General features: G+C 28.2%; 66 protein-coding genes and 1 tRNA gene (1 of these 67 running past the window's edge). 8 read left to right on the forward strand and 59 right to left on the reverse strand.

What is annotated here, in order from left to right:
* The first annotated feature begins 242 nt into the window (after positions 1–242).
* Complete coding sequence (locus MBCUT_RS00110; RefSeq protein ID WP_067257163.1) at positions 243–1,232, forward strand: HNH endonuclease; 990 nt, start codon at positions 243–245, stop codon at positions 1,230–1,232.
* Positions 1,233–1,387: 155 nt separating this feature from the next.
* Here MBCUT_RS00110 and MBCUT_RS00115 read toward each other — a convergent pair whose 3' ends face one another.
* On the reverse strand, positions 1,388–1,966 hold the full coding sequence (locus MBCUT_RS00115; RefSeq protein WP_067257166.1) for a C39 family peptidase: 579 nt from the start codon (positions 1,964–1,966) through the stop codon (positions 1,388–1,390).
* Positions 1,967–2,230: 264 nt separating this feature from the next.
* Between MBCUT_RS00115 and MBCUT_RS00120 the strand changes: the two genes are divergently transcribed.
* Together MBCUT_RS00120 and MBCUT_RS11870 are read left to right on the forward strand one after the other, a co-directional pair.
* Positions 2,231–3,034 carry a methyltransferase domain-containing protein gene (locus MBCUT_RS00120; RefSeq protein WP_281177917.1) on the forward strand — a complete coding sequence of 268 codons (804 nt, stop codon included), beginning with the start codon at positions 2,231–2,233 and terminating at the stop codon, positions 3,032–3,034.
* A gap of 816 nt (positions 3,035–3,850) precedes the next feature.
* The gene (locus MBCUT_RS11870) at positions 3,851–3,973 is read left to right on the forward strand and encodes a hypothetical protein (protein ID WP_449288490.1); all 123 of its coding nucleotides are present in this window, start codon (positions 3,851–3,853) and stop codon (positions 3,971–3,973) included.
* Positions 3,974–4,910: 937 nt separating this feature from the next.
* Here the strand turns inward: MBCUT_RS11870 and idsA are convergent.
* From idsA to MBCUT_RS00215, 19 genes are all read right to left on the reverse strand, one after another.
* Positions 4,911–5,906, reverse strand: a complete 996-nt coding sequence (gene idsA / locus MBCUT_RS00125) for a short chain isoprenyl diphosphate synthase IdsA (RefSeq protein WP_067257172.1) — start codon at positions 5,904–5,906, stop codon at positions 4,911–4,913.
* A 415-nt stretch (positions 5,907–6,321) separates the two neighbouring features.
* The gene (locus MBCUT_RS00130) at positions 6,322–7,674 is read right to left on the reverse strand and encodes an RNase J family beta-CASP ribonuclease (protein ID WP_067257175.1); all 1,353 of its coding nucleotides are present in this window, start codon (positions 7,672–7,674) and stop codon (positions 6,322–6,324) included.
* Between the two features lie 2 nt (positions 7,675–7,676).
* A complete protein-coding gene (gene fni, locus MBCUT_RS00135) occupies positions 7,677–8,747 on the reverse strand; it encodes a type 2 isopentenyl-diphosphate Delta-isomerase (protein ID WP_067257178.1) in 1,071 nt (356 codons plus the stop codon).
* 544 nt (positions 8,748–9,291) lie between these two features.
* Entirely contained in the window at positions 9,292–10,110 is an 819-nt protein-coding gene (locus tag MBCUT_RS00140; protein WP_067257181.1) for an isopentenyl phosphate kinase, read from the reverse strand.
* Positions 10,111–10,314: 204 nt separating this feature from the next.
* On the reverse strand, positions 10,315–11,283 hold the full coding sequence (gene mvk, locus MBCUT_RS00145; protein ID WP_067257184.1) for a mevalonate kinase: 969 nt from the start codon (positions 11,281–11,283) through the stop codon (positions 10,315–10,317).
* A 197-nt stretch (positions 11,284–11,480) separates the two neighbouring features.
* The gene (gene amrB, locus MBCUT_RS00150) at positions 11,481–12,356 is read right to left on the reverse strand and encodes an AmmeMemoRadiSam system protein B (RefSeq protein ID WP_067257187.1); all 876 of its coding nucleotides are present in this window, start codon (positions 12,354–12,356) and stop codon (positions 11,481–11,483) included.
* Between the two features lie 339 nt (positions 12,357–12,695).
* Positions 12,696–13,292, reverse strand: coding sequence for a 30S ribosomal protein S2 (gene rpsB, locus MBCUT_RS00155; protein ID WP_067257190.1), 597 nt, complete (start codon positions 13,290–13,292; stop codon positions 12,696–12,698).
* A 231-nt stretch (positions 13,293–13,523) separates the two neighbouring features.
* Positions 13,524–13,718, reverse strand: a complete 195-nt coding sequence (locus MBCUT_RS00160) for a 4Fe-4S binding protein (RefSeq protein WP_067257194.1) — start codon at positions 13,716–13,718, stop codon at positions 13,524–13,526.
* Positions 13,719–13,795: 77 nt separating this feature from the next.
* Positions 13,796–15,043 (reverse strand): phosphopyruvate hydratase, encoded by a 1,248-nt coding sequence (gene eno / locus MBCUT_RS00165; RefSeq protein WP_067257197.1) that lies wholly within the window; start codon positions 15,041–15,043, stop codon positions 13,796–13,798.
* Positions 15,044–15,814: 771 nt separating this feature from the next.
* Positions 15,815–15,994 (reverse strand): DNA-directed RNA polymerase subunit K, encoded by a 180-nt coding sequence (locus MBCUT_RS00170; protein ID WP_067257201.1) that lies wholly within the window; start codon positions 15,992–15,994, stop codon positions 15,815–15,817.
* 162 nt (positions 15,995–16,156) lie between these two features.
* Positions 16,157–16,327, reverse strand: a complete 171-nt coding sequence (locus MBCUT_RS00175) for a DNA-directed RNA polymerase subunit N (protein WP_067257205.1) — start codon at positions 16,325–16,327, stop codon at positions 16,157–16,159.
* 65 nt (positions 16,328–16,392) lie between these two features.
* On the reverse strand, positions 16,393–16,794 hold the full coding sequence (locus MBCUT_RS00180) for a 30S ribosomal protein S9 (RefSeq protein WP_067257208.1): 402 nt from the start codon (positions 16,792–16,794) through the stop codon (positions 16,393–16,395).
* A 36-nt stretch (positions 16,795–16,830) separates the two neighbouring features.
* Positions 16,831–17,253: a 50S ribosomal protein L13 gene (locus MBCUT_RS00185; RefSeq protein WP_084270652.1), complete on the reverse strand. Its 423-nt coding sequence runs from the start codon at positions 17,251–17,253 to the stop codon at positions 16,831–16,833.
* Between the two features lie 95 nt (positions 17,254–17,348).
* Positions 17,349–17,714 carry a 50S ribosomal protein L18e gene (locus MBCUT_RS00190; RefSeq protein ID WP_067257214.1) on the reverse strand — a complete coding sequence of 122 codons (366 nt, stop codon included), beginning with the start codon at positions 17,712–17,714 and terminating at the stop codon, positions 17,349–17,351.
* A gap of 20 nt (positions 17,715–17,734) precedes the next feature.
* On the reverse strand, positions 17,735–18,532 hold the full coding sequence (locus MBCUT_RS00195) for a DNA-directed RNA polymerase subunit D (protein ID WP_067257217.1): 798 nt from the start codon (positions 18,530–18,532) through the stop codon (positions 17,735–17,737).
* Position 18,533: 1 nt separating this feature from the next.
* Entirely contained in the window at positions 18,534–18,926 is a 393-nt protein-coding gene (locus MBCUT_RS00200; protein ID WP_042701483.1) for a 30S ribosomal protein S11, read from the reverse strand.
* An 11-nt stretch (positions 18,927–18,937) separates the two neighbouring features.
* Complete coding sequence (locus MBCUT_RS00205; RefSeq protein WP_067257220.1) at positions 18,938–19,528, reverse strand: 30S ribosomal protein S4; 591 nt, start codon at positions 19,526–19,528, stop codon at positions 18,938–18,940.
* Positions 19,529–19,869: 341 nt separating this feature from the next.
* A complete protein-coding gene (locus tag MBCUT_RS00210) occupies positions 19,870–20,319 on the reverse strand; it encodes a 30S ribosomal protein S13 (protein ID WP_067257223.1) in 450 nt (149 codons plus the stop codon).
* 274 nt (positions 20,320–20,593) lie between these two features.
* A tRNA-Ser gene (locus MBCUT_RS00215) sits at positions 20,594–20,678 on the reverse strand.
* Positions 20,679–21,744: 1,066 nt separating this feature from the next.
* Between MBCUT_RS00215 and MBCUT_RS00220 the strand changes: the two genes are divergently transcribed.
* A complete protein-coding gene (locus tag MBCUT_RS00220) occupies positions 21,745–21,990 on the forward strand; it encodes a KTSC domain-containing protein (RefSeq protein WP_067257226.1) in 246 nt (81 codons plus the stop codon).
* A 441-nt stretch (positions 21,991–22,431) separates the two neighbouring features.
* Here the strand turns inward: MBCUT_RS00220 and MBCUT_RS00225 are convergent, their stop codons facing one another.
* The 33 genes from MBCUT_RS00225 to MBCUT_RS00385 form a co-directional block, all read right to left on the reverse strand.
* Positions 22,432–23,394, reverse strand: coding sequence for an RNA-guided pseudouridylation complex pseudouridine synthase subunit Cbf5 (locus tag MBCUT_RS00225; RefSeq protein ID WP_067257229.1), 963 nt, complete (start codon positions 23,392–23,394; stop codon positions 22,432–22,434).
* A gap of 298 nt (positions 23,395–23,692) precedes the next feature.
* Positions 23,693–23,914, reverse strand: coding sequence for a 50S ribosomal protein L14e (locus MBCUT_RS00230; protein WP_067257232.1), 222 nt, complete (start codon positions 23,912–23,914; stop codon positions 23,693–23,695).
* A complete protein-coding gene (gene cmk / locus MBCUT_RS00235; protein ID WP_067257235.1) occupies positions 23,914–24,432 on the reverse strand; it encodes a (d)CMP kinase in 519 nt (172 codons plus the stop codon). Before cmk ends, MBCUT_RS00230 begins: the two co-directional genes overlap by 1 nt.
* A complete protein-coding gene (locus MBCUT_RS00240; RefSeq protein WP_067257238.1) occupies positions 24,432–24,698 on the reverse strand; it encodes a 50S ribosomal protein L34e in 267 nt (88 codons plus the stop codon). Before MBCUT_RS00240 ends, cmk begins: the two co-directional genes overlap by 1 nt.
* 298 nt (positions 24,699–24,996) lie before the next feature.
* A complete protein-coding gene (locus MBCUT_RS00245; RefSeq protein WP_067257240.1) occupies positions 24,997–25,557 on the reverse strand; it encodes a DUF106 domain-containing protein in 561 nt (186 codons plus the stop codon).
* Positions 25,558–25,806: 249 nt separating this feature from the next.
* Complete coding sequence (locus MBCUT_RS00250) at positions 25,807–26,364, reverse strand: adenylate kinase (RefSeq protein ID WP_067257243.1); 558 nt, start codon at positions 26,362–26,364, stop codon at positions 25,807–25,809.
* 102 nt (positions 26,365–26,466) lie between these two features.
* Positions 26,467–27,834 (reverse strand): preprotein translocase subunit SecY, encoded by a 1,368-nt coding sequence (secY, locus tag MBCUT_RS00255; protein WP_067257246.1) that lies wholly within the window; start codon positions 27,832–27,834, stop codon positions 26,467–26,469.
* 391 nt (positions 27,835–28,225) lie between these two features.
* On the reverse strand, positions 28,226–28,663 hold the full coding sequence (locus tag MBCUT_RS00260) for an uL15m family ribosomal protein (RefSeq protein WP_067257249.1): 438 nt from the start codon (positions 28,661–28,663) through the stop codon (positions 28,226–28,228).
* A gap of 20 nt (positions 28,664–28,683) precedes the next feature.
* Entirely contained in the window at positions 28,684–29,142 is a 459-nt protein-coding gene (locus MBCUT_RS00265) for a 50S ribosomal protein L30 (RefSeq protein WP_067257252.1), read from the reverse strand.
* A gap of 11 nt (positions 29,143–29,153) precedes the next feature.
* Positions 29,154–29,798 (reverse strand): 30S ribosomal protein S5, encoded by a 645-nt coding sequence (gene rpsE, locus MBCUT_RS00270; protein ID WP_067257255.1) that lies wholly within the window; start codon positions 29,796–29,798, stop codon positions 29,154–29,156.
* A gap of 2 nt (positions 29,799–29,800) precedes the next feature.
* Positions 29,801–30,376, reverse strand: coding sequence for a 50S ribosomal protein L18 (locus MBCUT_RS00275; protein ID WP_067257257.1), 576 nt, complete (start codon positions 30,374–30,376; stop codon positions 29,801–29,803).
* Between the two features lie 11 nt (positions 30,377–30,387).
* Positions 30,388–30,834 (reverse strand): 50S ribosomal protein L19e, encoded by a 447-nt coding sequence (locus MBCUT_RS00280; protein WP_067257259.1) that lies wholly within the window; start codon positions 30,832–30,834, stop codon positions 30,388–30,390.
* Between the two features lie 411 nt (positions 30,835–31,245).
* Positions 31,246–31,572 (reverse strand): 50S ribosomal protein L32e, encoded by a 327-nt coding sequence (locus tag MBCUT_RS00285; RefSeq protein WP_067257260.1) that lies wholly within the window; start codon positions 31,570–31,572, stop codon positions 31,246–31,248.
* Between the two features lie 94 nt (positions 31,573–31,666).
* Entirely contained in the window at positions 31,667–32,200 is a 534-nt protein-coding gene (locus MBCUT_RS00290; RefSeq protein ID WP_067257263.1) for a 50S ribosomal protein L6, read from the reverse strand.
* Between the two features lie 8 nt (positions 32,201–32,208).
* On the reverse strand, positions 32,209–32,601 hold the full coding sequence (locus MBCUT_RS00295) for a 30S ribosomal protein S8 (protein WP_067257267.1): 393 nt from the start codon (positions 32,599–32,601) through the stop codon (positions 32,209–32,211).
* A 12-nt stretch (positions 32,602–32,613) separates the two neighbouring features.
* Positions 32,614–32,760, reverse strand: a complete 147-nt coding sequence (locus MBCUT_RS00300; protein ID WP_067257270.1) for a 30S ribosomal protein S14 — start codon at positions 32,758–32,760, stop codon at positions 32,614–32,616.
* A 109-nt stretch (positions 32,761–32,869) separates the two neighbouring features.
* Positions 32,870–33,376 (reverse strand): 50S ribosomal protein L5, encoded by a 507-nt coding sequence (locus MBCUT_RS00305; RefSeq protein WP_067257274.1) that lies wholly within the window; start codon positions 33,374–33,376, stop codon positions 32,870–32,872.
* Entirely contained in the window at positions 33,377–34,105 is a 729-nt protein-coding gene (locus MBCUT_RS00310) for a 30S ribosomal protein S4e (protein ID WP_067257276.1), read from the reverse strand.
* Between the two features lies 1 nt (position 34,106).
* Complete coding sequence (rplX, locus tag MBCUT_RS00315) at positions 34,107–34,460, reverse strand: 50S ribosomal protein L24 (RefSeq protein ID WP_067257279.1); 354 nt, start codon at positions 34,458–34,460, stop codon at positions 34,107–34,109.
* A gap of 19 nt (positions 34,461–34,479) precedes the next feature.
* Entirely contained in the window at positions 34,480–34,878 is a 399-nt protein-coding gene (locus MBCUT_RS00320) for a 50S ribosomal protein L14 (protein WP_067257291.1), read from the reverse strand.
* Positions 34,879–35,199 (reverse strand): 30S ribosomal protein S17, encoded by a 321-nt coding sequence (locus MBCUT_RS00325; protein WP_067257294.1) that lies wholly within the window; start codon positions 35,197–35,199, stop codon positions 34,879–34,881.
* 105 nt (positions 35,200–35,304) lie between these two features.
* Entirely contained in the window at positions 35,305–35,595 is a 291-nt protein-coding gene (gene rnp1, locus MBCUT_RS00330; RefSeq protein ID WP_067257296.1) for a ribonuclease P protein component 1, read from the reverse strand.
* Positions 35,596–35,657: 62 nt separating this feature from the next.
* Positions 35,658–35,999: a stress response translation initiation inhibitor YciH gene (yciH, locus tag MBCUT_RS00335; RefSeq protein WP_067257299.1), complete on the reverse strand. Its 342-nt coding sequence runs from the start codon at positions 35,997–35,999 to the stop codon at positions 35,658–35,660.
* Complete coding sequence (gene rpmC / locus MBCUT_RS00340; RefSeq protein WP_067257300.1) at positions 36,000–36,206, reverse strand: 50S ribosomal protein L29; 207 nt, start codon at positions 36,204–36,206, stop codon at positions 36,000–36,002. It abuts the gene before it with no gap.
* A 118-nt stretch (positions 36,207–36,324) separates the two neighbouring features.
* Positions 36,325–37,260: a 30S ribosomal protein S3 gene (locus MBCUT_RS00345; protein ID WP_067257303.1), complete on the reverse strand. Its 936-nt coding sequence runs from the start codon at positions 37,258–37,260 to the stop codon at positions 36,325–36,327.
* Between the two features lie 4 nt (positions 37,261–37,264).
* On the reverse strand, positions 37,265–37,723 hold the full coding sequence (locus MBCUT_RS00350; protein ID WP_067257306.1) for a 50S ribosomal protein L22: 459 nt from the start codon (positions 37,721–37,723) through the stop codon (positions 37,265–37,267).
* Positions 37,724–37,763: 40 nt separating this feature from the next.
* Positions 37,764–38,174, reverse strand: a complete 411-nt coding sequence (rpsS, locus tag MBCUT_RS00355) for a 30S ribosomal protein S19 (RefSeq protein ID WP_067257308.1) — start codon at positions 38,172–38,174, stop codon at positions 37,764–37,766.
* An 18-nt stretch (positions 38,175–38,192) separates the two neighbouring features.
* On the reverse strand, positions 38,193–38,918 hold the full coding sequence (locus tag MBCUT_RS00360; protein ID WP_067257310.1) for a 50S ribosomal protein L2: 726 nt from the start codon (positions 38,916–38,918) through the stop codon (positions 38,193–38,195).
* Between the two features lie 19 nt (positions 38,919–38,937).
* Positions 38,938–39,198, reverse strand: a complete 261-nt coding sequence (locus tag MBCUT_RS00365) for a 50S ribosomal protein L23 (RefSeq protein ID WP_067257312.1) — start codon at positions 39,196–39,198, stop codon at positions 38,938–38,940.
* A gap of 48 nt (positions 39,199–39,246) precedes the next feature.
* The gene (gene rpl4p, locus MBCUT_RS00370; RefSeq protein ID WP_067257315.1) at positions 39,247–40,011 is read right to left on the reverse strand and encodes a 50S ribosomal protein L4; all 765 of its coding nucleotides are present in this window, start codon (positions 40,009–40,011) and stop codon (positions 39,247–39,249) included.
* A gap of 39 nt (positions 40,012–40,050) precedes the next feature.
* On the reverse strand, positions 40,051–41,061 hold the full coding sequence (gene rpl3p / locus MBCUT_RS00375; protein ID WP_067257318.1) for a 50S ribosomal protein L3: 1,011 nt from the start codon (positions 41,059–41,061) through the stop codon (positions 40,051–40,053).
* A 550-nt stretch (positions 41,062–41,611) separates the two neighbouring features.
* Positions 41,612–42,451 carry a putative RNA uridine N3 methyltransferase gene (locus MBCUT_RS00380; protein ID WP_067257319.1) on the reverse strand — a complete coding sequence of 280 codons (840 nt, stop codon included), beginning with the start codon at positions 42,449–42,451 and terminating at the stop codon, positions 41,612–41,614.
* Positions 42,452–42,880: 429 nt separating this feature from the next.
* Positions 42,881–43,570, reverse strand: a complete 690-nt coding sequence (locus MBCUT_RS00385; RefSeq protein ID WP_067257321.1) for an METTL5 family protein — start codon at positions 43,568–43,570, stop codon at positions 42,881–42,883.
* A gap of 546 nt (positions 43,571–44,116) precedes the next feature.
* Between MBCUT_RS00385 and MBCUT_RS00390 the strand changes: the two genes are divergently transcribed.
* Both MBCUT_RS00390 and MBCUT_RS00395 read left to right on the forward strand, forming a co-directional pair.
* Positions 44,117–45,610 carry an acetyl-CoA carboxylase biotin carboxylase subunit gene (locus MBCUT_RS00390; RefSeq protein ID WP_067257323.1) on the forward strand — a complete coding sequence of 498 codons (1,494 nt, stop codon included), beginning with the start codon at positions 44,117–44,119 and terminating at the stop codon, positions 45,608–45,610.
* 234 nt (positions 45,611–45,844) lie between these two features.
* Complete coding sequence (locus tag MBCUT_RS00395) at positions 45,845–46,768, forward strand: biotin--[acetyl-CoA-carboxylase] ligase (RefSeq protein WP_067257325.1); 924 nt, start codon at positions 45,845–45,847, stop codon at positions 46,766–46,768.
* Positions 46,769–47,205: 437 nt separating this feature from the next.
* Here the strand turns inward: MBCUT_RS00395 and MBCUT_RS00400 are convergent, their stop codons facing one another.
* From MBCUT_RS00400 to MBCUT_RS00420, 5 genes are all read right to left on the reverse strand, one after another.
* Entirely contained in the window at positions 47,206–48,378 is a 1,173-nt protein-coding gene (locus MBCUT_RS00400; protein WP_067257328.1) for a TIGR03576 family pyridoxal phosphate-dependent enzyme, read from the reverse strand.
* Positions 48,379–48,739: 361 nt separating this feature from the next.
* On the reverse strand, positions 48,740–49,057 hold the full coding sequence (locus MBCUT_RS00405) for a hypothetical protein (protein WP_245634917.1): 318 nt from the start codon (positions 49,055–49,057) through the stop codon (positions 48,740–48,742).
* A 608-nt stretch (positions 49,058–49,665) separates the two neighbouring features.
* The gene (locus MBCUT_RS00410; protein ID WP_067257331.1) at positions 49,666–50,379 is read right to left on the reverse strand and encodes a hypothetical protein; all 714 of its coding nucleotides are present in this window, start codon (positions 50,377–50,379) and stop codon (positions 49,666–49,668) included.
* 133 nt (positions 50,380–50,512) lie between these two features.
* Positions 50,513–51,280: a hypothetical protein gene (locus MBCUT_RS00415; protein WP_067257333.1), complete on the reverse strand. Its 768-nt coding sequence runs from the start codon at positions 51,278–51,280 to the stop codon at positions 50,513–50,515.
* Between the two features lie 772 nt (positions 51,281–52,052).
* Positions 52,053–52,616, reverse strand: coding sequence for a FumA C-terminus/TtdB family hydratase beta subunit (locus MBCUT_RS00420; RefSeq protein ID WP_067257336.1), 564 nt, complete (start codon positions 52,614–52,616; stop codon positions 52,053–52,055).
* 809 nt (positions 52,617–53,425) lie between these two features.
* On the opposite strand from MBCUT_RS00420, the gene MBCUT_RS00425 reads away from it, so the two are divergent.
* Positions 53,426–55,255, forward strand: a complete 1,830-nt coding sequence (locus MBCUT_RS00425; RefSeq protein ID WP_067257339.1) for a DUF2070 family protein — start codon at positions 53,426–53,428, stop codon at positions 55,253–55,255.
* 202 nt (positions 55,256–55,457) lie between these two features.
* Positions 55,458–55,967, forward strand: a complete 510-nt coding sequence (locus MBCUT_RS00430) for a nitroreductase family protein (RefSeq protein WP_067257342.1) — start codon at positions 55,458–55,460, stop codon at positions 55,965–55,967.
* A 198-nt stretch (positions 55,968–56,165) separates the two neighbouring features.
* On the opposite strand, the gene rqcH is transcribed toward MBCUT_RS00430, so the two are convergent.
* A protein-coding gene (gene rqcH / locus MBCUT_RS00435) for a ribosome rescue protein RqcH (RefSeq protein WP_067257345.1) crosses the window boundary here: on the reverse strand, positions 56,166–57,671 show its 3' portion. The gene runs 459 nt beyond the window's last position; only the last 1,506 of its 1,965 coding nucleotides appear in the window; its start codon lies beyond the right edge, outside the window — the gene reads right to left on this strand; its stop codon occupies positions 56,166–56,168.

The following is a 57,671-nucleotide window of genomic DNA, read 5'->3' on the forward strand; positions in this document are numbered from 1 at the left end:
CTCTTTTGATTCTTTTAAGAGATTATTAACATATACTTCATCTTCTTCTTTCAAATTAAATTTCATAATAATATATATGAACATGCCACCATATAAACTTAACTTAAATAAATTGTCTTAACACTATTTAAAATTTTTATAATTAAATTATATTTATTAATATTAATTTTTAAAATTTTATAAAAAATATTAACTATTGTTTATTAATTTGTAATTATAAATAAAAAAACAGAGCGATGAAAATGAAAAAATGTATACTATGTGAAACAGACAAAGAAGACAATGAATTTAATAAAGAACATGTCATTCCTAAACAATTAGGTGGAACCTTAACAATAGAAAATCTATGTAAAGATTGTAATTCCAAATTAGGTAATGAATTAGATCAAGACATAGCACGTAATATTTTATATAAAACATATAAATTAGGTGAAAAAATAAAATCTAATAGGAGAAATTTTATAAATCCTTTTCCCATTTTCACATCTGAAGAAGATGAAAATAGACAAATAGAAATGGGACATGATGAAGAAGGTAATTTAAAAATAACACATAACCCCCAAGCTAAATCAACAATGGAATTAAAAGGAGATAAAATTAGCGGGGAAATTATAAAAGCAGAATTTTCCATTGATGCCACTATACCTGAAGATGAGAGATTAAATAAAATTAAAGAATTATGTGAACAAGAAGGTTGCAAATTAACTCCTGAAGATGAAGAAAAAATCAAATCTAGGCAATTAAAAACTAGGAGTGTGAATAGTAAAGAATCTTTTTATATGTCTGAAGAAGTGGATTTATGGCCTATTATTCAACTTTATGTTAGGATAGCTTATGAAATAGCTTTTTATAAATTAGGTGATAGTTATTTTGATGATCCAATGAAAAATAAATTGAAAAATTATTTAGAAAGTGATGATCATGATATTGAAAATTTGGATGAAAGACATGGTATTATTGTGAATTATTTTCCTGAAGAAAACGAAGTTGCTGAACCTATAAAACATCTCGCAGATTATAAAAAGCATAATGATGCAGATAGGCTACTACATTTCATTTTAATATTTCCCATGATGATAGATGGTGTTAAACAAATAAATGTTTTAATAAATCTTTTTAATAAGCGCACATTTAGAGTTTTAATAAGTGAAGATTTTGATAACTACGATATTAAATCTTTCAATGCAATATTAATGTTTAAAAATAGATCTCATATAGAAGTTAATATCTGAAAATAAAAAAAATCCCCTCAACAACAAAATAAATGTTGTGAGGGGATATAAACTACAAATTTGATTTATTTAACCTTTTTTAAAACCTTAACTGGTTTTATTTTTCCTAATTTTAATCTTGCATTTATAGCTTTCTTAAGAACACTTAATGGTATTCATTTTATTGTTCTACTTGGGTCAGCTATTTTAACGGTTTGTGCGGATTTGCTGTATCCTGTTAAAGCTACATAATGTCCATATGATCCAAGATACCCTAATTCTGCTATTGTCTGTAATTGAATGATTAACGGATTCTTAGTACTAATATGTTTTATAATTTGTTCAAAGTTCTTATAATCTTCCTCTACTAATATGAAATTCTTATTAGCCTGTGGCACAGCTTTAACTAAATTACTTGGTGTGGTACCATCACTATCAGTCTTACAGAGTTTCCTCAAAGTTTCAATACTCACATTAACACCATAATAGCTGAAAGCCATACTTAAACTGGTTGGTCCACAAGTAACAATATCCGGCTGACTCTTAAAACTTATTTTGAGTTCTTTAACATTGACAATACTAGTACTTTGATTAGATGATGTGCCACTTTTACTCATATTCAAATCAGACTTAGCACAAGTTTTCTGATCAAACCAACCATCCTGACTATTATCTTGTTTCTTTTGTAATAGTTTCACAGCATCACTAGTGAACTTACCATACTCACCATCAATGCTTCTTTTATAAAGTCCCATAGCCCTTAAATAAGTCTATAATTCCCTAACTAAAGAACCTTTAGAACCTATTTTTAAATTAATTTTTGTACAATCCATATAACCAACTCCTTGTTTTTTTGTTGTTAGCTATCGCTCACATGAAAGTAAATATGTGAAAAAATAGCTAATTAATTTTAATATAAAAAATTTTAATTTACTTTTTAGCTATTAATTTATTAATAGCTATTACTAATAATCATTATATGATAACAAGGAGGAGTAATTATTAAAAATAATATCTGTATAACTAAACCAGAAGAAAACAATTGGGAATACTTCTGGCAAGAAAGATTAAAGCCTAGAATAGGAAAAGAAAAAAATTGGGATGAAGAAGCAGAAAAATTCTCCCAAAGATCTAAGCAAGATGAATATCAAAAAAATCTTTTTTCAAAAATGAGAATAACTAATAATGATACCATTATTGATTTAGGATGTGGAGAAGGATCCATCACAATACCATTAGCTAAAATAGCAAAAAAAGTAACAGCTATTGACTCCTCTCCAAAAATGCTCGAAATATTAGAAAGAAGATATGAAGAAAAAAATATAGAAAATATTAATATAATCAACAAAGAATTAGAAAATGTAAAATCAAATGAAGTCGGAAAGCATGATATTGTTCTTGCATCTCGTTCAATAAATGGAATATTTCCAATAAAAGAAACTTTATCTAATCTAAATGATATTGCTAATAAATATGTTTACATAACCTTATTTGGACCAAATAATTGGAAATTTGAAGCTAATTTCTACAAAAGTATTGGAAAAGATTATGAAAGTTTTGCACCATATAGCTATTTGTTCAATATATTAGTTGAAATGGGAATCCATCCTAATGTTGAAAATCTTGAAATCAAAACCAACAGAACCTACAAAAATGTTCATGACGCCATAGAAAATGGAAAATGGAGATTAAATAGCTTCAATGAAGAAGAAAAAATTCAGCTACGTAGCTATTTAAAAGAAAATCTAGTAAAAAACAAAGAAGGATTACTAGAAAACTCTGATGATAAAGCAGATTGGATCCTAATTTGGTGGAAAAAATAAGATATAGTGTTAATGCTGTCAAATTAGTTATTTATGTTATGTGTGACATATTGTCTTGACAATTTATTTTCAACTGTTTATATATACTGATTTTCATATTATATTATATGAAACATAGAAAATTAAAACTGGGAGATGACAGGAAAAAATTAAAAATAATGGTTAAAAAAGCAAAAGAAATTCTATTTTAAACTTAGCTGATAAATTAGTGGATTACAAGGAATTAAAAGAGTTTCCATACTATAAAATCTATTTTAAACTTGGCTATTAGTGCTGTTATAGCTATCATGATACCTAGTTTCCATACTATAAAGTCTATTTTAAACAAGTTTAAATCGTGACTATTTGTATTATCTTTGTTGTTGTTTCCATACTATAAAGTCTATTTTAAACGCAATTTTTCTTGGAAATGCAACTGTAAAATATGCTGTTTCCATACTATAAAGTCTATTTTAAACACTATTAAAACAGTGAAAGGGGATGATACGTTTGAGATGTTTCCATACTATAAAGTCTATTTTAAACCTAAATTTTTTTCCTTTATATCTATAATCATAAATTTGTTTCCATACTATAAAGTCTATTTTAAACTTAAGTATATATCCAAATAACAAACCCAAAAAAATTAGTTTCCATACTATAAAGTCTATTTTAAACTTAACAAATGGAAAAGGGGACACTATAGGTTTTCAGAGTTTCCATACTATAAAGTCTATTTTAAACTAGAATCAGTACTGCTATCATAACTCTCATCACCTTGTTTCCATACTATAAAGTCTATTTTAAACCCTGATTTACAATTCACATGGCGGTATCTTGTTTGGGTTTCCATACTATAAAGTCTATTTTAAACCAGAACATGATATCCCTGCAACAGCACATACAAGAGCGTTTCCATACTATAAAGTCTATTTTAAACTAGAGGACATAATGCCTTAGATGATGCGAGGGTTACGTTTCCATACTATAAAGTCTATTTTAAACTCGGTAGTATTAACTATACTAGTAATTATTCCTGCTTGTTTCCATACTATAAAGTCTATTTTAAACTTAATAATAAAGGAGTTCAAGCAACAATACAATGGTGTTTCCATACTATAAAGTCTATTTTAAACTATGTTTGATAGTTTCTTATGTGATTTAACTAGTCAATGTTTCCATACTTTATAGTATGGAAACCATACTAACTCATCAGGAAGATTACTATTAGGGCCACAGTTTAAAATAGACTTTATAGTATGGAAACAAAATGATTGAAAGCTTAACAACACAATGTAAATCTTGGTTTAAAATAGACTTTATAGTATGGAAACAGGTATGGTATTAAGTTGCTTTCTAAATCAGGGGTTAAGTTTAAAATAGACTTTATAGTATGGAAACTAGCATAAAAAGATAATTTCTTTTTCATGTCTACTTGAGTTTAAAATAGACTTTATAGTATGGAAACAATAATCGGAGAATGATAAAATGGCAATGAAAAATGGTTTAAAATAGACTTTATAGTATGGAAACAAAATCCATATCCTACCACATTCGCGACTATCCAAAGTAGTTTAAAATAGACTTTATAGAGCTTAATTAGTTTTTTATAGAAGAATAAGATGTTTAATTATAGTATTAGACAAATGCTGTTAACTTAAGAAAATTTTATTTAAAAATTTAATATTTTTAATTAATTTTTCATAATTTTTATTTTAAAAGAAATGAAAAATTAAAATACTATAATTCCTTAAGTTGAGAGCACTGACTATTGTAGAAAACTTCTTAAAATTATAATATTTTTAAATATTTATTTTAACATTATTTTTATAAATAAAATGATTTTGATGATTAAAAACTTAATAATATTTTGAATCAAATGTCCAGTACTATAAATTTAGTTTTGTCTTTTTAGGACATAATCCGCTATCAATATAAGTGCTTTTTTAGCTTCAGAATCCTCTAATATTTCAAGCAGTTCTTTGGCTTTCTTCACATATTCTTGTGCCAAGTTTGTAATATATTGAAGGGAGTTATATTTTTCAATAATTTCCATTGCTTTATCAATGTCATTTTGTGAACAGTTATCACTTTTTAATATTTCAACTAATTTTTGATTATCTTTGGGTGAAGCTTTCTCTAATGCATTGACTATAATCAGAGTCATTTTGCCTTCAACTATGTCACTACCAACAGGTTTACCTAATGATTCTTCATCACTTACAAGGTCCAAATAATCATCTTGAATTTGGAAAGCTAATCCTATCAATCGCCCATACTCATACAAAGCTGAAATTTGTTCTGGTGTTGCTCCTCCAACAATAGCTCCTGTTTTAGTAGCTGCAGCTATTAAAGCTGCTGTTTTTTTGAAAATCATATCTAGATACTCTTCTTCTTTTACATTAAAATCTCCTTCAAAACTCATATCACATGCTTGACCTTCACAGATTTTAACACATGCATCAGCTACTGTAGCCAATGCTTCGTGGATAGAATCACCAGAAACAACATCGTCTTTTGCACTTATAACTAATTCAAATGCTTTTGAAAATAAGGTATCACCAGCTAAAATAGCTACTGAGTCTCCCCAAACTTTGTGAACTGAAGGTTTACCCCTCCTAATATCATCATCATCCATAATATCATCATGAATCAATGAAAATGTATGTATAAGCTCAATAGCTGCTGCCGATTTAGACGCATTTGAAATATTTCCTCCAACTGATTCACAAGTTAAAATTGTTAATGAAGGTCTTAACATTTTGCCTCCAGCTTTAGTTAAATAAATTGAAGCCTCTTTAAGTTCATCAGGACTTATATTAGAAAGACTTGTTTTCATCTCGCTATTAATATTGTCAGAATATTTCCCTAATATCTCTGTTACATCTTGCATAAAATGTCTCCATTAAACTCGTTAACTAAACCATGATTGTTTGTTAATTATATCAATACTTCTACTTCTTTTAAATTGTAATAATTAGCAGAATAGCCTATGATCTTTATTAATATATAATTTTAAATAGTAATTTCAAGAATACAATCTCAAACATTCCCCAGAATAATATTATTTCTTAATTTTGATTTCTTTAAGATTATTTAACCTTAAATATTTTTAAGAATAAAATAATCTTAAAGAATAGTATAATATTAACTTTATAATATTAGTTTCTATTATTTAATTAATATACTATTTTTAAGAATAAAATAATCTTAAAGAATAATTTAATTAATATAATATTTTTAAGAATAAAATAATCTTAAAGAATAATATAAATTACAATATTATTAAAGTTAATGTATGATATTACTTAAGAGATACCACCATTAAATACTTGTGCTTGTCCATTTCTTAGAATATGAACATTATTACCAATTCTATAGCCTTCTTCTTCAGCTAGTTCACCATAAGCAGATAACATTTCTAATTCTCCGTGGGCAGGTATAATATGTTTTGGTTTGAGCATTCTGATGAAATCTCTATGATCTTCTCTTCCAGCATGCCCAGATACATGAGCATTAGAATAAATTCTTGCACCACTTGAAATTAATCTTCGTTCCATCATGTGCCTATTAGCTTTATTTGTTGGATTTGGGATAATTGGAGCGGATATTATAACATTATCTCCTTGCCTAATACTAAATGGAGTTTTACCATTAGCTATTCTTGGGAGTAGTGCATCTGGTTCTCCTTGGTGACCTGTTGTAACAAGTAAGAAATCTTCACGCCTTTCCTCTGCTCTAGTTAATGCTTTAGTGACAGCTTTAGGTGTTCCATATACACTGGCATTATCAGGTAAATCTAGGATTCCCAAATTTTCAGCTATTCCACAGTACCTTTCCATAGACCTTCCTAAAAATAGGATTTGTCTATCACTAGTTTTAGCAATATCAGATATTGCTTGTACCCTTTCAACATGAGATGAAAAAGTTGTTATTAACATTCCTGCTTTTTCCTTGAGTGGTCCTTCCATTAAATCCTGTAAAATCATTTTAGCTACTTTTTCAGAGTAAGTTTTGACTTCTTCAAATTCATTAGCCCTAGTAGTTTCAACAATAAGAGATAAAACGCCTTTTCTACCTAGTTCCCTAAATCTATTATAATCAGGAGGAGGTGAAATTTTTTGATGATTATCAAACTTAAAATCATTTGCATAAATCACTATTCCTTCAGGAGTATGTAGAGTAGGTAACACTGCTTGAGGAATACTGTGAGTTGATTGTACAAATTCCAATGTTAAATCTTTTGATAATTTTAATTTACCTCCTGGATTTAAAGTTCTAAGGGGGTTTGAAACAGAAAATTTTCTCTCCCCCTTAATTGTTCTTTCAATTAGAGCTATTGTGTAAGGAGTAGCTATTATTGGAGCATCATATCTATGAGCTAATTTAGCTACTGCACCTATATGATCAAGATGACCATGGCTAAAGACTATTCCTTTTACTTTACCATCAACATCTTTCATTAAAGTATCATCAGGAATTACTCCCCTTTCAATTAAATCTAAACTATGCATTCTATCGATGTCAGTATCTTCATGAATGCTTATTCTATCTAGGTGTATACCCATATCAAATATTACTACTTCTTCACCTACCTTTACAGCTGTCATGTTCTTTCCAACTTCTTCATATCCGCCAATTGCGATAACTTCTACCGTCAAAATTATATCCTCCTAGTATATTTTTTTGTGTTAAATCCCCTTTCTTCCAACCATTCTTTAGTTTCTCCCTTAATTATTAAGTTTGAATTTTTAAGTTCTTCTAAATTAGAAGCTCCTACTAAAAACATAGCTATCTTCAAAGATTCATTAAATCTCTTAATAAAATTGATAATTTCATTGCTACCTATAAAAGCATTTTTTAACATAGGTAATGCTATTCCAACAGAATCAGATCCAAGTGCAATAGCTTTTGCTGCATCTAGGCCATTTCGGATGCCTCCAGATGAAACAATAGGAATATTAACTGAATTGATGAGTTCTGCTGTACTAACAGCAGTTGGAATCCCCCAATCCCAAAATAATTCTCCTAAATATCTGTCTTCTGCTCTGTAAGTCTCAACAGCTGCCCAGCTAGTTCCTCCAGCACCAGCAACGTCGAGAAAATCTATTCCTGCCTTCTCAAGTAATATACCATCATCAGCAGAAATTCCAGTTCCAGTTTCTTTTACCATAACAGGGACTTCCATATTCTCAGTGATTTCATTTATTCCATTTAAATAGCCTTTAGCATCAATATCCCCCTCTGGTTGAATTGATTCTTGTAGAGTATTTAAATGAATAGCTAAAATATCTGCATCAATCATGTCAACAGCTTGTTGAGCAAAATCTTCCGAATTATTCCCCACTATCTGAGGAGCACCTATATTTCCAAGTAAAATTGTAGATGGAGCATTTTCTCTCGCTACAGAATATGTATCCTTCAATTCTGGATTTTCAATGCCTGCTCTTTGACTACCAAGGCCAAGGCCAATTTTTTCAGTTTCAGCAGCTATAGCTAATTCCCTATTAATTTGTTTAGCTAATGGATGACCTCCTGTAATTGCAGTTATAATTAATGGAGAGTTTAATTTTTTTCCAAATACATCAGTACTTATATCTATTTTATCTTTGTTGATTTCTGGTAAAGCTCTGTGAATGAGTTCTATATCCTCAAACCCTGTTTTTTTATTTTTATACTGAACATCATATTGTTTACATATTAAAAGATGTTCCAATTTTCTATCTGAAATCATTTTATTGTCCATTGATTTGTTTATTTTAATTAATCCATTATTTTATTATTAAAATACTATTTATGATTAAAATTTTATTGAGTTTAGTAATATTTTCAAATATCTTTTAATGATTATAACTAATAGTAAATAATTATTAAATAATCATTATAACTAATAGTAAATAATTATTAAATAATCATTATAACTAATAGTAAATAATTATTAAATAATCATTATAGAAAGGTTAGATAAATATTAAATGATTATTAAATGATTTAAATATATTCTTTATATTATCCCTATAATAAATTATCCGTACGATGAATTATCCTTATAATGAATTAATTTTCTATTATTATCTTTCTATTATTATCTTTCAATTATTATCTTTCAATTAATCATTTTAAAAGTTGATTATTCTTATTAAAATTATTATTTTATTATAATGCAATTATTTTTATTATTACAATTTCTTAAAATAAATAATAATTTATGATAAATAAACAAAGAATAAATCTTTGAATAGATATTCTTTGCTATTTCAATTAAATGTCTGATAATTTTATTTTGTTATTTTAATTACTGTACCTCTAGTTTCTTTATTTTCTAAAGCATTTAATACTATTTTAGGCTTGTTAGCATTGATAATTTTTGATTCGATCCCTAATTCAGCTAATTCTAGAAGTTCTTTTATTTTTCCAATCATTCCACCAGTAACATCAACATTTGTTGTTAAATCAAACTCTTCAATCTGATTTAGAGAACTTAAATTTGGAATGATCTCTGCATTATCATATCTTTTAGGGTTTTTATTAAACACACCATCTACATCAGTCCCTAAAATAACTTCCTCAGATTTTAATTTTTTAGCTATGAATTGAAGAATTTGATCCCCAGATAAAACAGCTATTTTAAGTTCACTGTCAATAACAACATCCCCATAGATTACTGGTATAAAGCCTTCTTTAAGATATTTTTTTATTATGTCTAAATTAAAAGTTTCAATTCGCTTATTTTTAGTAGTTATAAATGATGAAGCTTGAAGCGAAACACAAGGAATGCCATGATCAATGAAATTACTACAGATTATAGTATTCAATCTTTTTACGCAATTTTGAGTTTTTGAAAATCCTATTCTTTTTTCAGGATACTCGCTTATATCAAAGGATTCTCCAATCTTGTATTTTTTAGCTGGAGGATGACCATAGGAACCAGCTCCATGAATAATGATCAATCCGTCATCTAAAGTTTTATTAGAGTTTTTATTAGAAATTGCCTCTTTAATTTCAGCAGATAACCTATTTAAATTAGTATAATTAACTTCACTTGTTTGTAAATCTTTGTTAGTTAATATACTTCCTCCTAACTTTAAAATTATCATTTAAACCCCGTATGACTTACTATCAGATAGTTATTATTTTATTATATTATCATAGTCATTTTATTATATTATCATAGTCCAATTTTCCAAAATATATTCCTAACTTTGATAATGATTAATTAGTATACTATTTAAGATAACTATTTATATTATATTAGTATTTCTTTTCAACTTATTAATATTGGTTTTCAACTTTAAAATATTTCAAAGTATCTTTCGATTTTGAACAATGACTCCTTCATTGGAGAATCTAACTTTTAAAGCATTATCATATTTGCTAATAGATCTGAAGACTTTCTCTTCATTAGTTGGGCAAAAAGCTATTATACTCCCTCCACCACCAGATCCAGTAATTTTTGAACCATGAGCTCCAGCTTTTCTTGCTATGTATACCATTCTAGAAAGTTCTTTAGTATTAACTCCAAGTGAATCAAGTAAACCTTGATTGATATTCATCAGTTCACCAAACTTAGATTGATTATTATGTGCTATAGCAAATTTAGCCTCATCTGTTATCTCACCAATAGAGGTTATTATTGGATCAACAATTTTTGAGTATCTATTTTTCAAAGATCTAACAGATTTAACCATTTTTCCAGTATTACCACGTTTTAAAGTATATCCAATGACAAAAGAAGATTGTAATTTATTTGTAAATTTAAAAATTTTCTTCTCTCTAGATAAGTATATCAATCCACCAAATGTACTAACACTTGTATCCAAAGGACTTGCAATTCCTTGAACTGAAGATTCAATTTCATGAGCCTTTTTAGCTAAATAATTCTTGTTAAATTTCTTTCCATGATAATTAAAGAGTGCAGCTAAAGTAGATACAGTAACTGCAGCAGAAGATCCTAATCCAGACCCAATAGGAATGTCTAATGATAAATCAATTACAATTGGACTGTGATCATGGAATCTAAATAAAATTTCTAATATGTATTTGATTATTCCAGGTTTTCCTCGATTTGAGATATATCTTTTATTTCTAGTATTCAATTCAGCTTCAAAACCTAAGTCATCTGATTTAAAAATAGAACTATTTGTAGAAGATTTTGTTATTTTTATGGTGACTCTTTTATTAACTGCACCAGCAATAGCTGGTTCACCATAAACAACAGCATGTTCTCCAAATAATATCATTTTTCCTGGAGCTGAAGCTATAGATTCCATTTTAACACGATTTTTATTTATTTTTATTTGATTTCACTTAAGTTCATCTGATAAAAGTATCAATAAACAATACAATTCCTAATAAAAATACCAATAAACAGATACAACTACCCATAATAAAAATATCAATAAACAGATACAACTACCCATAATAAAAATATCAATAACCAGACATGTATTAATATTCAAATCTCAAATCATTGGAAAATAGCTGAGCAATAACCAACAACTGAACTAAAATCTCCTGAAATATCTCCACTTGTAGCATATTTTAATATTTTTCCAGATTTAGCACCAAATGCCCTTGATGCTTTAATAGTAGCTACGGTTGTGCCATAACCACACATAGTAATTCCAATCTCATCAATATATCTCAACAATGCAAACTCATCCATTTTAGCTATTGCATCCATGATCAAGTTGTCTTGTTTTTGAGCTATTTCTCTAGGTTTATAATGAGTTAAATCCGTACTGCCAATAATAGAAATAGATGTATTCAGTTCATTAGCTGTTTCAACAATTACATTTGCAAGATTAGTTGAAGTTTCAATATCTTGCATTCCCATGACTATTGGGACTATCTTAAAATCATTAGAAAAATACTGTAAAAATGGTAAATGAACTTCACAGCTATGTTCTTTTAAATGAGCTGATGAATCAGAAGTTATTATATCTGACTTTGAAATCATGGTATTTGCAAAAGATTCATCAATTACAACTCTTCCAAGAGGAGTATCCCATGCTCCTTCACTATAAATTGAGATTTCACTTCCTAAACCAGTATGATTAGGACATAATATTATAAATGTTTCAGGAAATCCAGTTTCAACTAACTCATAATAAGTATGAGCTGCTATTGGGCCTGAATAAATATATCCTGCATGAGGAATTATAGAACCATAAATTTTTTTATCATGCGAATTGATTTCATCTATTAAATCTTTGGATTTTTTTCCTAATTTTGGAATTTTACCAGGACCTAATTCATGATTAAAACACCATTCAATGGTTTTTTTAAGATCTTCAGGATTATTATCATAAAATAATCCAGCTACTGCAGGTTTTCTTATCATAAAATCACATCTTTAATTTTAATATGCTTCATGAAGATTTAAATACAAAAACTTAGATAAAGCTTGAAAATTTAACTATAATATTCTAGATACTGAAATATTATATACTGAAATATTAGATAGTGAAAGGATTTACTAAAACTGAAAGATTTAAGTGCAAGTATTTGCTTTTAGTATTAGGATATCTATTGTTAATATTAATTTAGTATTAGGATATCTGTTGTTAATATTAATTTAGTACTAGGATATCTGTTGTTAATATTAATTTAGTACTAGGATATCTGTTGTTAATATTAATTTAGTACTAGGATATTTGTTGTTAATATTAGAAAAGCAGACCTAAAATTTCAATTCAAAGTCAGTAGCATCAACATCTAATTCTTCATTCTCACCTATAATTCCTTTTTCTCTTAATATTTCTCTAGCTAATAACCAGTAAACTAAAGCTATAGCCTTTCTTCCTTTGTTATTAACTGGAATAGCTAAGTCTACTGTACTAAGTAAATTTTCTGTATCACATAAAGCTACAACAGGTACTCCAATTTGTTTTGATTCAATAATAGCTTGAGAATCAGATCTTGGATCTGTAACTACAATAACTTTAGGTTCGATGAATTTTGAATAATTTGGATTAGTTAATGTTCCAGGAATAAATCTTCCAGGAATGGATTTGCATCCTATTAATTCTGCAAACTTTTTAACTGGAGCTTGACCGTATTGTCTTGTAGCTACAACTAAAATATCTTCTGGATTATATTTAGATAAAAATTTAGCTCCTGCTTTGATTCTTTCGTTAGTTTTACTAATATCCAATACATACAATCCATCAGATCTTATACGGAATATATATTTTTCCATATCACCTGTTTTTTGTTGAGTTCCTATATGCAATCCTGCCGCTAAATATTGTTCTAATGGTATTAACAGTTCTGACAATTTATCACCTTTATTTTTATGATTATTCTTATTGTATAATTATTATTATATTATTATTATAATTTTTATTAATTATTTTAATAATATTTCTATAAACATTAATTATTTTGATAGTTTTTCTATAAAGATTGGTTATTTTTATAATATTTTTATAAAAACTTTATATTCTTATTAAATTTTTATATATGATTAATATTATATATTTCTATGATGCTTACCCTATAACAGATATTATTCATCATCCTCAACAGTTATACATTCTTGAGGACAAACATCCATACAAACTTCACATAAGCTACAATCTTCAGTATTTTGAATATTAATTTTATCTCCTTCAAGTACTAATACTTCCATAGGACAGACATCAGCACATTCTCCACAGTCTCCACCATCACATTTATTATAATCAATTTCTATATTAGCCATAATATCTCCTTTTTAACCTAAAATATACGAGTCATTTTAAATATTTAAATCAAAAGTTTTTTTTAATAATGGAATTTTTAATCCCATTTAGCCATAGTTGGATTAGATAATTCCTCTTCTATACGTATTAATTCATTTAATTTAGCTATTCTTTCTCCACCTAAGGCACCAGTCTTTATAAATGGTGCGGAGAAAGCTACTGATAAATGAGCTATAGTCTCATCAGTGGTTTCACCAGATCTATGAGAAACAACTGGAATTATATCATTAGTTTTAGCTAATTTAACTGTTGCATAAGTTTCAGATAAAGATCCTATTTGATTAGGCTTGATAATTAATGCATTAGCTGCTTTTTTTTCAATTCCTTCGGCCAATATATCCTTATTTGTAACAAAAATATCATCACCACAGATTAAACATTTATCGCCTACAATAGAGTTAAGTTGTGTGAACCCATCAAAATCACTTTCATCAAAAGGATCTTCAACATAAAACATTCCATAAGTTTCAATTATATCTTTAACAAACTCTATTTGTTCACCAGTGTCTTTAGAAACATTATCTTGAGCATAAACATATCTTTCTTTATCACTATCCCAAAGTTCAGAGGCAGCCATATCTAACCCGGGTTTAATAGATATTCCTAGTTCATCTCCAACCTCTTCACATGCTTGAGATTGTATTTCTAAAGCTGCAACATTAGTTATATTTGGAATCCATCCCCCTTCATCACCTTTACCTCCAGTGAATCTAGAGTCTTTATTCTGTATTAATTCTTTTAATTTTTTTGAAACAGCTGCATTCGCAAACACTGCTTCACTTATATTACTTGCACCTGTTGGAATAACCAAAAATTCTTGAATATCAGGAGCATGGACACCTGCATGAGCCCCACCATTCATAACATTACCTAGTGGATAAGGGATTTCATTAATGAAATTACCACCTAAAAATCTATAAAGAGGTAAATTATATGAAGCTGCTGCTGCTTTAGCTACCGCCATTGAAACAGCCACAGCAGTATTTCCACCAATAGCTGAATAATTATCAGTTCCATCAATCTCTTTTAAAACTAAATCAATATCTTCTAAATCCTCAGCATCCATTCCAATGAGTTCAGAAGAAATTACATCTTCAACTTCACTAAGTACTCTGTCTACCCCTCCCTCTGGAAAAGAGACAACTTCACGGGTCCCAGTACTTGCTCCACTTGGAGCTGCAGCTCGTCCAAAGCCATTCCAAGTGAGGATATCTACTTCTAATGTAGAGTTTCCCCTACTGTCTAAAATTTTCCTAACACGGACATCTTCTATAACACTATCCAAAAAAACACCCCAAAAGCGTTTTATATATTATTAAACTATTTTATACTAATTATATGTTTAATCAATAAATTACAGACTTATTACAATCATATGTTTAATCAACAATACATATTTATTACAATAATCATATAATTTTATTAGAAATTATATTAATTAAATTTATTAATGTTTTGCATTATAATTATGCTTAAATTAGATAACCATGATTTGATATCTTATTTAAATTCATTATTTATTAATATAATGCATTTATTATACTTTTGTTTATAATTCCAAATCATGTAACCTATAATGAGATTAAATAATCTTGTAAAAAACAGAGGTTGATTTATAGATTAATATGATATGATTACTTCATTTATAAATTTCATCCTATTATAAAATATTTTATAAAATCTTATAATAAAATATTGTATTAATTTACATATATTATTATGTTTTATTTTGATCTTAAATAATTAAAATGTTATAATAAAATATTGTATTAATTTACATATATTATTATGTTTTATTTTAAATCTTAAATAATAATTTTATATACATTTTATTTATTATTTTATTAATTCTTAAATATTTTTCTAAAATATTTTAAATATTCTAAAATATTTTAAATATAAAATATTATATAGAATTATTTACTAATATCCTTCAAAGATTTATTAATAATTTCTATTTATTAATATGTTATATTTATTAATATTTATAATTTAATATTCCTTAATTTAAACTATAACTTAATTTTATTATTCAATTGATCGAAGAAATTATTTATTAATCATTTCTTCTAGCAATTAATGGTAAAACTTTTTTTTCAAGTTCCAATGCAGCTATATCAATTGGATCAATAGAGTCAGATACCTTAACTAATGGTTTTGCACCCATAGAAAGTTGAAGAGCTCTTGCTCCAAGAAGTCTAGCTTTTTCAAATCTTGTTAATTTGCTTGTAGCCATTTTTATATCTCCATATGATAATCTTCTAGTATTACAATGAATGTAATTGTAATAAATAGAATTATAATAAATCAATCATAGCTATTTATGATTTTATGATAAATATTTAATCATTGATGATTGTTTTGGTAAAAATTATGTTAATAGGATCTAAAATATGAATTATTCCCATGTTTCAACATGAGTAATCAGCATTCTCCTACAACAATATCTTTTAAGGCCAATATCATCAAGAATAGTTTTGGAATCTTCTCCATCATCTAATCTTTTATTATATTCATCAAAATATGCAGAAACTGGTTTTCCACAACTTATACATCGTATAGGAATCATATTAAATCATCATTTCCTTGTTTTTATATCTTTTAATTCAAGAAAAACATGAAAAGTTTATCGAATCACCGATAACTTTTCTGTTTACGAGCTCTTGCTCCAGGACCACCATATTTCTTAGGTTCTGAACGTCTTGGATCTCCTACTAACATTGTCCTATCATATTGAACAAATTTTTCTTTAAGATCCATATCATTAGTCCATTGAACTAATCCTTTTGCAATTACCATACGGGCAGCTTCAGCTTGACCCATAACTCCTCCACCAACAACTTTAACATTGATATCCACATCATTGACAATATCCCCTGCTAAAGTTAAAGGTTCAGTTAATTTTAATCTTGCGAGCTCTGGAGAATAAAGTTCAATTGGGTATTTATTTATTCTAACTCTACCTTTACCTTCTTGAACAGTTCCTCTAGCAATAGCTGTTTTACGCTTTCCGCTTGTATGAACAACTTTTTTCATTAAAACACTTCCATAAATAAAACTTTTAAGCTAAAATTAGAATTTAGCCCCTAAAAGTTTTGAAATTTCTCCTAATTCAATTCCTTTTTTAATATCTTGATATTCTGCTTGAGATAAAACAGATGTTTCAGATTCTTGGAATTCTCTTGGAACACCGACATAAGCCTTTAATCCTTTAAAAGCTACTCTTCCTTTGGATTTTTTATAAGGCAACATTCCCCTTACAGTCCTTCTGAATATTTCTTCTGGCCTTCTAGGATATTTAGGCCCCATATCACGTGGATTAGAAATACTTGCTCTGTCAACTCTTTGTTTGTATTTAGCATAAGCCCATTCTTTAGAACCAGTGATGAGTATTTTCTCAGCATTGAGAACAACAATTTCTTCACCATCTAGAAGCTTTTTACTAATTACACTAGCAAGTCTTCCTAAAATATGTCCTTCACCGTTAATAATCATGAATAACACCATTTATTTCCCTTTAATTTTAATAAACATATAAAGATAGCAATAATTATAGTAAATATAATATAATAATTATAAGTACATAATAATTATTCCAATATCCTTATATTATTACCTTTAGGGTTTTTATCAAGTATGTCACTGATGGAAATACATTCTCCACCAGCTTCTTCAATTTTCTCTTGAGCATTTTGGGAAAAATTCAATGCTACAACACTAACCTTATGATCTAAAGATCCATTAGAAAGTACTTTACCAGGAATTAACACTGTTTCAGCTTCTTGTGAGAATCTGTTTATGGTTGATATGTTAACTTCTGCTTGTCTTCTTGTAGATCTTTCAAGGCGTTTTGCAACATCTTTCCAAATAGCTACTTCTTCTTTGTAAGATTTTTCTTTAAGATTTCCTATAAGTCCAATAAGATTAGGATTAGTCTTAATAACTCTTTTAGCCATTATTTGTTTCCTCCTCAATACTATTCTTTACTAAATTTGATAAATTTGTCTGCTTTCTCTCCTAAAATTTCACAAGCTTTTAATAAAACCTCTTCAGGAGGCATTGCACCATCAGTTTCAATTCTAAATATGAAATTGTTTGGTTCAAATCCTACATCAATATAACCATTTTCAGATGCCCTAAAACAACTTTTACACATAGAACAATTTTCTAGATTTTGCACTTTTATCTTTTTAGAACGCTTATCAGCTTTTAATATTCCTCTTGGACAAGCTTCAGCACAGCCATAGTCAACTTCTTTGTCTTCATTAAAAGTAATTTTAGGATATTGTTTATAGGAACACACAGTAGTAGGCATCCATTTTGCATGATCTTTTCCAAAACCAATCTTAGCTACTGCTTCTAATTCCACATTTTCGTCATTTTTAAGTTTTAAAAGAGGTATTGTATCATATACTGATTTTATTGTTGAGTCAGTGGAAGATAAATCCTTAGAATAAACAATTCCAGGACCAGTCTTATTTAATGTAAATGAAACGCTGCAACTAGGACAATAATCCTCACAATCACATTCATCAGCTAAATTTAAACCTTCAATAGCTGCAATATCTGAAACTATTGGAGTTAAACCTAATCTATGAGCTAATACTTCATTAAACATTGCTGAATCATTTTGAACAATGTTAACATCTTCAATAGCTAACTTAGGAACCTCCATCATAGCAATTCTACGAATTGCATTAACTAAAGGCACTTCTGCATCACGAATAATAAAAGTAATTTCATTTTCATCTTTATTTTTGACTTCAATCTCCATATTAGACCCTTCTTCCCCGTTTACCTCCAGGTCGTCCAGTACCATCATGAGGTATAGGAGTAATATCTTCTATTTTACCAATTCTGATTCCTGCTCTAGCTAAAGCTCTTATAGTAGCTTGGGCACCAGGACCTGGACTTCTAGGACCATTTCCACCAGGAGCTCTAACTTTTATATGTAAGCCAACATATCCTTTTTCTTTAGCATCATCAGCTGCACGAGTAGCTGCTTCCATAGCTGCAAAAGGAGATGCTTCTTGCCTATCAGCACGAACAACTTTTCCACCAGACCACTGACAAATTGTTTCAGCTCCAGTAATATCAGTTACAGTGATAATAGTGTTATTGAATGATGAGTAAATATTAGCTATTCCCCATTTTTCATCTTTTGCCATTATTACATCCTCTATCTATTTTTATGTGTTCTTTTTTTAGTAGCTTTTTTAGAAGATGGTTTACTAGATTTATCATCTACACTAGCTTCGCTTTTTGCAGAGTTAAATTCTTCTATTTGTTTAGCTACAGAAGGCGTGTAGAATCCTATGAAACTTTCTTCTCCCCTTTTTACTGCATAACTTGGAGAATCTACTTTCTTTCCATTCATAGCTATATGACCATGTATAACAAACATTCTTGCTTCTTTAGCTGTTCTAGAAAGTCCTTTTTGATGAACCATGGTTTGCAATCTTCTTCTTAAAACATGCTCAACAGTTAAGTTAAGAATGTCTTCTAATTGAGAGTTTTCCTCAAGGATTCCTTGCCTTGTTAGATGCCCAATTAATTCATTTTTCTCTTCTTCTACCTGTTCTGATGAGAAACCTAGTAAGTATCTTGCTTCCCTACTATATTTTTTAACTAATGTATCAGCTTTCCAAATCTCTTTTTTATTTTTTAAACCATATTTGACCATTAGTTTATTTTCTGCTTTAATTCTTTCAGCATTCCAAGGATGAGGTGGAGTGTCATACTTTTTTCTTGATTTTCTTGGATGTCCCATTATATAATCTCCTTAAATCAAATAATATTCATTATTTTTAATATTTGTTAAAATAATTCCTTAAATAGAATAAGTTCTTAATAATCTAATCAAAACAATTTAAATAATCAAAACAATTTAAACCATTAATTAGTGAATAATTTAATAAATAAACTAAATAATAGCTTAAATAATTACTACAATTAATATCTTAAATAATTTAACTAATGATTTAAAATCTTAAATAATTTAAATAATGATTTAAAATCTTAAATAATAACGTAAATATGTAATTAATTAAATCCATACTTAAATCATAGTATTCTAAGATATTAAACTAATTATTGATTAGATAGAATTAATTAACCTCTTCTACGCCTTACACCGACAGATGAACCTTTTCTAAAGGTAGATTTAGTTCTTTGACCCCTTACAGGCAAACCAACTTCATGTCTTCTTCCTTTATAGCTTCTAGTCTTTTTCATTCGATTTAAATCATCCCTTAAAGTCATAGCAAGATCAGATTCAATTAAATGAGAAGTTTTACCAGTTGCATAATCTCTTTGTCTATTTAACATCCATGTAGGAATATTAAATTTTTGAGGATCTTTTAAAGCTTCTTCAATTCTCAAGACATCTTCATCTGAGATATATCCAATTTTTTGATTTAAATCAAAGCCCATAGCTATAGCTAATGACCTAGATAAAGATATACCCACACCTTTAATGTCAGTTAAAGCATGTTCGATAGTTTTTTTACCATCTACATCCTTTCTTGAAATACGCACCAAGTGCTTAAAGTCGTCTTCCATTAAATAACCTCCGATTATTAGAGCGAACCCATGAGACGTTAAAAAAATTCTGGATTCGAATGCTTTACATAAAATTCATTTCATATAAAACACAGTTTTTTCAACAATATAAACTTAGTTAATTTAATATTTAATTAGATATAAGACTATTACATAATATATAAAACAATTAAGCAATATATAAATCAATTAAATAGTAATATATAAATTTTATTAATTTCTAAGAGTTCAATAATATTGGATACATAAACAGGATGTTTTTAGTACCAATGAACGCCGAGACTGGGATTTGAACCCAGGCGGGGAAAATCCCCACAAGATTTCCAGTCTTGCGCCTTACCAGGCTAGACTATCTCGGCAAGATAAACTAGACATTGAAACATTACCATCATATAGAGAAACATATCTAGAAGATAAAAAAAGTTTCAAAAATCTTACAATCAATCTTAAATTAGAAAAAGATAAATTCTAATTAATTAAGATTACAATCATTGCTATTCACTATTTAATCTTAAAAATACTAGTTATTTTTAAATTATAAAAATGGAATAAATTAGCAATAAATTAAGGATAAAACAATATTTAATTTTTAATACATTTAAAGTTTTTGGTTATTAAAATACCAGAAATATAATATTGATATTGCAACTTCCATAAAAACTGATATTAGAAAAAATTATCAAACTGTATTTATTATAGAATTTAATATTTAATAATATTTACATTATATCTTAATTAAATTTATATATAAATATAATTAATTAAAAGAAAAATTATAATATACTAATATTTGTTTATTAAAAAATAAATAAGAGGTATTAAATCTAAAACTCAGTGAAATACCACCTATCTAAAAAAAGTAATTTATTTAGTATTAATATAATTAATAAAACTAATATTTAGTACATAGAATACCTTAACTATCATAATATTTAAATATTCCTATATTAATAAATAAAAATTACTTATAATATTATAAAAAAGTATAATATTTAATAAAATTCATATATGAAAATATATGAAAATATATAAAAATTCGTATATTAAAAAATAATCAAAAACAATTGAAAAAAGTTGTATCCATGCCTCTTAAGATCAAACATGAGATATACGATGAAAAATGAAGATTAATAAAATCAAAGAACAATTTCATTATAATCATTAAACTGTTATAATAAGAAAATATCCAAAGACCCAAAACAAGATTATTTGTATCAACAGCTTATGCATCAACATAGGCATGAGATATGAGTTATTCAGTTTTACCACTCTTTTTTAAAAATATAATGGTTCTTTTATCATCTAAACTATTTTGATCTCTTTAACACTTTAATTTTATCATTTAATATTATATTAAAATATTAATGAAAAAATATAAATATTAATAAAAAAATATAAAAATTAAAAATAAAAATGAGGTAATAAATGGTTATAGTTAAAAATAGCATGTTTTATTCAATAAATTATAATTCTGAGTTTCAAGAACTTATAATAATATATTCTAATATGATCAAAGATACTTATATTGATGTGCCAAAAACATTATATTTAGAATTTGAAAGCTCTAGGTGGACGTATTCCTTTTTTAGAAGAAAAATAAAAGGTAAGTTTGTAGTATACAAAAACGACACGATAAATTTTAATGATGAATTTCCTGATGATGCTTTATGAGTAGTTTTGTAAAAAGAATGATTTATAAAGAGTAATAGTATAATTGATTCATCTTCATGTATTTGAAATAGTATTATATTTTACTATACTTTGAAGATATATCTATTACATTTTCTTTGTAATTAGTTATGATGGTGGAAATAATTATTTTTCAGAATTTTATTCTTGATATCATGGGTTTAAATTTAATATAATCCTATATTAATTCTTAATTTATTAAAATTAAATATCCAAGCTAGTTAAATTTTAAATAAAATTCTAATAAACATTAATATTGATATAATATTAGTAAATTCCAAATAGCTTATTTTATTCTTTATGTTGAAAATAAATACATATTAGCTAAATAAAAAAATATAATTATTGCCAAAAATTTCGTGCTTGACTATATTAAAAAAATTTCATGATTAAAACAAATTAGAAGAAATAAGAAAAAAATAGCTATTTCCACATCATAGGATATATGTCGGTTTTCATGAAAACTTTTTTGGTATCAAACATTATTCCAGAAGAAGCTTCCAAGATTTCTTCAACATTTAAAAGAGATTTTGCAGAAGCCACTAGTTCTCCTTTTAGAGTAAGAATGGCTACAGTATTGTCTTTTCTAATGTCTTCTGAAATAGATACTATTCCCCCTGCAGCTAAATCGGCACCATGGCAAAGTGCATCGACTGCAGAATCCCTAATGAATACTTTTGGCAAATGTTCAGTAGCCTTTTCCATTGGGAGTACATATTTTCTTAAATAAGATTCATCATCATCTTCTTTCCAATAATGATAAGCATCAGTGACGTCTTGTAGAGTTACTAAATTCTCATTTTCTGTAAATGATCCTACTTCAGTTCTGCGTAACTCTGCCATGTGTGCTCCAGTTCCTAGGGCTTCACCTATATCATGACAATAAGTCCTTACATATGTTCCAGCTTCACAACCAATTTTAAATAGAACATTTCTACCTTCAATTTCAAGTAAATCAATATAATAAATAGTTCTAACACGTAATTCCCTTTTTACAGCGGACTTTACAGGAGGTGTTTGAAATATTTTACCTTGAAATTCATTGAGGATATCTCTAATTCTATTTTCATCAACATCTTGATGTAATGTCATTAAACAAACATATTCCTTAGGTGCTGATAATAACAGCTGAATCACACGGGTTGCTGAATCAATTCCAATTGGTAAAACACCAGTGACTTTAGGGTCTAAAGTACCTCCATGGCCTGTTTTTTCAACATTGAGAATTCTTTTAAGCCAAGAATCAATTTCATGAGAAGTTGGCCCTGATGGTTTATCTAAATTAATGATACCTTTGGATAGATGTTCCTCTATTGATCTATCATGAGGTTTAGATCCATATTCAGGGTTTGTTGTTGATTTAGATTTAATTAAAAGTTTTCCCATGGTTATACCTCAAAATTTTTAAAAAAATTAAAAATATATGCAAAAAAATTAAAAATTAAAAAAAGATAATTATAAAATCATATTTATAATTATTATCTATGATATTTTTCTTATTATGCCTTTAAATCAATATATTTAGTTTTATAAATAAATAATGTTAACTTAGATATTAAATAGCTTACATTTATAATTAAACATCTTTAACTTTTATAAATAATTTTATATTCAGATGATTAAATAGCTTACATTTATAATTAAACATATTAAAAAATGAAGGAAAATGAAAATGTTGTAAAGTTTATAAAGCTTCTAAAGCTTTTTTAATTGTTTCTGCATCACCAGAAACATCTAAAGTTTCTTCTAAAGGTTCAAGATGATTAATATTACATCTTCTATTTTTAACAGAAACTCCAATCACTTCAACAAAGTTTTCATCGATAATTTCTACAATTGCACATTTTTCTCCTGCTTCCCTACCTGCAGTTTTAATACATACTCTTCCTACTTCTATGGATGCCATTATATCACCTTTAATGTTGTTAATATGATTTCTGAAATATTTACTGGGTTGAATCTGTTAGTATTCAATACTAAATCGTAAATATCAAAGTTATTAATATCAATATCATGAATTTCTAAATATCTTAAAGCTTCACTTCTCTCTCGAATTAAGATTTCTTTTTTAGCTACATATTTAGACTTAGACTCCCTGTTAGAAATTCTTTCACATCTAGTATCAAATGGAGCTAGTAACCAAATTTTAAGGTTTGCTTCCACAAAATAAGCAGAAAGTCTTCCTTCGATAATTAAGTCTTTAGATTCTTTAGCTAAATCAGCTTGCCGTTTATCAAGCTCAATATCGATAGATGTATTGTCTTCAGCAAATTTACTGAATTCAATAAGAGACATTCCTTTTTCCTTTGCCATATCTCTAAATATATTTCCTGCAGAAATAAAAGGAATATTAATCTTTTCTGACAATACTTCAGCAGCAGTAGTTGTTCCACTACCTGCTAAACCACCGATGGTTATAATCATCAGGACCTTGCCTCTGATTTAAAATGTTTCCGAGTGCATTCAGAGCATAAATATCCCCCAAATGGTCTGTTAGGCCTTCTTTTACTTTTTGATAATTTTCTAATTTCGTATGATCTTCCTCTTGGGACTCCATGTAAAAGTTTACCACATTCAGCGCAAACATGTTTACTTGGTTTTTTCTTTTTGTATCTCAAGACGTTTTGACCGCCTGGAGTTTTTTTATGAGTTCTTTTGTATGATCTAGATCTAAATCTATTTGCAGGCATTTTTTCACCTAATATTTATTATTTTTAAGTAGTATATTTATTAACATTTTTTGATTTTGTTAAAAATAGCTAGTATTATAATATTATATAATCATTTTATTATATAATTATTAAATTATTAATTGCATTATAAATTATTTATCATAATTATTTCTAATTACTCAGAATTATTATTCATAATTATTTTAAAATAACATTATTTTTGTAGCTATTAGTTTCATGATTAAAAATTTTAGCGAATTGAATCATGAGAGGTGTAAAATTTCATGAAATTGAATGATAATAGGGTGAAATCAAGTTACATCCCTGATTTAAGACCCATGTATTTTCTAAGAATTTGTGACATTGCAAATGTACAAAGAATATACCATCCTAACCAACCTACTATGAAAGGAGCACTATTACCTCCATAGAACATATGCCACAATGGTACAAGTAATATATAATAGACAAATTCAGGTAATTGAACAGCTACTTTAGAAACTGCAGACTGACCCATCCACCAATATACTAAAATTATTGGAATAAAAGTTATAATCACTGGTTTAAAAGAGGATGTCATCATCTTAGTTTGCTTTGCCATAACTTCTTTCTGTTGAGCTTGAGCTTTAGCTAATGCTTTGGAATCTCCACTTAACTGCGCTTCTTTCATCTCTGTTTGAAATTCTTTCATTTCATTTCTTATAGATTCCATTTCATCCTGATTAACCAATAATTTATTAGCTAAAGTAGTTATAAAAGCTATTAAAGTAGATATCAGGAAAATTGTTAGCATAGGATTTGAAGGATTAGGATCTAAAGCCAATACTGGCCCAAAAATCATGTCTAATCCACCAAAAATTATAGTAAATATATCCATTTTTTATTTCCTCTTTTTAAATATTTAATCTCTCTAGAATATCAATCCAATAAATATTATATTAGTCCAAATTGTCATTATATTCAATATTTCTTTAAATAATAAATTCTAATTAATTATTATATTCAGTATTTTTAGATATTTATAATTGATTATTTTATTTATTAATAATTATAATAACTCCAATTAGTTATTTAATTCTTTTATTAAATATTTTAATTTATTATAAAAGTTTATTTTAGTTTAAAATTATTTTAAAGTTGCAACAAGGTTATCAACAATTATATCCAATTGATCATCGTGATTTTCTAAAATTTTAACAGTTGCTCCAGTAAGAGTGGAATAAGACATGGCTGTGGATCTGTTTATTTCTTGGTGTAATCTAATTTCATCATATTTTTCCATGTCCCTAGTTCTGCTAATATCAGAAATTCTTCTGAGAATAATTTCATCGGGATCAGCTTCTATTAATATAAAAGTATCTGGGTTTAATTCATCTAAAACCCATTTAGGAAGCCCTGGTAAAAATCCTAAAGGAGTACTTATTGTACAATGAGTATCTACAATAACATTTTCATTTTGAGATACATCTTTTATATGTTTAGCAGCTTCCTTTTGAATATTTTTTTGGATTTCAGGAGATAACTTTCTTAAATCATCCCTATCCTTCACAATAGATTTGTCTTTAGCTATTTTAGTCATAACATCCCCATAATTTAAATGAAGATAATCAACTTCTTCTAATGTCTTTTCCAATACTGTAGTACTCCCAGAGCCTGGAATTCCAGTTAAAATCACCAATTTCAAATAGATCCCTCTTAACAAAGATTAATTTACATCTCATACTAATTAATTCTCATACTAATTAATTATTTATTCTAATTACCTATTCATCTCAGAATTATTCTCTTAAGAATCCCCCAAGAATCTTCTTAACATAGGATGCATATCCATGAGTTGTTCTTGAGCTATTTCTTCATAAAGTTTATAAATAATACCTACAGTCAATAAAACTCCAGTTCCTCCACCGACAGCCTGAGTCAAATCAGCCCCAAATGCCAGTATACCAACAAAAGCACCACCAAGAACTGTTAAAGCAGGTATATATTTTTTCATTATTTTTTGAAGTTGTTTTTTACTACTTCTGAATCCAGGAATCTGAATTCCAGAGTCGTACAACTTTTTAGACACTTCTTTAGCATTTAAACCACTCATCTCTACCCATAGCCATGAGAAAAGAATACAGAATCCTACGAAAAATACACCATAAATCAATACTTTTAAAGGATCTGTAAAGAGCAATCCCAAACTCGAAGGAGTTGAAAGATAATATGCAATCCCACTAATAGCCTTACCATTTACAACTTCACCTAAAATTGGGGCTCCAACTCTCTGAAACACACTTGCCATTAGTGAAATATTTACAAGAAAAGCACTAGTTAAAATAACTGGCATATTACTTGCATAGATGAACTTTAAAGGATATTTAGCCACAGATCCTCTAATTCTTCCATGACCTCGAACTTGACCATGAGAAATTGGTATCTCTACTCTCATACTTTCACCATATACAGCCACTAAGAACACTCCAATGGTAGCTATTAGTGGAATCAGTATTGCAGGATCAGGAGAACCTGCCATTATTGATTGTATGAATTTAGGAATTATACCTGGCATGACACCTGGTTGGAATGCCGTTGGTAGGAAGTTAAATGCTCCTACTATAATTGCCTCTGAAACTCCAGCAGCAATGAATAATCCTACACCACTTCCAAAACCCCATTTTGATACAACTTCATCGAGGAAAATAATCAGTATAGATCCTATAACTAATTGAAGTAACAATATCCACTGAAGATCAGCACTTATAGGAATTAAACTTCCAGTAAATACAAGAACAGCTGCTTCAAATACTGTAAATACAATAGCTAGTACTTTTTGAGTACCTTGGAAGAGAGCCTTATCTTCATGTTTAGAAAGATCAAGTTTCAAAATCTTAGCTCCAACCAACAATTGCAAGACAATAGATGAAGTTACGATAGGACCAATTCCTAAAGTAAGAATTGAACTAAAACTACCTGCCATAACAGCTCTCATTTGAGCAAACTGATCTACTGATTGAGGACTCAATCCATAAAGAGGAATTTTTGTTAAAAAGAAATATAACAGTAATATAATAACTGTCCATTTAAGTTTCTCTTTAAAATCTTGCCTATGTATGGGTACCTTTACCTCAGGAAGTAGAGCAAACACCGGTTTTAAATATTCTAAAATCATTTTAATCCTCAGTACTATTTAAAATATAAAGAAAATACTAATCAAGATATTTAAAGATTTAAGCACCTCTTATCATTCAACTTTATAATTTTAATATAGTTTAATTTGAATATAATATTTAACTTTTTAATAAACTTTAATTTTAATCTGAATTGCTTTTATAATGTATTTTTTAATATTAATCTATTTTTTAATATAATTAAATTTAAGAAAATATTCATATTATTAATTATTGAATTAAATAGATTCTATAAAAAAGATTATTAATTTATATAATTATTAAATATGAAATTTGTATTGTAACTGTATTGTAATATATAAAGATTAATATATTTAAACTAGTGCCATATTTATAAAACACATACAGATATAATATATAGAAGAGTTAAAACTATAAATTTATAGCTTCTCCTCCAGCTTCTTGTATTTTATCTTCTGCAGAAGCAGAAAACATAGGAGATTTGATTGTTAAGGCTCTTGAAAGTCTTCCTTTTCCTAAAACTTTGTTATACCCTAAATCAGTTACATCTATAATAATAGCATCCCCTTCTTTGGTAGCTATTCCATTAGCCACTAATTTTTCTGAATGTTCATCTAAATAACCCAAATTAACAGGACTAACTTTTTTTATAGCTTTTTGAGGTCTTTTAAAACCATATTTGCCGAAATGATCTGGATCAAATTTAACAGTCCAAGTCCAATGGTGTTTACCCATTCCAGCTTTTCCTTTTCCACCTTTGTTACCTGCACCTCTTCTTTTTTTGGAACAGCCTCCTCCGATAGATCTTGATCCTCTCATTTTATTAATCTTACGAGTTTTTCTAATCATTATTACACCTACAATAATATCTAAGTCATTCTATTGACGAGATCTTTAATGACTTCGCCCCTATAACCTAAAGAGCCTCCTTCATTAATTGAAAGTCTAATACCTTCATATCCTTTTCGTGGAGGATGTAATCTAAAAATAGGTTTCATATCAATATCAGTAGCTTTAATCTCAGAATTAATCAATAAATTAGCGATTTCTTCAATAGAGGAATAATCAGTATTCTCTTTTAAATATTCATCAGTGACTTTTTTCCCACCAACAAATTCTCCTCTTTTAGATATAATTTCAGCTAAAGTATCAGAATCTATTTCACCCCAGGTGATATAATCTTTAGCTTTTTGAAGCATACCTTTATAATTAGGATTTTCTTCAACTAAAACACCATGATTAATCCTAGTTAATCTTAACATTTTTAAAGTATCAGCTATGCCTTTGTTGACACCAGTTGTACCTCGAATTCTAATAACAAAAAACATTAAAATCACCTTTAGTTAGAGCATACACCCATGCTCTTAAGATCTTTTTCAGTTGCTTTAACTTTGTTTAATCCTTTTAATGCTTCAAAAGTAGCATTTGCAAAGTTAACGGTTGTTTGAGTTTGACCACTTGATTTTGACCACACATCAGCTATTCCTGAAAGTTTCATTAAAGTTTTACCAACATCACCAATAGCTAAACCTACACCTGCTGGAGCTGGTATCAATACAACATTGACACTTCCAGTTTTACCTTGTACTTTGAAAGGAACAGTATGTTCTCTTCCACAAACACAACCCCAATCTCCACAGCCTCTTCTAACTTTTATGATGTTATATTTAGCATCATCAACAGCTTTTCGGATAGCTGGTCCAACTTCACGAGCTTTACCTTGACCTAATCCAACGTAACCATTCTTGTTACCTACTGCAACAATAACTCTGAAATTAACTTTTCTTCCAGATTTATGCATTCTTTGGACCAAGTTGACATCCATTACTTCTTCTTCTAGCTCTGGAAGCAAAGCATCTACTATTTCCAATTCCATTATTGGGAGACCTTTTTCAAAAATTTCATCAATATCGGTGATGGTTCCTTCTTTAACCATTCTACCAACCTTTGTTTTAGGTTCCCAATCTTCCATATTAAAACTCATAATTAGGCCTCATCAATTTTATTTTTAATTTCTTCAAAATGACTAGGTAAATCTGTTACTTGGAGTCCTCTTTCACCATATTTAGAAAATTGTTTTTTAATACCTTCATCATCTAATGATTTAGCATATTCAGCTATAGTTTCTCCAGATATACGATTATCCTCAGGTAAAATAGTTTCGCCATGAGGAATATTTAATCCTGCATCAGACGCTCCTTTAAGAGCTGCGAATATTTTAGATCCTCTGATAGGAGATTTTAACCCTATGTCTAAAACCACATCTGTTACACCTTTATCTAAAGCTTTCTTACCACAAAGATAAGCAGTTAAATAAGCTACGCTTATATTGCTAGTTCCACCTAACCATCCTATCTTTTCTAATTCTTTACTATGTGCAGATACGATGGTTTCATCCCCATCCTTTCCCACATTTATTATCTGAGCTATTACATTAGCATTAGAGATCCTAACTACAAATCTAGACTTGTCTAAATCTACTAATTTTATTCTGGCATTATAGTCAGTCTTTCCTTCTCTTCTTCTTCTAAATGCTACTTTATATTTTGATCCTTGTGCCACCTATATTCCTCCTATTTAATCAAATCATGGTCCCTGGCATAGGTTTTCATATAAGATTTACTTCTGAAGGCCCCACCTTTAGCCATTTTATATAATTTACGATAAGTTGTAGCATTGATCTCTTCTGCTTCACGCATACTTTTAAGATCCTTCCTCAAAGCACGGATAGTAGTCATCCAAACTTGTTTTTTAGGAGTACGAGCTTTTTTTGCTCCTTTTATGCTACCTCTACCTTTTCTTTTTCCTTTTTTCTTTTGTTCTTTTATTTTTTTTGATCTATAGCTGCTTATACCCTTTTGGGGTTTGGCTTTTATAGCTTTTTGATCTATTAGCTGCTTTACACCTTCTCTTGTAATAGCCCTTGATACTTCTTCAATTTGTTCAGGATCAATCCAAACACGATTAATCCCAACCTTAAGTATACTTGCAGCTAATCTCTTTTGAGTAGTAAGATTCATGAAAAACCTCCATTTTCAGCTTAGCTGATAAACTTGAATCATTTTAATTATTTATTCAAGTTTCCCTTATATTTTTAGTTATTAATTAATTTAATTAATTTTAATATTATCAAACTAATAGTTATTGACATAAGTTATACAAATTGTTATAAAAATTTCAATGTAATTATTTTAAAACATTACATTAGATTATTCATTATTTATATTAATCCATTTATTTGAGTTTATAATAATTAATCTTAATATAATTAATTTTAACATGATTATCTTTAATATCTATATTCCTTAATTTGTATTCCTTAATAATAGTTCATTAATATTATGTTATATGTCATAAGTAGTTAATATAATTAATAATAATAAATTTTAATAAATTAACTCAATTAAAACATTCATCTTAAATAGTTTTAGCTATTTATTTAATATTTTAATACCTAATTCTGATGCCTTAGTTAACATCAGCTCTTTTTTTCTTTTGCCAATAGTAGCACTAATTCTTCCTGCTTCAGTTTCAGGATCTAAATTTTCTAATTCAGACATATTTCGAACAAGAACATCTTTGAACCCAGATGGATGAAGTCCTCTCATAACTTTAGGAGAACCATATCCAATAGAAGGCATTGCAGGTTTCCCTGCTTCATATCTTCTCATTTTACTGGTTTTTCCTCTTGGACGTCTCCATTTTATTCCAAGTTTTTTATATCTGGCGTATTCTTGTCTTTTGAATTTTTTCTTCATTGAATCACCAATAAATAATACATTATTTTTTTAAGTTGTAGTATTGCATTAATAATCTATTTAATAATAATTCACTACATATACTCATTACACTCTAACTTTTATCTACAAGATATATTCCATCTTGGAACACTCTAGGGTCTCTTCCCTTAATTTTAGTAGCTTGCTCTAAATTAGCCATTGTTTGACCAACATCTTCTTTATTAATGCCTGTGACAGTTACTTCGTCACCTTTTACATTAACTTTAGTAGCACCTACAATATTAGCAGACCTAGGGTGTCTTTCACCTAAAAAATTGTCAATGCTTACTTTATTTCCTTTGACCTTTACAGTCATTGGAAAATGAGCAAAAACAATTTTCATTTTATATGTAAACCCACTTGTAACCCCAATAATCATGTTGGATATATGAGCTCGTGTGGTTCCAATCATAGATTTATCTTTCTTTTTAGGAAAAGAAGTTTCTAAAAGTACTTTGTCATCTTCTTTTTTAATAGATATATTAGGATATGTAAATTTCCTAGAAACTTCGCCTTGAGGCCCCTTAACAGTTAAAATATTACCAATAGCAACATCTACACCCTTAGGAATCAATATTTCTTCCTTAATAACAGCAGCTAGAACCATCTCATCACCTAATACATATAAGCCAGCAAACGACCGCCAATACCTTTCTCTTTAGCTTCATTATGAGTCATAATTCCTTCAGGAGTGGTTACGATCAAAATTCCAAAGTTTTTTGCTGGTAAATATCTTTTTTCAAATTTCTCAAATTCATCTTTTTTTACAGAATGACGAGGCTTTATAACACCACATTGATTTATGTTACCTTCTAATTCTACTTCAAATTTTCCGGCCTTATCATCATCTATATATTCAAATTCACTAATATAATTCTCTTTTTGCATTGTGCTCAATACTTGCCCAATTAATTTAGAGGCAGGAGAAATAGAACAAGATTCATTAACTTGAAGCTCATTATTTCTAATATTAGTTAGAGCATCTGCAAGAGGATCCATAAGAGTCATAATAAAACACCTCTAATTATATTTTTTAAATCCAATTTTAGGAGCAACTTCTCTAAAACATTGTCTACATAACATGAGTCCGTATCTTCGAATCATAGCAGAATGATCCCCACATCGACTACATTTTCTTGCTGCTTTTCCATATTTTCTTGGCAACATATCACCTTAAATTTTAGTTAATCATTTAATTGATTATTTAATCTTGATTTATTAATCTTGAATTTATAATTCAGTAAATTTTTTCAGTTAGTCGCTAATTTCAATTGAATTAGCTGATTTTCACTTGAAAATTATCTTCCATATATTTCATGGTTTCTTCTTTTTTAACCATATGTTTTTCAGGAATCTTTTTTTGCTGAATTTTTCTTCTTTTTACCCTATATCCTGGTTTTTCAAAGGTAATAGAAACATTCATTCCAAAAATACCAATATCTGGATCATAACGAATTCCTGGAATATCAATATGCTCTTCTATACCAAATGAAACATTACCTTGAGTATCAAACTGTTTTGATTTTATATTATTACCAATACCATCTAAAACCATTTTAATAGCTTTATTCGCACTTTCACCACGTAAAGTTACTTTACATGCAATTGGTTGATTCTTTCTAATTCCAAATTCAGGGTTTGTAACTTTAGAAAAAGTTTTAACAGGCTCTTGTCCAGTTAATTCAGATAAAAGCTTTATAGCACGAGATAATCTTTCTCCAGATTCTCCAACACCGATATTGAGAGTAGTTTTGGCTATGAGAACTTCTTCCATAGGATTCATCTAGTTACCTCCTGGAAGTGAAATTATAGGTTCATCTTTTCCTATAACAAAAGCATAATCTTTTAAAGTAAGAAATTCATTCTTTTTATCATTTTCAACAATGACAGTGTTAGGATTAGATGATTTATTAATAATAACTTCGTTAATTTTTCCTATTTCCCCAGTATGTTTACCACCAGTGATAAGAACCATAGCTCCTTCTTCAAATTTGAAATTATCTGTAATTTCTTGATTAGGAACATTTAAACTAACAACATCCCCAACAGAATAAGATTCATCTACAATCATATTCCTACCATCATGAAGATTTAATTGAGTTTTATTTTCTTTAATAGTAGTTTTATCAGTAATTTTACATAACTTAAATCCATCATTCCCCTTTGGAATGGGATGGAGGGTTAATCTACCTTTAGTATCTGGAAGAATCCTATAAGTTTCCTCAGTTTTTGGAATTTGAACTACATCCATAAACCCGACAGGATATTTATAATCTTTTCTAGCTCTACCGTCAACTAACACTTTACCAGTGTTAATAATTCTTTTAGCTTCTCTTGAATTATCAGCTAAACCTAAAATATCCCTGACAACAATCAATAATGACAATGATTCTTCGATTGCATGTGGTCCTGCTGCAGGCTTTACTGTCCATTTATTTTCTTTTGGGTGAATAGGCCAATTTTTAGGTGCTTTATATCTCTTAAGATGCTTTCTTGATCCCATTTTTGCCATTTTATTCCTCCCTTTCCATTATTCTATTTCTTCGTTCATCTTTTAAATCAGCATCCACAATCATTAAGTTGGATGGATGAATCGGTGAAAAGACTGAGGTTCCATCAGGTTTACTTAAAGTAACACCTTCAATTACAACTTTGTACTTTTTGGTATCAATACTTTCAACCTTCCCCTCATGATCTTTAAATTCACCACGCATGATTTTTACTGTGTCACCAGTTCTAATAGGTAAAGATCTTTTATTAAAATCTTCTCTTAAATCCTTACTTAAAGTAACACTCATTATTTTACGACGAGCGTGTAAAGGTGCATTATAAAGAGCTTTCCTCTGTTTTCTTGGCTGTTTTGACATTTTTATCACCATTAACTTATTAAACTAATATGCTTGCAGCACTTCCTACACTTGGCCATTTGTCAGCAGCTTCCTTAGCAACAGGTCCCCTTACTTCAGACCCTTTTAAAACTCCTTCAGGAGTTATTATGACAGCAGCATTATCTTCAAATTTCACACGAAGTCCATCAGCACGGCGGTATTCCTTTTTCTGTCTCACAACGACAGCGTTAACAACTTCCCGGCGCATATCTGCAGTTCCTTTCTTAACAGAAGCAACTACAAGATCACCAACACCAGCCACATCAAGCCTCCTACGTACTCCTTTATATCCCTTAACAGATATTATTTCAATTTCACGTGCACCTGTATTATCAACACATTGAAGACGAGCGCCAATAGGTAATGATTTAGATACATTAGATGTAGTAGCCTTCATTTACTTATCTCCTTTTACCTCAACTAAAACAAAATGTTTAGTTTTACTTAAAGGTCTACATTCTGCAATTTTGACTGAATCACCAATATTTACATTGATACAATCAGGTTTATGAACATTAATTTTAGACTTTCTTTTTTCATATCTTTCATATTTTCGTATGAATTTGTAGAAACTACGTTCTACTGTAATAGTTCTTTCTGCTTTATCACTAGTGACAATTCCTTCTAAAATTTGTCCCCTAACTGGTAAAGTTCCGTGAAATGGGCAGTTTGAATCATTACATTCAGTTTCTATCTGTTGAACATTAAGACCAACCATGTTATCACCACATAACTATAATTAAATTAATAATTTATAATAATTTTAAGTTATTCATTTTAAGATTGAATAAACAACCATGAAATAATCATGATTAAATAATCATTATAATTTTTTATATCTCTTTTTAATCCTATCTTCTGGACGATTAAACAATATTTTCCCATCAATCTCGACCCATTCTTCACTCGGTAGCAAAAAATGGAAAATTGAAACATTTTTAGGAATCATTTTAGTTTCAGTCCCTTTTTCATTTTTAGTTTCAATTGAGATAGTTTTTTTCGTCTCATCTATGATATTTCCACTAATTCCAATTAAAGATTCATTAGAACTCTCAATAACTTCAACATATAATCCAATCAATTCATGATAGAAAATATTTTTTGATGTTATCATAATTATCAATTGTATTGACTAAATTAAAATTGTAAATTGATATCATGAAAAATGATAAAAGATTAATTTCTTCTTTTTCTATTGAATTTTCTATCAGCATCTCTGATTTCAATAGTATCAGAAGAAAAGCCCATATCAGATAAAACTTCTTTGACCTTTCTTTTATGATCACCTTGAAGTTCTATTTGACCTTTTTTAGCAGTACCTCCACAGGCACAACGAGCTTTTAACTCTTTAGTTAATTCTTTTATATCAATATCATGTTCATCTATGCCTTCTACAATTGTCATAAGTTTTCCGAATCTTCTCCTAACTGTAAACACTTTTACAGTTTGAACTTCTCTTGCAATTTCTTCACAAACACAAAGTTCCTCAGGAAGACCACATACATCACAGATTTTCATTTACTTCTCCTTTTGTTTTTGACTCATAATTGTGAGAACACGAGCAATAGTTCTCTTAAGTTCTCTAATTTTTCCAGGATTTTCATTAACCCCAGCAGCAGCACTTTTAGAAATATTTTTGGCTAATTCTGCTTTGAGTTCAGTCAATTTTTCTTGAATGTCCTCAATTTCCATTTCCCAAATTTCTTTACTTCTTAAAATCGCCATTCATTTCAACTCTTAGTAATTTTTAAATTATAGCTCAATTGATCAATGTATTAAATAACTTTCAAATATTAATCAACTGAGTTATTAGATTAATTGAATAAATTAATTAATAAATTAATCATTCTTTCTTATCTTCAGATGATTCTTTACTAGATCCATCTTTAGAATCTTTTTCAACTTCATCATCTTTTAGAATCTTTTCAGCTGTTTCTTCAATAGCTTCTTCTTCCACTTCTTCTTCAGCTATTTCTTCAATTATTTCTTCCATAGCTTCATCTTCCGTTTCTTTTTCGACTATTTCTTCAACTATTTCTTCAAGCTCTTCAAGCTCTTCAATTTCTTCTAATTCTTCTAGATTTTCAAGTTCTTTCTCTTCTTCAACCAATTCCTCATCAGAAGGCTCTTGTGAAATTTTTACAATTTCTTCATCTTCTTCAACTATATTTTCAATAGTTTCTTCTTTTGGAGGAAGAATATCCACTTTATCAGGTAATACTGCATCAGGAGGCATTATTCTAACAAAAATACCTAAAACTCCTGGTTTTAATTGTACAGTAGCAAAGCCTTCCTTAACAAACCTTGTTGATGGTTCACCACATTTTTTGATGTAACCTTCTACAAACTTAGCAACAGCAGACCTTGAGCCTCTAATTTTACCAGATATAGTTACTTCGACACCTTGAGCTCCAGCACCCATTATCCTACGAATAGTTGAGTAAGCTACTCTTCTAAAATGCATCCCTCTTTGTAACATTGAAGCTATTTTATAAGCCATAATTTTTGGATTCAATTCAGGTACATCAAGTTCTTTTACTTCTACTTGAGGATTATCAAGATCAAAATTAGTCTTAAGAGTTTGAGTTATTGCTCTTACGGTTTTACCACCTCTACCAATAACCATTCCTGGTCTTTCAGCATATACAACAACCATTGTACCAAGAGGAGTGATTTGAATATCCATTCCACCGTAACCTGCTCTTTCAAGCTCACTTTCTAAATATTCATCAATCTTAGTCCGTTTAAGACCTTCAGTGACAAAATCTTTTTCAATCATTAATTTAAGCCTCCTCTAAAACGATTTGCACATGGGTTGTTGGTGTGTTAAAAGGAGTTACTCTTCCAAATGCCCTTTGAATTCCCCCTTTCATAACAAAACCTCTATGGCTGGAAATATGAATAATTTTTAAATTTTCAGTATCCAAACCATTATACTCAGCATTAGCTTCAGCATTTTCTAATATTTTTAGAATTTCTGTAGATGCTTTAACAGGGTATCGCCCACTAGGCCAACCTTTTAGTTCTTTTCTATGACCTACTTTTTTATTGTGTCTTTTGAAAGGAACAGCTTTTTTCATTTCAATTACTTCTTGTAAGTAATTTTTAGCTTTTTCCAATTCCATTCCTCTAACTGCCCTACATATCTCAACAGCATGTTTTGGAGAAATCTTAAGAGATCTGCCCATTGCACGAGCTGTTTTAGATTTATCGTTATTATAAGCATATTTAATATCAGCCATGAAATAATCTCCTTATAAACTATAATCTACTCTTATTCTCCTATTTAAGAGGTACAAACATAGAGGATCGAGTAGCTCCCATACCAGGGTCTCCATGTTGAACTCTCTGTCTAGTCGGTGCAAATTCACCAAAGTATGAACCAATCATTTCAGCTGTTAATTCCACTTCAATAAATTGTTTACCATTGTATATACCGAATATGGTTCCTACCATTTCTGGAAGAACTATCATATCCCTGCAATGAGTCTTAATTACTATAGGCTTTCCACCTTTTTTCTCTTGTTTTTTCAATTTTCTAAATTTATCCAGCACGATTTGTTGTCTTGGTAAAAATCCTCTTTTTAAAGATCTTCTTTGCCTTGCTGGTAATATTTTTATTAAATCATCTAAAGACATATCTTGTAATTCCTTTAGAGTGTAACCTTGATATTTAAATTCTTTTCTTGCCAAACATTCACCACCTTAATTTTACCTTCTCTTACCTGTTCTTTTAGCTGCAATAGAACCAACTTTCCTTCCTGGAGGTGCATGTCTTGAAATTGTAGTAGGTCGTCCAGGATGTTGTCTATTTCCTCCACCATGAGGGTGATCTACTGCATTCATAGCTACTCCCCTTACAGTCATAGATTTTTTACCCTTAGCTTTAAGAGCATGCCATCTTTTACCTGCTTTAAGGAATGGTTTATCTTTTCGTCCTCCACCAGCTACAACACCTACAGTTGCTCTGCAAGATGGATTGAAAGATTTTAACTCTCCAGATGGGAGTTCAATAACTGCTTTATCCGCATCATGTGTGATTAAAGAAGCATAAGTCCCAGAAGATCGGACAAATCGGCCACCATCTCCTGGTCTATTTTCAATATTATAAATAGGAGTTCCTTCTGGAATTTCAGCTAAAGGTAATGAATTTCCAAAACTTATTGAAGCTGAAATACCACATTCGATATCATCATCAATTTGAATACTTTCAGGAGCTAATATAAATTTATTTTCACCATTTTCAAATTTAACAAGAGCTATAGGCGCAGATCTTCCAGGATCATGGACTATATCCGCAACTTTTCCTTTTAAGCTACCTTCTTTTTCCAAATTATCATAAGACCTGTATTGAATCTTATCTTTGAAACGGTGGGAAGCACTACGATAAGCAGGAGTTCCTCTTCCTCTTCTTTGGTGTATTAATCGTTTTCCCATTTTATTTCCTCCTTAATCTTTAGAATACTCCCATTCTAACAGCTATATCTTCTGCTTTACTCTCTTCTGTAAGAGTTATATAAGCCAATTTATATCCTTTTGAGTTGATATGAGTATTTATACTTTTAACTTTCTCATCAAATAATTTTTCAAAAGCATTTTTGATAGTAGCTTTATTACTTTCTCTTAAAACAACAAATGTGAGTTCATTATTTCGATCGATTAAGTTCATAGTTTTTTCTGTAACATGAGGTCTAACAATAACTGCATACGGATCCATATTATCTACCTTCTTAAATCATTCCATATTGATTTCTAAAAGTGAAATCTATTGGAACAATCCCCCTAACTTTTCAATAGCAGCTTTACTAAATACAGTTAATCTACCTGGATGAGTACCTGGTGCTAATAACTCTGCATTTAAATTCTCAACAGTGACAACATCAATACCTGCATGGTTTCTTGCCCCTAAACCAATACCTTTATCTTCAGCAACTACTATTAAAGGTCCTTTAGTTCTTTTGTACTTACGACCTCTTAGTTTACCTTTACCTGATCTGATTTTTTTACCTTTTTTTGCTCTAGTGATATCTTCAAAAATTCCCAATTTCTTAAAGACTTCTCGAGTTTCTTTAGTTTTCCTTATAGAAGCTATTTCATCATCTATTATTAAAGGTAATTGAGGCACATTTTCTATTTTGTGACCTCTTTCTTCCACTAAATCAGAATTTGTAGTAGCAGCAATAGCGGATCTAATTGCAAATCTTCTTTCTTTTACATTTATCTTTTCATGATAAATTTTTTGAGGCCTTGGAGGGTGTGCTTTTCGTCCACCAGTAGCCATTGGGATAAATGCTGCCTTAGAACCATTTTTAATCCTTGGTACCATAGCTGCCCCTCTACCTGAACCCCAAGATTCTGCAGAAGTTCGTTTACCTGCCATTGGATCACTTCCCCAAGGTTGTATTCTAGCCGTTTGTGAAGAAATAACTGCTCTTTTTATTAAGTCTGGTCTAAATTCTTCATTAAAAATAGCTGGAAGTTCAATTTCCTCTTTGACTTCTCCATCCATCGTATAAACATTAACTTTCATATTCTCTAACACTCTTAAAAATCAATTAATAATAAAACACTAGACCCCTTGTTTAGATTTTGTGCTTATATAATTTATTTGGGGTGCATCATTAGATTTCCCATGAGCCCTCATAGCTTTTCTAAGAATAACTAATCTTTTATTTGGACCCTGAAGTGAACCTTTTACTAAGATATAATCATTTTTAACAAGACCATATTTAATAAATCCACCTTCTGGATTGATAGCATCAACATCTGAAGCTTCTCCAATCTTCAAGATTTTTTTATTAAATTCAGTTCGTTTATGATAACCCATTTGTCCTGCTTGAGGAACAGTCCACATAGTCCTTGAAGGAGTCCATGGCCCCATAGAACCAATATGTCTCTTCTTACTACTCCTTGCAGCTTTACCATACTGTATCCTAATACCCCATCTTTTGACAGGACCCTGGAATCCTTTTCCTTTTGTAATACCAATGGAATCAACTATTTGACCATCAGCAAATACGTCACTCGCTTTAACTTCAGTTCCAATAAGTTCAAGAGCAGTATTTAGCTTTTCTTCAACATTCTTGCCACCAATAGCACACTCAAATATTTCTGGTTTTTTCTTAGGAACGCTAGTTACTTTAGGATTAGTATGAACTAAAACTTTAATATCATCAGCATATTCTAAAGCTTCTTTAATCTTTGCAATAGCTTCAGATTGGTTATATTCTTTAGGAATTGAGATTTTCCTTGAAAGATTCTCATCTAAATTGTCTGCAAGGACCTCAGTTATAGCTTTAAGTCCACAATTAGTTTCTTCATATGCTCGAACACCCATTACAACAACAGGTGGTACTTCTAAAACAGTTACAGGTGTGAATATCTCCATTCCACTAGTTGGTGAATTTTTGTCATTATCCACTATCATGGTATGAGTCATACCCACTTTATATCCAGCAAGACCCAAAAGCTTAGGCTCATCTTCTTGAGGCCAAGCCTTGACTGTTGGAGTCTCTTTGGCAGCTCTTTTTCTAGGACTAAATGCAACTGATCCGCTTCTTGGCTGGTGATGTCTAACCATTTATTTACCTCCTTATATTTACAATTTCCTTAATTAATTAGCATAATTATAGTTTATCAACTTAATATTTACCACTAATTATCTATTTAATATGCTTCTTAATCAGTAACTATGATTAATTCTCTAATTAATTTTAATAGATATTTTTATTAATAGATATTTTTATTAATAGATATTTTTATTTTATTTATTAAATTTAGGTTCCATTTAATCTGGATTGTATATAGATTAAAATTTATTTACAATTTATTTGAATTAATCAGCATTTGAATTAATTAGCAAATGCAAATTTTAGCTACTATTAATTAAATTTAAATTTTATACTTATATTTTAATAAATAGCAATACATTGCATTTACAACAATATTGCTAGATAAATGTGAAATAAGCTATTCAAGATAGCTTTAGCTATTGAAAGTTTATCAATAGAATCTTTATAATGATTTATGATTTATTTAATATAATTTAATAATTTAATAATCTTGATTTAAACTCAGTAAGTTGAGATAATTTCCTTTAAATCATGGATTTAACTAGTAAAATCATCATTTCAATCAAAATTCACCAAGATATTAAATATAGCCAATGTAGAAATAACTGCTTCCTCTGTCCTTACTGTCTCAGTTCCTTGAGAAGGAACAATATTAACCTTTACAGAATCCCAATGAGAACTTTCGAGATTTTCATCAAGGGAAGAATAAGGACCTCCAAATAATATAGCAATATTCTCTGTAGCCTTTATCTTAGATTCTAACTCATTAAAAATAGAATTTATTGTATCAGCGTATCTTGTTGTTTCAATAACAAGATCAGGATTAACTAATTTTAAGCTATTTTTAAGACTTTTGTGAGTGGATAATGTCTTATAACCCCAGTAAACGTCATCTGGTTCATCAGGTGTGACTATTACCTCTTTAGCTAACTTAATGACTTTAAAGCTAAATATTTTATTAACACTAAGTTGCTCTTTGCAAAAAGCAAGATCTTCCATACCTATATCTACAAAAGTTCCTTTCTTAGTTCTTTTAACAGTGAATCCTTGTCTGTAATCGCCAACTTCAGCAATTTCAGTAGGATGGTGAGGAGTTCTAAGTGGTGGGAGAATCCCAACATGCTTCAACTCAGACTTAATAGGAAAAGCCCTCTTACGAAGATACTGTGGAGTATTCATGAAGTCGAGAATCTCAACCATGAAATCAGAATCTCTCCTATTTCTCTCGATGACAGTGTCACTATTATTAGAAAGTTCTTTGTAGACAATCACCTGATTAACATTAAACACAGCTAATGCCCTACCAATAACTCCAATTTTTGAAGTTTTTATTTTGAAATCGGTAGTTTCACTTAAGAAAGAATCAGGTATAAATACAGAAACCCATTTTTTATGCATTTATCAATATTTATTGATTTGTATATATAAACATTTTGATTAATATTGACATAGTTATCACTAAATAAATACGAACTCAATATTATATCAATTATAACACTGGTAGCTCAGCTACTAATTTTCCAATATTTTTCTACATATTCTTAAATAGAATATATATTAGTAAATATGGTATAATAGGTATTTAAATCTTACTAAAAGAATACAATATATTTAAAAATTCTAATTAAATAATGAGATAAATGAATTAATATTATACTATAGTCGAAAGCCGATTTTTTGACAATATTAATAAATTCCAAATAGCTAATTTTATTATTTATATTGAAAATAAATAGATATTAGCTAAATAAAAAATATAATTATTGCCAAAAATTTCGTGCTTGATTATAATTAAAAATATATAACAGGTGAATATATTGAATATTATTAATCTTTAACTACTCTTAAAACAATAACATCAATGGTTTTAGATTCTTGAGTATGAAAATCGTATATATTGTCTAATGGGAATTCATAAAAGAATTCATGGGTTATTTTCCCCCCTAAATTTTCATAATAGCTAATCAGAAAGTCTTTAGTTCCGGCCATGTGAAAAGAATAGGATACACTAGCTAATTTCATAGATAACTCCATAAAAATCTTATCAGCTCCTTTTTTAGAACGGAATTGTGAACCAAATGGAGGATTTGCAAAAAATGTATCGAATTTAGAATTTGAATCAATAATATTGTTAATTTCTTCAATATCTGAATCTTTAATATTTACAATTTCTCTAATATTTTTTATATTATAAACATCTTCAGCAAAAAAATGAGCATTGTATATTTGCATTGTATTTGCAATTTTTTTAGCAATATCAATTGAATTTTGATCGATATCAATGCCAATAGCTAATTTTGCTCCAAGTAACAATGGAGCTATAGTAAATATTCCAGTACCACATCCTAAATCGATTATTGATTTGTTTTCTATGTCTCCTAAAATAAAAGCATTCCATATTATATCTGCAGCTATTGTAGCAGGAGTGGAATATTGTTCCAATTCTACTTTTGGTTTAGGATGTTTTGGAATAGATTCAATAGCTATTTCCAAATGGCGTTTCTTTGATATTTTCATTTTAATCAATTCTTTTGATTATATTAATCATTGATAATTATTACTTAATAAATTTATTAATTGGACTATGATTTACTTATTAAACTATCAAATTTAGTAATTTATAATATAATTGTTATTATAAATTTTTTTCTATATTTATATTCTATATTTTACTCCATAGTATTCTATTCCATATTATCCTATTCTATATTATTCAATTCCATATTATCCTATTCTATATTATCCTATTCCATATTATTCAATTATATAGTGTATTTATATATTGTATAGTATTTTATTTTATATTATTGTAAAATCCAACTTTAATAAATTATTTATAATATATATTATATACTACATTTTATAATAAAAATTTATAACTACTAGATTTTAAAATAATTTAGAAATTAATAGAAAATTAATTTTATAAAAATTTTATAAAAAATTAGTTTTAAAACTAATAATCATCTTATTTAAAAATAATCTTATAATTTTAAAACTAATAATCATCTTATTTAAAAATAATCTTATAAATTATAAAGAAATAACCAAGAGAGATTCTAAATGTTTGATAAAATATTGATTGCTAATCGAGGAGAAATAGCTATTCGTATAATGAGAGCTTGTCGTGAGTTGGATGTGAAAAGTGTGGCAATTTATTCAGATGCTGATAAAACATCCCTTTATACAAATTATGCAGATGAAAAATACGCATTAGGTAATCCTTCTCCATCAAAAAGCTATTTAAATATTGAAAAAATAATAGATATAGCTATTGAGTCTGGTGCTGAAGCTATTCATCCAGGTTATGGATTTTTAGCTGAAAATTCAAACTTAGGAAAAGAATGCAAAAAAAATGGAATTTCGGTCATTGGTCCTTCTAAAAATGTTATTGAATCTATGGGAGATAAAATAACCTCTAAAAAGTTAATGAGAAAAGCAGGTGTTCCTGTAATTGAAGGAACAGATAAAGGAATAAATGATATTGATGAAGCTAAAAAAATAGCTGAAGCAATCGGCTATCCAGTTATTGTTAAAGCTTCAGCAGGTGGTGGAGGAATAGGTATGCGTACTGTTTATGAAGAAGATGAATTAGTACGAGCTATTGAATCTACACAATCAGTGGCTTCATCAAATTTTGGAGATTCTACAGTATTCATTGAAAAATATCTTGAAAAACCTAGACACATTGAATTCCAGATATTAGCCGATGACCATGGAAATATTATACATATAGCTGATCGAGAGTGTTCAATTCAAAGAAGACATCAAAAACTAATTGAAGAAGCTCCTTCCCCAATAATGACTAAAGAGCTTAGAGAAAAAATGGGAAGTAGTGCTATTAAAGCTGCAGAATATATTGATTATACTAGTGCAGGAACTATTGAATTCCTTTATAGTGAAGGAGATTATTATTTCTTAGAAATGAATACACGTATTCAAGTAGAACACCCAATAACAGAAACTATTACCAATATTGATTTAATAAAAGAACAGTTAAAAATAGCTTCAGGAAATGAACTAGCATATGAACAAAAAGATATTCAAATTAATGGACATGCAATTGAATGTAGAATAAATGCTGAAAATCCATTAGCTGATTTCGCCCCAAATCCTGGAAAAATAACCGGATATAGATCTCCTGGAGGGCCTGGAGTAAGGCTTGACAGTGGAGTTTATATGAATTATACAATTCCTACCTTTTATGATTCTATGATTTCGAAATTAATTACTGGTGGGAGAAATAGAAATGAAGCTATTGCAAGAATGAAAAGAGCATTGAGTGAATATATCATACTTGGAGTTAAAACAACCATTCCTTTCCATAAAGCTATTATGAGAAACCCACATTTCATTGAAGGAAATTTACACACACATTTTGTAGATGAACATAGAAAAGGAATCGATGATGATATGGAAAAAGTTATTAGTGAAGATTTAGAACAGGTAAATCGTTTAAGATCAACTTTTATGCCTGGAAAGAAAATAGCTGCAATTTCAGCTGCTGTTGGCTCTTATCTCACAACAGCCAAAAATCAACAAATGAAAAAAAGATAAAAGCATATAAGACAAAAAAGAAAGATTATACTAAAAATAATATGTTTTAAAATTATTAATTAATATAAAATGTCATGAAGTATTTTAATTAGGAATTATTAACATCACAAACTTTATATTTTAGAATAAACAGCCATCAAATAACTAATATCATGGCAAAGAAAGTACTTAATATGGAACTAATTAAAAATATACATCATGATTAATAAATAGATCTGTAAATAAAGGGATTTTATGAAAAAAACTATGTTAGAACTTCTTTCTAAGAATAAAGAAAAAATGTCTCAAAAAGAATTTGATGAATTATTCAATATCAATGAAGAGGAAATCGCAACATTTTTAAAAAAAATAGGTAGTGAGAGAACTAGCTATATTTCAGCTGAAAAAATTGAAGAAGGTTTGGATACTAAATATATAGGTAATCAAATTTATTGTTTCCATGAAGTTGATTCAACTAATACAGTAGCTAAGTTTTTAGCTGAATTTGGAGCTGAAGAAGGAACTGTGGTAATATCTGAACTTCAAACAAAAGGAAGAGGAAGACTTGGAAAAAAATGGGAATCTCCAGTGGGGGGAATTTGGCTTACAATCATATTACGTCCAGATATATCGCCTTCTAAAGCGTCTTTTCTAACTTTAGCTACTGGTGTAGCTGTAGCTAAAACTTTAAGGAAAATGAATATAGATGCTAGAATAAAATGGCCTAATGATATCTTAATAAATAAAAAGAAGGTTTCTGGAATTCTTACTGAAGCCAATGCTAAGTTTAGTAGTGTTGATTACGTTGTAGTTGGAGTTGGAATAGATAGTAATTTAGATACAAATATCTTATCTGGAGATGTTAGAGAAAGAATGATTTCTCTTAGTCAAGAATTAGGTAAGCATATAGAAGAAACTGATATCATTTCAATGTTTTTAAACGAATTTGAAGAAATTTACAATCTTTTTAAAGAAGAAAAATTCAAAACTATATTGTATGATTGGAGGAGAATGTCTGAGACAATTGGTAGCTATGTCAAAATAAACCAACCATTAGGAAAAGTTTTAAAAGGGTATGCAGTAGGAATAAACAAAAACGGAGCTTTAATCATAGAAAAAGATAATGGTGATTTAAAGAAAATCATATCCGGTGAATGTATTATTAGAAATGACAAATAATACAATTATTAATATTAAAATAGCTATGAGTGATGTTACTAATTTTGTTAATCAATCAGTTCGTTTTAAACTTCTGAATTTCATCCAATGCCTCCAATAAAAAAATTGAAGATATTTTATATATTTTGAAGTGAAATCATAATTATTAATTAAATATAAGAAGTGATTATTTTAAATAGAGGTATTTGTAAGAAATATAAAAACAAAATAATTTAAAATGCTCAACATGCCCTAATAATAAAAACAGAAGTTTAAAGCAGAGATTTTCAAATTCATTTATAATCATTATACTTTTTATAGCAATGATATCAATATTATATATTTCACTTTTTTAAAATTAAAAAGTGTTAATATTATAATTAATAAAAAATAATAATAATTTAATAATAGCTATTTAAAAATAAAATATTTTTATTTTAAAAAATAAGAAACATGATTTAAATTTTTAATTGATTTTTACCAAATAAAAGATTCCTGCTTTTATCAGAGTCTGAAATAAGTTCTAAAAGTTTTTTAAAGGAATTAACTATTTTTTCTTGTAATACATCCAATTTCATAGTATCTTTGGAAGCTAGATCAAACCTTATCGTAGCTGAAGCCCCAGGCATAGATACTGCAGGGATTGTGACAATGTGTTCTTCTTTTAAAAGTACCATAGCCCACAAAAAAGAGAGATCTTTACTAGAAAAGTCATTTGTCGAGTTGTATTTATCAATTTCTTTTTTAAGAGAAATTTCTGATACCATGATGCCAGTAGGAGTTTCCTCAAACATTTCAAAATCATGTAATAAGTCAATTAGTTTTTGTTTTTTAGATATAGACTTTAATAAGTCATCTTTTTTGTATGCTTCTAATCCTTTTACCATAGCTAAAATACTTGGAGGCTGAGCTTCTAATCCAAATTGAGTTGCTTTAGATTTAATTTTATCTATAAAATTTTTTTTCCCTGCCATTAATCCTCCACGAGGACCCAACATTAGTTTATCTGTACTTGTAACTACTAAATCAGCTCCAAGTTCAGTAGCTTTCTTTTGAGAGAAAATAGCTGTTCTAAGTCTTGCACCTGAAGCATCATCCACTAAAATAGGAATATCATTTTTTGTTTTAGCCATAGCTATTATCTTTTTAAAAACTTTCTCATCAATAACTTTATGATCCATGGTAGAACCAGTGATTATTACCATAGAAGTATTATCTGGAATATTAAAGTTATTAATATCATCAAATTCTAAGTAGTTTGCACCTACTAACTTACAGCTACGAACAATAGAAGGATGAGCTGGAAATTCTGGAAGAAAATGAATAACATAGCTATTTTTCGAAACTAATGCTAAAATACTAGCTAATATGCCAGAACTAGTTCTATTAACAGCAAATACTTTTTCTCCACCAAGATGGATTTTTCCAAGTTCCTGCAATTTCTCTTCAAAAATAGCTGGACCAATATAAGTCTCTAAAAGATTTAAATCATCTTGAGTTGCCAAAAAACCTCCAGACAATCCAGTTAAATCATGTAAAGAATCTCTTCCATCCTTAGTGATAATTGAATTAATAGTATCAAGAGCAGTTTCTCTTTTTTTTACTTCATCTAATGAACTTGTAATTAACATAATAACCCAACTTTTAAAATTATAATAAAAAATTAAATTATGAAAAATAATAAGATGTTCTAATAAGATGATTATGTTCAATATTATAATATAAATCTAATAATACAATTATATTCAATAATAATAATACAATTCCAATAACATAATTATATCCAATAATAATACAATTCCAATGATATATTTACAGTTTTAAAAACATAATTCTAGTTTTAATGTAGTTCAAAATGAATAACAGTATTCTATCCTAATTGAATAATATTACTTTCTACAAACACATGATAGAGATTTATATTGAAATATCTCTAACTGTCTATAGAAATATTAAAAGAAAAAATCTATACATGAAAAAAATGAAGATTGTTTATTCTAATACAAAATTTGATTTAAAAACTTCAGTTAAAATATCCAAATCTTTATCAACTATTGGAATAGATTTAAAATTCTCTTCTCCTTCATTGTAAGAATATTCCGCATCTATTATTTTACCTTCAGCAGTAGTATAAAATATAATACTGTCTCCTTGCTTTTCTGGATTTTTTGTAGGTAAAAATATTTCTACAGATGCACCTAATTGATCAAAAAATTTATCTTTTTCAGCTTCATCTTTTAAAACTTTTTTAAATTTCCGTATTCTTGATTTTAATTTTTTTTCTGCGGTTTCCGTAATATTTTCCACCATTTTATCACCTTAGATCCATTAAATAATTATAAGAAATAATTTAATGGTTTTATAATTTTATGTAAATTAAGTAACTTTAATTTAATTATTAGCTATCTTACTTAATAATATTAATATAATGTAATTTACTCCTATATATACTATTAGAATTTTTAAGATATTGTCCCATTTTTTTATTATTCATTGGTCGTAAACCAATTATTTTTGTTCAATTATTTATATATAGTAAAACGAACAATGCATTTTTATTTGAAATAATTATTATTCAAATCATATTAAATCAATTCATCATCTATCTTAAAATAATTTTTTATTATTCAAATCATATTAAATCAATTCATCATCTATCTTAAAATAATTTTTTATTATTCAAATCATATTAAATCAATTCATCATCTATCTTAAAATAATTTTTTATTATTCAAATCAGAAAATTTTCTATTTTTTAAAATTATAAAGATTGAAGATTTTTATTTATTTAACACTTCAATTCAATTTTATATCAAATTTTTATAGAAAAAATTGAAAAAATTATTTAAAGCAATTATTAGATTGGGAAAAAGAAAAAATAGAATGCTTTAATAATGTCTCTTTACTTAAAATAATAGCTATTTATTTAGTTGTAAGAAGCTTTCAATAACATACATGTCTGCTTTGTTTCCTTCCCAACCAATAGCTACATTTTTTTCTTTCACTGTGAAATAAGCCCAAATTTTCTCACCAATCCAATTTTGTTCCTGATACTCTCTGTAATGCACTATTCTTACTTCCTTTCCTGAAACATTAATAGTTTTATCACTTATCACATTGTCGAAATTATAATTGCTTATGTTATCTGTAACATTATTAAGCTCTAAAGATGTATTTACCGGAGCTACCTCTAAATTAAAGGAGCCATTTTCTGCCCATAATTGGATAAAATCATTGTAATCTACAAAAGACACTGAACTATTTCCTAAATATGTCAAATAATCTTCTATACTACTAATATTATTCTCCCTAATAATGCTATCCGTTATTCGTCTAAAATCCATGTATTCAGTTTTGATGTACCCTTTTAAACCATATATTGTTATTTCGGAGTACCCTTGTTTTGGACCATCTGTTTGCATTGTAGTGTTGTTTTTATTTACTGAAAAATTCTGATTAGATTGATTATTTAAACTTTCAGAAATTCCAGTGACCAAATTAGGCTCAAAATAAGCTATAGTAGCCCCACCTACTATCAATAAAATTACTAAAATCATAGCTATTGGAAAAGCATTACTCTTAGGAGTCTTTTTAGAAAGATTTTCATCTTTACCTTTATCTTCAATTGGCATTATTTTCCCTCTTAATTAAGTTAAGAATTAAGTTTGATGATTAAGTTTAATATTTATAATAGCAAGTATATTAATTTAGTCAAAATTCTCTAAAACTACTAACAATTCAATTAAGAATTCCAATTTCTTAAAATTAATTCAGTTGAAAGAAGCTTTCAAGTAAATATTTATCGTACTCTTGACCATCCCATACTATAAATATAGATTTTCCATTATAATCAAAGAAAGCAGTAGTCATATTTTCAGAAAGGCTTTGAGATCCAAAGTCTTTCCCAGTTCTAGATATTTCTATTTCATGTCCATCAATGTTAATCTGTTCTCTACTCAAATTTGAATTGTTACCTATGTTTCCTAATTCATTAACATATTCAGGATATTTTGAACTGGAGATACTTATACGAAATTCCGAATCATTTACATAGCTAGAAATTCTAGCATAATCTGTAGTTGGAAAATAGCTATCATCTTTCTCACTATAGTTACCATAATCTTTTCCTCCTATAAAAGTATCATAATAATCTCCTTTATAGTACAAATTAGCATATTTATCATCAACAAAAAATTTTAAATTAGCTAATTCTATCTGAGAGTACCCTAATTTTGGTTTTATAATATTACCACCATTAGTAGATAAAGTAAATGTTTTATTATTGGTTAAATTTAAAGTATTTATATCTTCTTGATTAGAATCATTCGATATCATATACCCAACGGCTACCCCTGCAACTACCATTATCAATATAAAAATGAAAGTCCATATTTGACTTGGTAATTGGTCTAATCCTGCCCCTGCAACTACCATTATCAATATAAAAATACCTATAAAAATTAATTTAGTTCTATTTATTTGAGTTTTAGTTGACTGTTCACTATTTTCACTTATTTTATCTCTTTTGTTCATTACTCTCACCCCTATTAAGGTTAAGTAATTTATTGTTTATACCATATAGTATTTAAATTTATCTATTTTAAATATAGCTATTTTATTAAGTATTATAGCTATTACAGCTATTTTTAAAGTATTCATGGGAAAAACTATGATATGAGACATTTTCATATATTATTTAAGATGTTGAGTTCGTATTAATACAAACACAAATGAATAATAATAAGTCATAGGCTTTTTAATTGATCAAAAAGCTATTTATAATAATTTAAAGAAAAAAAATTATGTTATTTTCATTATAGGAATAGACTAAACAATTAAAAATCAGAAATATTAAAAATATTAAAAATCAGAAATATTAAAAATATATATTTTAGATAATTCATTTATATAATTATCACCTATTAAATATATTTTAGGTATCTATATTAAATTATTATAAATAAAAACGAAAATATACAAATGAAAAGAAAAATATTATATTAATAGAGTGTCCCATAATTAAGATTTTTAAAAAATTTAATGAAAATATTTCACATTTAACATCTTTAAATATTATATAGGCACCTATATTATTTTATTTTTTAAAAATAATCTTTATAAAATATATTATTTAAATTTAAAATAATATAAACTCTTTAAAAATTGAATTAAATAAAATAATTACTTTGTTATAGGTATTAATGGATATTTTATCAGTTATTTAATATTTAAATGATTTATATGAAAATTAATTTCATGAAAATTTCTAAAAAAGCGAATTATGGGACACTCTCATTAATAAATTTTATTTGAATAGACTGTTTCCATAAGAGTCCATAGCTACTATCAATGGTCCAAATTCTTCAACTTCAAGTTCCCATATGGCTTCAGGCATCCCCAAATCAAGCCAATTCACATTAGTGATTTTTTTTACAGAATCAACATACAATGCAGCACAACCACCTACAGCTGCTAAATAAACTGCTCCTTCATCTTTAAGAGCCTTGGAAACATTATCATCCATTCCACCTTTTCCAATGATAATTTTAACGCCTTTTTTTATAACATCAACTTCATAAGGATTCATTCTCATACTTGTAGTTGGACCAATAGCTACCATTTGAAAATTAGAACTTTCTCCATCCACTTTTTTTTTATTATCTTCATTTTTGATATCGTTTTTTTGTTTTATTATAGGACCTGCATGGAATATAGCAGCACCTTCTAAATTACATGGAGCTTCAGTTTCAATTATCCTCTTATGAGCTTGATCCCTAGCTGTTAGAACTTTTCCAGATATTTTGATAATATCTCCTGCTTTCAAATGTTTCATATCTTCAAAACTAATTGGAGTGTCAATTTTTTTCATAAAATCACCTGGAAATTAAGTTTAAATTAGAATAGCTAAAATAAAGTATAATGCAGCATGGATAACTAATAGCCACAGAAATATTAATCTAAATAGCAGTAAATGATGAAATTTTTCAGTATTAATAAATGATTATTAAAGATTATTATAAAACTAATTATTTTTATTTCTATTCCTATTTTATGCAATTCAATTATTATAATTTTTTATTAAATTATACTTGAGTGTAATTGATAATTATGATATTTATAAATGATTATTAAACTATGTAATTATTATTAGTATGTTATAATTATTATTTATAATTTTAGTCACATATAGAAACATAAAAATTAATTTATTATAATGTATTATTAAATTATTAATATATTTAATTTAAGATATTAATATATTAATTTAAGATTAATTTAATATTGTTGATTAATAATTCATATATTAATTATATTAAAAATTTTAAATAATGTTTTTGATTGTTATTAACTAATCATTAATATTATAATTAAACATTAAAAATATATTATAAAAACGATTCAATAATCATAATATTCTCATAAAGATTTAATAAAGATTTGTAGAAATAGAATTTTAATTTAATATTTATAACATAATAGTATTTTAATTATTAATATAATACTATAATATTATAATTTGTAAAAAACAAATAACTATAAGTTTAGTATAACTATAACCATTTATTAATAAATTAACAATTTTATTATATAAATTCTGAAATTACTGAAGAATCATGAGTAACTATTTATTATAAAAATTTGAAAAGTTGAAAAATTCTGGAATTATGGGGTCAATTCATGTCAAGTATGAGTAATGTAGCAGGATTATCTAAATACATTAGAACATTTCCTAAAACAGGGATATCCATATTCAGTATGATATTCATTAGTTTTATAGCAGGAACTTTAATATTCCTAATTAATCATATGGGAAATCTAACTTTATTTGAAAAAATACTCTATGGAGGAGCCTTTGGCTTTGGAGTATTTGGTATTAGTTCAATATCAAGTGGGGCTCTTATGCAACAATTCATTAATTCCATGAAAGGAATAAATTTAAAAACAAAACATTCCATGCTCCTATCATTAATTTCAATGATAATAATAGTTATAATAAGTATAATTGGATCTCTTATTTCAACAATATTCAAGTTAGATTTATTTGTAAATTCTGTTGTTTTCGGTTGTGTTCTAATATTCGCCCTTTTAATTTTCGTATTATGGAGTACTTCTAGTATAGGGTTAATAAAATCTGCTATTGTATCTTCTATCCAACCTTTATTAGTCATATCTATGTTAATTGTGGTTAATGTACTAGGAAGTGCTGAACAAGCTTTTGAATTTGGAATAATTTCTTTATTTATAAAATTAATAACAGCTAATTTAATATTCTTGTTAGCTATTTATTCATTTGTTAAAGTAATTGAATCTCCTTTAAAGAGAAATTTAGGAGTGGGACTTCTAGAACTATTAAGTCTCTTTATTTCTCATCTTGGTGATGGTTCAAGTTCTCTTGAACATATATTTGAAGATATTGGAGAACCTATTGACACATTGGTGGGAACTGTAAGTTTCAAATCCATGAAAGATGATACTATAAAAGCACTTTTTATAAGTCCTTGTGTTCATCCAGGACCAATAGGAGAAATTGGAGGATCAAACATGCCCACAATTCTTGCAGATAGATTTGATACTTTCACAATGGTTGCTCATGGGCCATCAACCCATGATTTTAACCCAGTATCTCAAAAAGAGATTGATAAAGTAGAATTAGCTGTAAATAAAGGATTAGCTGATATGAATTATGACAATAAAGCTAGTAAATTTGTAAGATATTGTGAAGAAAACGCAAAAGTAGGGGTTCAATTTTTTAATGATGGAATGGTACTTTTAAATACTTTTGCACCAAATGGTAGTGATGATATAGAGTTTGGAGTGGGATTATCTTTAATGACCCAAAGCAAAAAGCATTGTAATGTTAACAATAGTATTGTTATTGATTGCCACAATTCATTCAATGAAGAAAAAGGAAGGGTTTTACCAGGAAATCCAGAAGTTTTCCAAATATTAGATGCAATTGATAAAATAAAATGTGTCAAAGCCGAAGAAACTGTCAAAATAGGTTGCAATTATGATCCTATGGAAACTCTAGATAAAAGCAATGGAATAGGAGAAAGTGGACTCAAGTCAATGGTAATAGAAGTAGAAAATCAAAAAACAGCTTATGTTCTATTAGACTCAAATAATATGGAAATAGGCTTTAGAGAGAGAATATTCAAAGAGGTTGAAAATTTAAATATCGATGAAATCGAAGTTATGACTACTGATACTCATTCTGTAAACACCCTATCCAATGGATATAATCCAGTAGGAGTAACAAATAAAGAAGAAATAATTGAATATATAATAAAATCTATTAACAATGCAATAGATGACTTAGAACCTGTTAAAGTAGGTTGTTCTGTTAACCGAATAGAAGGCTTAAACACATTTGGTCCAAACAATTCAGTTGAATTGGTCTCTACCATAAGTTCAATCGTAGCAGTCAGTAGAATAGTGGCCCCACTTATTTTTATTTTAGCTATTCTCCTTGTCTTTGTGTGGATATTCTACTTACCAAGCATTTAAAACAAAATTATTCATACTAGAAAACTATATGACTTAGAAACACAAAGCTAGATAACCTACAAATATAAAACTAGATAACTTAGAAACACAAAGCTAGATAACCTACAAATATAAAACTAGATAACTTAGAAATACAAAGCTAGATGAATTATATTAAGTTATTTATATATTACTAAAATCGAAAAATGATGAGGTCATTGAAATGGAAGAGATATTTAAAAGAAGAAGTATTAGAAAATATCGTGAAGATGAAATTGAAGATGAAAAAATAGATAAATTAATAAGAGCTGCAATGCAAGCACCTGGTTCCAGATTGACAAAAGAACCTTGGGAATTCATTATAGTTAAAAATAAAGATACAATAGATAAATTGAGTGAAATGGATCATAATTCAAAAATGTTAGAAGGAGCTAGTTTAGCAATTGTACTAATAGCAAACATGGATACCTCACATTTTCATCATGTATGGCAGCAAGATATGGCTGCAGCTTCTACAACTTTATTACTTGAAGCAAGTTATTTAGATTTAGGTGCTGTTTGGGTCAATATTGCTCCAAATGAAAAAAGAATGGAATATATAAGGAAATTATTCAATCTTACTGAAAATTTAAGACCATTCAACATAATAAGCATTGGATATCCTGCAGAAGGTCAAGAAAACAAATTCTTAGATAAATATCATGAAAACAGAGTACATTATGAAGAATATTAAAAGTATTCATAATAATTAATCAATCAAAGTGTCTTTTAAATACTTAGTAATAAGTAAAGTGCCTTTTAAATACTTAATAATAAGTAAAGTATATTTTAAATACTTACTAATAAGTAAAGTACCTTTTAAATACTTAATAATAAGTAAAGTATATTTTGAATACTTTGTAAAACTCCTTTTTAAATATAACTCTGTTTTTTAAAGAGGATAGGAAATGTCACATTTTCCAGAAGGTAATACTCTAACAACGTCATCCAAAGTTATCAAATCATTTTCATTTATTTTAGCTAATATTTTTTTAGCTATTGCTTCTTTTTTAATATAACCTGGTTTTATAATAACATAAATGTCTGTGTGTACCTTAATAGCATCAACTGGTCCTGCCATCACTCTTTTTCCTTCATAATCAACAATACCAATAGCTATTTTTAAATTAACCCCACGTATGTGATTTCTATGGCCCCTTACTATAAATGAACCCTTAGGTACAAACTCTCCAGATTCAGGAGTTTTTGAAACTTGGTCTGGGTGAACCCAAAATACATCCTGTGTTCCATAACCTTTTGACCAAGCACTTGAAAAGGATGCTGCAAAGATAGCTGATTCTTTGAGAGTATTATCATTTACTTCATTGCCTTCACTTTTAATAACAACTGATGACGCACCATGTATATCTGAGTGAAGATAAATATCATTATTATCTAAATATTTCTTTACAACTGATTCATTTGTGTTTGCATCCCTTCCCCCAATCACTAAAAAATTGTCTGAAGATAAAAACCATCTTAATTTTTCAAACCATTTAAGATCCTTTTTAACTCTTTTTTGTGGAACCAATACTTTCTCCATAGCTATTTCTCGTTTATCTTCCATCTTTTTTAATTGTTTTTTAGTGTTTTCAATAGCTATTAGTGCTCCTTCAATCTTTCTTTTTGATTTTTTAGCCTTTTCATAGTATTTTTCAGCATTTTCTGGAATGGATTCCTTTGAATCAATAGCTATTTTAGTATTATCAATATCTAAAACAACATTACCTAATTTATCCATTGATTCTACTATTTGAGCTTCATCCATTCCTTCTTTTTTAGCTTTTTGTAATGTTTTAGCTATATCCTTCCAAGGATATTCTTTAGATCTAGCATCTTTAATAACATTGAGTAAGTTTTCAATTTGAGGATAGTTACCATATAAAAGATCCCCTTTTTCTTTAGAAACCTTGATAGTATTTTTAAAATCTTCTACAGTTTCTTCCTGGATCCTGAGTCGTTTAGAGTATTTTCCCACTTTTTTCTCCCAAATAGCTTCTTGAACTCCTTTAATTTCATTTTTAACCCTTTTTGAAAAAAATTCATCTGCGGCCTCATTGTAAGAATCATAATATTTCTTTTCATAATCAGCATATATCTCTAACTCTAATGGGACAACATCTTCTTTTTTACCAGATATAATATTTGGATTAAATTCATGAAGTTTTAAAGGATTAAAGATTTCTGAAACTTTTTCATATAGCTTAGCTATTTCTTCATCATTTAAATCCCTAGTGAGCTTTTTCTTATCTATTTTTGATCTTAAAACAATCTCTTCAGAATAAACTCCACCCAAACCATTTCTAGCTAAGGTTCTAATTAAATCAGAATCTGATTCTTGAAATAAATCTTTCAATTCTTCTTTAGTTAAGTTTAAAGGATCCAATCCTCTTTTTGC

The sequence above is a fragment of the Methanobrevibacter cuticularis genome, assembly GCF_001639285.1.
Classification (GTDB): Archaea; Methanobacteriota; Methanobacteria; order Methanobacteriales; family Methanobacteriaceae; genus Methanobaculum; species Methanobaculum cuticulare.

Excerpts from the sequence above, each read along its gene's own strand:
- MBCUT_RS00110 (WP_067257163.1), top strand. The coding sequence starts at position 243 with ATGAAAAAATGTATACTATGTGAAACAGACAAAGAAGACAATGAATTT.
- MBCUT_RS00115 (WP_067257166.1), bottom strand. The coding sequence starts at position 1,966 with ATGGGACTTTATAAAAGAAGCATTGATGGTGAGTATGGTAAGTTCACT.
- idsA (WP_067257172.1), bottom strand. The coding sequence starts at position 5,906 with ATGCAAGATGTAACAGAGATATTAGGGAAATATTCTGACAATATTAAT.
- fni (WP_067257178.1), bottom strand. The coding sequence starts at position 8,747 with ATGATTTCAGATAGAAAATTGGAACATCTTTTAATATGTAAACAATAT.
- MBCUT_RS00140 (WP_067257181.1), bottom strand. The coding sequence starts at position 10,110 with ATGATAATTTTAAAGTTAGGAGGAAGTATATTAACTAACAAAGATTTA.
- mvk (WP_067257184.1), bottom strand. The coding sequence starts at position 11,283 with ATGGAATCTATAGCTTCAGCTCCAGGAAAAATGATATTATTTGGAGAA.
- amrB (WP_067257187.1), bottom strand. The coding sequence starts at position 12,356 with ATGATAAGAAAACCTGCAGTAGCTGGATTATTTTATGATAATAATCCT.
- MBCUT_RS00160 (WP_067257194.1), bottom strand. The coding sequence starts at position 13,718 with ATGGCTAATATAGAAATTGATTATAATAAATGTGATGGTGGAGACTGT.
- MBCUT_RS00170 (WP_067257201.1), bottom strand. The coding sequence starts at position 15,994 with ATGGCTACAAGCAAATTAACAAGATTTGAAAAAGCTAGACTTCTTGGA.
- MBCUT_RS00175 (WP_067257205.1), bottom strand. The coding sequence starts at position 16,327 with ATGATTCCTATACGATGTATAAGTTGTGGAAAACCAGTTTCTGCATAT.
- MBCUT_RS00180 (WP_067257208.1), bottom strand. The coding sequence starts at position 16,794 with ATGAAAAAAGTTGTTCATACAAGCGGAAAGCGTAAAACAGCTATTGCT.
- MBCUT_RS00185 (WP_084270652.1), bottom strand. The coding sequence starts at position 17,253 with ATGATTATTAACGGTGAAGGACATATTTTAGGAAGACTTGCTAGTGTA.
- MBCUT_RS00190 (WP_067257214.1), bottom strand. The coding sequence starts at position 17,714 with ATGGCTAAAAGAGTTATTAAGACTAATCCTAATCTTATTGGACTTATA.
- MBCUT_RS00195 (WP_067257217.1), bottom strand. The coding sequence starts at position 18,532 with ATGGAGATTGAAGTCAAAAATAAAGATGAAAATGAAATTACTTTTATT.
- MBCUT_RS00200 (WP_042701483.1), bottom strand. The coding sequence starts at position 18,926 with ATGGCAAAAGATGAAAAATGGGGAATAGCTAATATTTACTCATCATTC.
- MBCUT_RS00205 (WP_067257220.1), bottom strand. The coding sequence starts at position 19,528 with ATGGGACATCCAAGAAAATCAAGAAAAAAGTATGACACTCCACCTCAT.
- MBCUT_RS00210 (WP_067257223.1), bottom strand. The coding sequence starts at position 20,319 with ATGGAAGACGACTTTAAGCACTTGGTGCGTATTTCAAGAAAGGATGTA.
- MBCUT_RS00220 (WP_067257226.1), top strand. The coding sequence starts at position 21,745 with ATGGTTATAGTTAAAAATAGCATGTTTTATTCAATAAATTATAATTCT.
- MBCUT_RS00225 (WP_067257229.1), bottom strand. The coding sequence starts at position 23,394 with ATGGGAAAACTTTTAATTAAATCTAAATCAACAACAAACCCTGAATAT.
- MBCUT_RS00230 (WP_067257232.1), bottom strand. The coding sequence starts at position 23,914 with ATGGCATCCATAGAAGTAGGAAGAGTATGTATTAAAACTGCAGGTAGG.
- cmk (WP_067257235.1), bottom strand. The coding sequence starts at position 24,432 with ATGATTATAACCATCGGTGGTTTAGCAGGTAGTGGAACAACTACTGCT.
- MBCUT_RS00240 (WP_067257238.1), bottom strand. The coding sequence starts at position 24,698 with ATGCCTGCAAATAGATTTAGATCTAGATCATACAAAAGAACTCATAAA.
- MBCUT_RS00245 (WP_067257240.1), bottom strand. The coding sequence starts at position 25,557 with ATGGATATATTTACTATAATTTTTGGTGGATTAGACATGATTTTTGGG.
- secY (WP_067257246.1), bottom strand. The coding sequence starts at position 27,834 with ATGATTTTAGAATATTTAAAACCGGTGTTTGCTCTACTTCCTGAGGTA.
- MBCUT_RS00260 (WP_067257249.1), bottom strand. The coding sequence starts at position 28,663 with ATGATTAGAAAAACTCGTAAGATTAATAAAATGAGAGGATCAAGATCT.
- MBCUT_RS00265 (WP_067257252.1), bottom strand. The coding sequence starts at position 29,142 with ATGTTTTTTGTTATTAGAATTCGAGGTACAACTGGTGTCAACAAAGGC.
- rpsE (WP_067257255.1), bottom strand. The coding sequence starts at position 29,798 with ATGAGTTTTAATATGGAAGATTGGGAACCTAAAACAAAGGTTGGTAGA.
- MBCUT_RS00280 (WP_067257259.1), bottom strand. The coding sequence starts at position 30,834 with ATGAATCTTACTACTCAAAAGAGATTAGCTGCAAGTATACTTAAGGTT.
- MBCUT_RS00285 (WP_067257260.1), bottom strand. The coding sequence starts at position 31,572 with ATGAAGAAAAAATTCAAAAGACAAGAATACGCCAGATATAAAAAACTT.
- MBCUT_RS00290 (WP_067257263.1), bottom strand. The coding sequence starts at position 32,200 with ATGGTTCTAGCTGCTGTTATTAAGGAAGAAATATTGATTCCTAAGGGT.
- MBCUT_RS00295 (WP_067257267.1), bottom strand. The coding sequence starts at position 32,601 with ATGACTCTTATGGATCCTCTTGCAGATGCTCTAACTAATATTAGAAAT.
- MBCUT_RS00300 (WP_067257270.1), bottom strand. The coding sequence starts at position 32,760 with ATGTTGCCAAGAAAATATGGAAAAGCAGCAAGAAAATGTAGTCGATGT.
- MBCUT_RS00305 (WP_067257274.1), bottom strand. The coding sequence starts at position 33,376 with ATGAATCCTATGGAAGAAGTTCTCATAGCCAAAACTACTCTCAATATC.
- MBCUT_RS00310 (WP_067257276.1), bottom strand. The coding sequence starts at position 34,105 with ATGGCAAAAATGGGATCAAGAAAGCATCTTAAGAGATATAAAGCACCT.
- rplX (WP_067257279.1), bottom strand. The coding sequence starts at position 34,460 with ATGTCAAAACAGCCAAGAAAACAGAGGAAAGCTCTTTATAATGCACCT.
- MBCUT_RS00320 (WP_067257291.1), bottom strand. The coding sequence starts at position 34,878 with ATGAAGGCTACTACATCTAATGTATCTAAATCATTACCTATTGGCGCT.
- MBCUT_RS00325 (WP_067257294.1), bottom strand. The coding sequence starts at position 35,199 with ATGGTTGGTCTTAATGTTCAACAGATAGAAACTGAATGTAATGATTCA.
- rnp1 (WP_067257296.1), bottom strand. The coding sequence starts at position 35,595 with ATGATAACATCAAAAAATATTTTCTATCATGAATTGATTGGATTATAT.
- yciH (WP_067257299.1), bottom strand. The coding sequence starts at position 35,999 with ATGAAAATCTGTGATGTATGTGGTCTTCCTGAGGAACTTTGTGTTTGT.
- rpmC (WP_067257300.1), bottom strand. The coding sequence starts at position 36,206 with ATGGCGATTTTAAGAAGTAAAGAAATTTGGGAAATGGAAATTGAGGAC.
- MBCUT_RS00345 (WP_067257303.1), bottom strand. The coding sequence starts at position 37,260 with ATGATTGAAAAAGATTTTGTCACTGAAGGTCTTAAACGGACTAAGATT.
- MBCUT_RS00350 (WP_067257306.1), bottom strand. The coding sequence starts at position 37,723 with ATGGCTGATATTAAATATGCTTATAATAACGATAAATCTAAAACAGCT.
- MBCUT_RS00360 (WP_067257310.1), bottom strand. The coding sequence starts at position 38,918 with ATGGGAAAACGATTAATACACCAAAGAAGAGGAAGAGGAACTCCTGCT.
- MBCUT_RS00365 (WP_067257312.1), bottom strand. The coding sequence starts at position 39,198 with ATGGATCCGTATGCAGTTATTGTTAGACCTCATGTTACAGAAAAAACT.
- rpl4p (WP_067257315.1), bottom strand. The coding sequence starts at position 40,011 with ATGAAAGTTAATGTTTATACGATGGATGGAGAAGTCAAAGAGGAAATT.
- rpl3p (WP_067257318.1), bottom strand. The coding sequence starts at position 41,061 with ATGGTTAGACATCACCAGCCAAGAAGCGGATCAGTTGCATTTAGTCCT.
- MBCUT_RS00380 (WP_067257319.1), bottom strand. The coding sequence starts at position 42,451 with ATGCATAAAAAATGGGTTTCTGTATTTATACCTGATTCTTTCTTAAGT.
- MBCUT_RS00385 (WP_067257321.1), bottom strand. The coding sequence starts at position 43,570 with ATGAAAATATCAAAGAAACGCCATTTGGAAATAGCTATTGAATCTATT.
- MBCUT_RS00390 (WP_067257323.1), top strand. The coding sequence starts at position 44,117 with ATGTTTGATAAAATATTGATTGCTAATCGAGGAGAAATAGCTATTCGT.
- MBCUT_RS00395 (WP_067257325.1), top strand. The coding sequence starts at position 45,845 with ATGAAAAAAACTATGTTAGAACTTCTTTCTAAGAATAAAGAAAAAATG.
- MBCUT_RS00400 (WP_067257328.1), bottom strand. The coding sequence starts at position 48,378 with ATGTTAATTACAAGTTCATTAGATGAAGTAAAAAAAAGAGAAACTGCT.
- MBCUT_RS00405 (WP_245634917.1), bottom strand. The coding sequence starts at position 49,057 with ATGGTGGAAAATATTACGGAAACCGCAGAAAAAAAATTAAAATCAAGA.
- MBCUT_RS00410 (WP_067257331.1), bottom strand. The coding sequence starts at position 50,379 with ATGCCAATTGAAGATAAAGGTAAAGATGAAAATCTTTCTAAAAAGACT.
- MBCUT_RS00415 (WP_067257333.1), bottom strand. The coding sequence starts at position 51,280 with ATGAACAAAAGAGATAAAATAAGTGAAAATAGTGAACAGTCAACTAAA.
- MBCUT_RS00420 (WP_067257336.1), bottom strand. The coding sequence starts at position 52,616 with ATGAAAAAAATTGACACTCCAATTAGTTTTGAAGATATGAAACATTTG.
- MBCUT_RS00425 (WP_067257339.1), top strand. The coding sequence starts at position 53,426 with ATGTCAAGTATGAGTAATGTAGCAGGATTATCTAAATACATTAGAACA.
- MBCUT_RS00430 (WP_067257342.1), top strand. The coding sequence starts at position 55,458 with ATGGAAGAGATATTTAAAAGAAGAAGTATTAGAAAATATCGTGAAGAT.